Origin of the sequence: Xanthocytophaga flava (assembly GCF_030068545.1) — a bacterium.
Classification (GTDB): Bacteria; Bacteroidota; Bacteroidia; order Cytophagales; family 172606-1; genus Xanthocytophaga; species Xanthocytophaga flava.
Map to the genome: position 1 here is coordinate 57,672 of NZ_JASJOR010000010.1, position 57,671 is coordinate 115,342.

At 39.3% G+C, this 57,671-nt stretch carries 49 protein-coding genes (1 of these 49 only partly in view); 29 read left to right on the forward strand and 20 right to left on the reverse strand.

All coding sequences use genetic code 11. The features are described 5' to 3' along the window. Window positions 1–534, reverse strand: partial view of a PAS domain S-box protein gene (locus QNI15_RS15940; RefSeq protein ID WP_313997148.1) — the 5' end (the start) only. It extends 1,701 nt beyond the left edge of the window; 534 of the gene's 2,235 nt are visible here — the first part of the coding sequence; its start codon is at window positions 532–534; the stop codon falls past the left edge of the window. A gap of 501 nt (window positions 535–1,035) precedes the next feature. On the opposite strand from QNI15_RS15940, the gene QNI15_RS15945 reads away from it, so the two are divergent. The 12 genes from QNI15_RS15945 (at window position 1,036) to QNI15_RS16000 (ending at window position 11,689) form a co-directional block, all read left to right on the forward strand. Beyond that, window positions 1,036–2,625, forward strand: a complete 1,590-nt coding sequence (locus QNI15_RS15945; protein ID WP_314032553.1) for a hydrolase — start codon at window positions 1,036–1,038, stop codon at window positions 2,623–2,625. Window positions 2,626–2,830: 205 nt separating this feature from the next. After that, window positions 2,831–3,415: a Crp/Fnr family transcriptional regulator gene (locus tag QNI15_RS15950; protein WP_314032554.1), complete on the forward strand. Its 585-nt coding sequence runs from the start codon at window positions 2,831–2,833 to the stop codon at window positions 3,413–3,415. A 141-nt stretch (window positions 3,416–3,556) separates the two neighbouring features. Then, entirely contained in the window at window positions 3,557–4,432 is an 876-nt protein-coding gene (locus QNI15_RS15955; RefSeq protein ID WP_314032555.1) for a pirin family protein, read from the forward strand. A 77-nt stretch (window positions 4,433–4,509) separates the two neighbouring features. Beyond that, window positions 4,510–5,106 carry an NADPH-dependent F420 reductase gene (locus tag QNI15_RS15960; RefSeq protein WP_314032556.1) on the forward strand — a complete coding sequence of 199 codons (597 nt, stop codon included), beginning with the start codon at window positions 4,510–4,512 and terminating at the stop codon, window positions 5,104–5,106. A gap of 107 nt (window positions 5,107–5,213) precedes the next feature. After that, window positions 5,214–5,615 (forward strand): hypothetical protein, encoded by a 402-nt coding sequence (locus tag QNI15_RS15965; RefSeq protein WP_313997035.1) that lies wholly within the window; start codon window positions 5,214–5,216, stop codon window positions 5,613–5,615. A gap of 39 nt (window positions 5,616–5,654) precedes the next feature. Then, a complete protein-coding gene (locus tag QNI15_RS15970; protein WP_313997033.1) occupies window positions 5,655–6,071 on the forward strand; it encodes a DUF2262 domain-containing protein in 417 nt (138 codons plus the stop codon). A 27-nt stretch (window positions 6,072–6,098) separates the two neighbouring features. After that, window positions 6,099–6,476, forward strand: coding sequence for a glyoxalase superfamily protein (locus QNI15_RS15975; protein WP_313997031.1), 378 nt, complete (start codon window positions 6,099–6,101; stop codon window positions 6,474–6,476). Between the two features lie 35 nt (window positions 6,477–6,511). Further along, window positions 6,512–6,886 (forward strand): hypothetical protein, encoded by a 375-nt coding sequence (locus QNI15_RS15980; protein WP_313997029.1) that lies wholly within the window; start codon window positions 6,512–6,514, stop codon window positions 6,884–6,886. Window positions 6,887–7,023: 137 nt separating this feature from the next. Beyond that, window positions 7,024–7,671, forward strand: coding sequence for a metallophosphoesterase family protein (locus tag QNI15_RS15985; RefSeq protein WP_314032557.1), 648 nt, complete (start codon window positions 7,024–7,026; stop codon window positions 7,669–7,671). Window positions 7,672–7,774: 103 nt separating this feature from the next. Further along, a complete protein-coding gene (locus tag QNI15_RS15990; protein ID WP_314032559.1) occupies window positions 7,775–9,409 on the forward strand; it encodes a sensor histidine kinase in 1,635 nt (544 codons plus the stop codon). 2 nt (window positions 9,410–9,411) lie between these two features. Continuing rightward, complete coding sequence (locus tag QNI15_RS15995) at window positions 9,412–10,158, forward strand: LytR/AlgR family response regulator transcription factor (protein ID WP_313997025.1); 747 nt, start codon at window positions 9,412–9,414, stop codon at window positions 10,156–10,158. Window positions 10,159–10,264: 106 nt separating this feature from the next. Next, a complete protein-coding gene (locus tag QNI15_RS16000) occupies window positions 10,265–11,689 on the forward strand; it encodes a DUF4932 domain-containing protein (protein ID WP_314032561.1) in 1,425 nt (474 codons plus the stop codon). 2 nt (window positions 11,690–11,691) lie between these two features. On the opposite strand, the gene QNI15_RS16005 is transcribed toward QNI15_RS16000, so the two are convergent. Continuing rightward, complete coding sequence (locus tag QNI15_RS16005; protein WP_314032562.1) at window positions 11,692–12,426, reverse strand: START domain-containing protein; 735 nt, start codon at window positions 12,424–12,426, stop codon at window positions 11,692–11,694. 434 nt (window positions 12,427–12,860) lie between these two features. Then, window positions 12,861–13,346 (reverse strand): DUF4112 domain-containing protein, encoded by a 486-nt coding sequence (locus QNI15_RS16010; protein ID WP_314032563.1) that lies wholly within the window; start codon window positions 13,344–13,346, stop codon window positions 12,861–12,863. A 251-nt stretch (window positions 13,347–13,597) separates the two neighbouring features. On the opposite strand from QNI15_RS16010, the gene QNI15_RS16015 reads away from it, so the two are divergent. From QNI15_RS16015 to QNI15_RS16030, 4 genes are all read left to right on the forward strand, one after another. Continuing rightward, entirely contained in the window at window positions 13,598–14,656 is a 1,059-nt protein-coding gene (locus QNI15_RS16015; RefSeq protein ID WP_314032565.1) for an alpha/beta hydrolase-fold protein, read from the forward strand. A gap of 142 nt (window positions 14,657–14,798) precedes the next feature. Continuing rightward, entirely contained in the window at window positions 14,799–15,479 is a 681-nt protein-coding gene (locus QNI15_RS16020) for a metal-dependent hydrolase (RefSeq protein WP_313997014.1), read from the forward strand. Window positions 15,480–15,721: 242 nt separating this feature from the next. Next, on the forward strand, window positions 15,722–18,754 hold the full coding sequence (locus QNI15_RS16025) for an SBBP repeat-containing protein (RefSeq protein ID WP_314032566.1): 3,033 nt from the start codon (window positions 15,722–15,724) through the stop codon (window positions 18,752–18,754). Between the two features lie 57 nt (window positions 18,755–18,811). Then, window positions 18,812–19,138, forward strand: a complete 327-nt coding sequence (locus QNI15_RS16030) for a cupin domain-containing protein (protein ID WP_314032567.1) — start codon at window positions 18,812–18,814, stop codon at window positions 19,136–19,138. A gap of 15 nt (window positions 19,139–19,153) precedes the next feature. Here QNI15_RS16030 and QNI15_RS16035 read toward each other — a convergent pair whose 3' ends face one another. After that, window positions 19,154–19,699 carry a CopD family protein gene (locus QNI15_RS16035; protein WP_313984092.1) on the reverse strand — a complete coding sequence of 182 codons (546 nt, stop codon included), beginning with the start codon at window positions 19,697–19,699 and terminating at the stop codon, window positions 19,154–19,156. Window positions 19,700–19,717: 18 nt separating this feature from the next. Continuing rightward, window positions 19,718–20,056, reverse strand: coding sequence for a translation initiation factor (locus tag QNI15_RS16040; RefSeq protein ID WP_313997006.1), 339 nt, complete (start codon window positions 20,054–20,056; stop codon window positions 19,718–19,720). Between the two features lie 149 nt (window positions 20,057–20,205). Here QNI15_RS16040 and QNI15_RS16045 point away from each other — a divergent pair, with 149 nt between their 5' ends. The 3 genes from QNI15_RS16045 (at window position 20,206) to QNI15_RS16055 (ending at window position 22,822) form a co-directional block, all read left to right on the forward strand. Then, window positions 20,206–21,324 carry a redoxin family protein gene (locus QNI15_RS16045; RefSeq protein ID WP_313997004.1) on the forward strand — a complete coding sequence of 373 codons (1,119 nt, stop codon included), beginning with the start codon at window positions 20,206–20,208 and terminating at the stop codon, window positions 21,322–21,324. Between the two features lie 115 nt (window positions 21,325–21,439). After that, a complete protein-coding gene (locus QNI15_RS16050) occupies window positions 21,440–21,982 on the forward strand; it encodes an RNA polymerase sigma factor (RefSeq protein ID WP_313997002.1) in 543 nt (180 codons plus the stop codon). Window positions 21,983–22,297: 315 nt separating this feature from the next. Continuing rightward, complete coding sequence (locus tag QNI15_RS16055; RefSeq protein ID WP_314032569.1) at window positions 22,298–22,822, forward strand: peroxiredoxin-like family protein; 525 nt, start codon at window positions 22,298–22,300, stop codon at window positions 22,820–22,822. Between the two features lie 95 nt (window positions 22,823–22,917). On the opposite strand, the gene QNI15_RS16060 is transcribed toward QNI15_RS16055, so the two are convergent. Next, complete coding sequence (locus tag QNI15_RS16060) at window positions 22,918–23,814, reverse strand: diacylglycerol/lipid kinase family protein (protein WP_314032570.1); 897 nt, start codon at window positions 23,812–23,814, stop codon at window positions 22,918–22,920. A gap of 653 nt (window positions 23,815–24,467) precedes the next feature. Continuing rightward, on the reverse strand, window positions 24,468–25,313 hold the full coding sequence (locus tag QNI15_RS16065) for a universal stress protein (protein ID WP_313996996.1): 846 nt from the start codon (window positions 25,311–25,313) through the stop codon (window positions 24,468–24,470). Window positions 25,314–25,602: 289 nt separating this feature from the next. Here QNI15_RS16065 and QNI15_RS16070 point away from each other — a divergent pair, with 289 nt between their 5' ends. After that, window positions 25,603–27,231, forward strand: coding sequence for an NADP-dependent glyceraldehyde-3-phosphate dehydrogenase (locus tag QNI15_RS16070; protein ID WP_314032571.1), 1,629 nt, complete (start codon window positions 25,603–25,605; stop codon window positions 27,229–27,231). 100 nt (window positions 27,232–27,331) lie between these two features. Here the strand turns inward: QNI15_RS16070 and QNI15_RS16075 are convergent, their stop codons facing one another. Further along, on the reverse strand, window positions 27,332–28,207 hold the full coding sequence (locus QNI15_RS16075; protein WP_314032573.1) for a hypothetical protein: 876 nt from the start codon (window positions 28,205–28,207) through the stop codon (window positions 27,332–27,334). A 194-nt stretch (window positions 28,208–28,401) separates the two neighbouring features. Between QNI15_RS16075 and QNI15_RS16080 the strand changes: the two genes are divergently transcribed. After that, complete coding sequence (locus tag QNI15_RS16080; RefSeq protein WP_314032574.1) at window positions 28,402–29,295, forward strand: ATP-grasp domain-containing protein; 894 nt, start codon at window positions 28,402–28,404, stop codon at window positions 29,293–29,295. Between the two features lie 578 nt (window positions 29,296–29,873). Here the strand turns inward: QNI15_RS16080 and QNI15_RS16085 are convergent. After that, the gene (locus tag QNI15_RS16085; RefSeq protein ID WP_314032575.1) at window positions 29,874–30,329 is read right to left on the reverse strand and encodes a GatB/YqeY domain-containing protein; all 456 of its coding nucleotides are present in this window, start codon (window positions 30,327–30,329) and stop codon (window positions 29,874–29,876) included. Window positions 30,330–30,748: 419 nt separating this feature from the next. On the opposite strand from QNI15_RS16085, the gene QNI15_RS16090 reads away from it, so the two are divergent. Next, window positions 30,749–32,698, forward strand: coding sequence for an SPFH domain-containing protein (locus tag QNI15_RS16090; RefSeq protein WP_313984119.1), 1,950 nt, complete (start codon window positions 30,749–30,751; stop codon window positions 32,696–32,698). A 449-nt stretch (window positions 32,699–33,147) separates the two neighbouring features. Here the strand turns inward: QNI15_RS16090 and QNI15_RS16095 are convergent, their stop codons facing one another. Next, on the reverse strand, window positions 33,148–33,555 hold the full coding sequence (locus QNI15_RS16095) for a response regulator (RefSeq protein WP_313984121.1): 408 nt from the start codon (window positions 33,553–33,555) through the stop codon (window positions 33,148–33,150). A 201-nt stretch (window positions 33,556–33,756) separates the two neighbouring features. On the opposite strand from QNI15_RS16095, the gene QNI15_RS16100 reads away from it, so the two are divergent. The 6 genes from QNI15_RS16100 (at window position 33,757) to QNI15_RS16125 (ending at window position 41,246) form a co-directional block, all read left to right on the forward strand. Next, complete coding sequence (locus tag QNI15_RS16100) at window positions 33,757–34,257, forward strand: TlpA family protein disulfide reductase (protein ID WP_313984124.1); 501 nt, start codon at window positions 33,757–33,759, stop codon at window positions 34,255–34,257. Window positions 34,258–34,278: 21 nt separating this feature from the next. Beyond that, the gene (locus tag QNI15_RS16105) at window positions 34,279–34,902 is read left to right on the forward strand and encodes a thioredoxin family protein (RefSeq protein ID WP_314032576.1); all 624 of its coding nucleotides are present in this window, start codon (window positions 34,279–34,281) and stop codon (window positions 34,900–34,902) included. 550 nt (window positions 34,903–35,452) lie between these two features. Further along, window positions 35,453–38,257: a leucine-rich repeat domain-containing protein gene (locus QNI15_RS16110; protein WP_314032577.1), complete on the forward strand. Its 2,805-nt coding sequence runs from the start codon at window positions 35,453–35,455 to the stop codon at window positions 38,255–38,257. Window positions 38,258–38,639: 382 nt separating this feature from the next. Beyond that, entirely contained in the window at window positions 38,640–39,152 is a 513-nt protein-coding gene (locus tag QNI15_RS16115; protein WP_313996983.1) for a hypothetical protein, read from the forward strand. Window positions 39,153–39,422: 270 nt separating this feature from the next. After that, entirely contained in the window at window positions 39,423–40,583 is a 1,161-nt protein-coding gene (locus QNI15_RS16120) for a pyridoxal phosphate-dependent aminotransferase (RefSeq protein WP_314032579.1), read from the forward strand. Window positions 40,584–40,709: 126 nt separating this feature from the next. After that, window positions 40,710–41,246 (forward strand): hypothetical protein, encoded by a 537-nt coding sequence (locus QNI15_RS16125; RefSeq protein ID WP_313996979.1) that lies wholly within the window; start codon window positions 40,710–40,712, stop codon window positions 41,244–41,246. 372 nt (window positions 41,247–41,618) lie between these two features. On the opposite strand, the gene QNI15_RS16130 is transcribed toward QNI15_RS16125, so the two are convergent. After that, complete coding sequence (locus QNI15_RS16130) at window positions 41,619–43,529, reverse strand: hypothetical protein (RefSeq protein ID WP_314032580.1); 1,911 nt, start codon at window positions 43,527–43,529, stop codon at window positions 41,619–41,621. Between the two features lie 196 nt (window positions 43,530–43,725). Between QNI15_RS16130 and QNI15_RS16135 the strand changes: the two genes are divergently transcribed. Further along, window positions 43,726–46,032, forward strand: a complete 2,307-nt coding sequence (locus QNI15_RS16135; protein WP_314032582.1) for an erythromycin esterase family protein — start codon at window positions 43,726–43,728, stop codon at window positions 46,030–46,032. A gap of 150 nt (window positions 46,033–46,182) precedes the next feature. Here QNI15_RS16135 and QNI15_RS16140 read toward each other — a convergent pair whose 3' ends face one another. The 9 genes from QNI15_RS16140 to QNI15_RS16180 all read right to left on the reverse strand — a co-directional run bounded on the left by QNI15_RS16140 (window position 46,183) and on the right by QNI15_RS16180 (window position 57,494). Beyond that, window positions 46,183–47,385, reverse strand: coding sequence for an aldose epimerase family protein (locus QNI15_RS16140; RefSeq protein WP_390902199.1), 1,203 nt, complete (start codon window positions 47,383–47,385; stop codon window positions 46,183–46,185). Window positions 47,386–47,693: 308 nt separating this feature from the next. Beyond that, window positions 47,694–48,347, reverse strand: coding sequence for a fructose-6-phosphate aldolase (fsa, locus tag QNI15_RS16145; RefSeq protein WP_313984145.1), 654 nt, complete (start codon window positions 48,345–48,347; stop codon window positions 47,694–47,696). A 144-nt stretch (window positions 48,348–48,491) separates the two neighbouring features. Further along, a complete protein-coding gene (locus QNI15_RS16150; RefSeq protein WP_313996973.1) occupies window positions 48,492–49,157 on the reverse strand; it encodes an HAD family hydrolase in 666 nt (221 codons plus the stop codon). Further along, on the reverse strand, window positions 49,157–50,812 hold the full coding sequence (locus QNI15_RS16155; protein WP_313996971.1) for a sodium/sugar symporter: 1,656 nt from the start codon (window positions 50,810–50,812) through the stop codon (window positions 49,157–49,159). The genes QNI15_RS16150 and QNI15_RS16155 overlap by 1 nt, the downstream gene beginning before the upstream one ends. 230 nt (window positions 50,813–51,042) lie before the next feature. Then, on the reverse strand, window positions 51,043–51,747 hold the full coding sequence (locus tag QNI15_RS16160) for an L-ribulose-5-phosphate 4-epimerase (protein WP_313996969.1): 705 nt from the start codon (window positions 51,745–51,747) through the stop codon (window positions 51,043–51,045). Window positions 51,748–51,826: 79 nt separating this feature from the next. Beyond that, window positions 51,827–53,365: an alpha-N-arabinofuranosidase gene (locus QNI15_RS16165; protein WP_313996967.1), complete on the reverse strand. Its 1,539-nt coding sequence runs from the start codon at window positions 53,363–53,365 to the stop codon at window positions 51,827–51,829. Window positions 53,366–53,457: 92 nt separating this feature from the next. Next, window positions 53,458–54,954, reverse strand: a complete 1,497-nt coding sequence (araA, locus tag QNI15_RS16170; RefSeq protein ID WP_313996965.1) for an L-arabinose isomerase — start codon at window positions 54,952–54,954, stop codon at window positions 53,458–53,460. Between the two features lie 53 nt (window positions 54,955–55,007). After that, entirely contained in the window at window positions 55,008–56,678 is a 1,671-nt protein-coding gene (locus QNI15_RS16175) for a ribulokinase (protein ID WP_313996963.1), read from the reverse strand. Between the two features lie 114 nt (window positions 56,679–56,792). Beyond that, window positions 56,793–57,494, reverse strand: a complete 702-nt coding sequence (locus tag QNI15_RS16180; protein ID WP_313984162.1) for an NUDIX hydrolase — start codon at window positions 57,492–57,494, stop codon at window positions 56,793–56,795. Between the last annotated feature and the right edge of the window lie 177 nt (window positions 57,495–57,671).

The following is a 57,671-nucleotide window of genomic DNA, read 5'->3' on the forward strand; positions in this document are numbered from 1 at the left end:
TTGTTGAAAATCTGTTAGCAGAAACTCCTCTTCTGTATATCCCAGCAGTTGGCAAAGACTCTTGTTTACACGCATCCACTTCCCTCCCAAGGATACCAGGGCCATTCCTACAGCAGAGTATTCAAAAGCTCCTTTAAACTGCTGTTCGCTAATTTTTAGTTGTGTATTTAATTTTCTTCGTTCTGTTACATCCCGAACGGCAACAGCTATCAATAGATCATTCTCCATCGGCAAAGGACTCAGACTAACTTCTACCAATAGTTCAGATCCATTTTTGTGGCAGGCAGCCAATTCCCCTCCACTTCCCATTTCTCTCAGCCCAGGAGATTTTACATATTCCAATCGATGTAGTTTATGCATGCCCACCATCTCAACAGGCAAAAGTATTTCGATTTCTCTCCCTATCAACTCTTCTTTCGTATATCCAAACAACCTCTCTACCTGCTTATTAACCAGCATTATCTCTCCTGAAGTAGTAACGACAAGAGTCGCCTCAGGAGCAGATTCAAATAAAATCTTAAACAGACCTTCCATTTACTTAAATAGTCTATGCAGCATTGTTTACACAGAAGTATAAACAGATGTAGAATTGATCCTTTTTATCGTCAAATAATGACATAGATAATGGATTATTTCAGTATTTACGATGACCAAAATCATCCAAAACCTGACTATCCATTTTATGCGTTAAAGTCTTTGGTAAGATCTTTTAAATGACTGATACTGATAAAAGTACGTTTATTTTACATCATTTAATAATTTATGAGATCGATACCTGACTTTCCTCCTGAATCTGCCTCACCTCCTTATTACCAGATATTTATAATTAATAACTTTTGTGCAGCAAGGGTAAATTGTTTTTTTTTCCATTTTCTTATAGTATCAGATAAAAGGATAAGAAAAAATAATTATATCACAAAAAATAAACAATTCCATAACACACATAACCATCTAAAAATTAGATATTTACATCATAAACATTCAATAATATACAGTATATTTTATTCATTTTTTTCTTTTACTTCTCTATCATTTATGATCGTATTAACACAAACCATGCGGGGGCTTGCCATTACACTTCTGGCAGGTCTCATTGTGACCAGCTGCACGCCCGAATTAGCCAACGTTCAAATACAACCTCCTGTTGATGACACTAGTATTTCTGCGGCGGCTGTTTCTTTATCACAAGGCTTTGAGGTAGGAACAACTAGTCCCAAAACAGCTTATGATGTATCGCCAACAGGATCATCCAGTGGTGACAATGTGACATTGCAGAGTAACTCCTGGAATTTGTATGATGCCTTGATTGGTAATCTAAGTGGAGATTTGAAAAGTGGTTCCTGGTCGGCACGTATTCGCAATACAGGTAAAATAACTATGTTGTTCAATGTAACAACAGGTATCAGTACGGTAAGCATTAAACATGGCACCTATGGAACAGATGCCAGTAGCCAATGGGGACTCTGGTATTCTGTCAATAATGGCAGTACATGGACCCAGACAGGATCTAACATAACCACAACGTCAACTTTACAAACCCAAACGTTTACCTTAAATATATCAGGCACCATTCGTTTGGAAATCCGGAAGTTGTCTGGCTCCAGCAACCGTATCAATATTGACGACATTATCATCAATGACAATGGTACAGGTGGTGGCACAACAGCCAAGAAGTTCTTGTTTGATGCATCCAAGCGTGAAAATGCAGGTAGTGCAGACTGGCAGATTGATGCTGATGGTACAGAAAGTGTGCCTATCTATACAGGAGGATCTACTACCGAAACTAAAGCACAACGGTATCCTACTCCTTCGTATACAGGCATCACATCCAGTACCAGCGAAACATACTGGAAAGGCGGGATGTCAGCATGGGCAGTAGAATTGGTAAAACGTGGCCATCTGGCAGAAACCTTGCCGAATGGTGGTGCTATCACCTATGGAGATGCTTCTAACGCTCAGGATCTGAGTAACTATGATGTATTTATGGTTATTGAGCCCAATCGGTTGTTTACATCTTCAGAGAAAACAGCTCTAATGAACTTTATTGCCAATGGAGGTGGATTGATGATGATTGCAGATCATACTGGTACCAATATATCTGGAGCAGATCCCAATGGATACAATCCTTCTGATCGTGATGGAGACGGCTACGACTCTCCTCGTGTATGGAACGATCTGATGACAAACAATGGAATTAATAACAATAACCCCTTTGGTTTTGTTGTAGATTTAGTAGATATCAGCGAACAACCTACAACAAAGGTATATACAGGAACCAATACAAACGCTCAGGCTGTATTGAATGGATCTGCAGGTTCTGCTACTAAGCTAGCCTTTTATAATGGCACAACTGCCACTTTGTATCCTTCCAATAACTCTTCTGTACAAGGTTTGTTCTGGCGTACAAGCAGCACATTAGGAGGCAATACAGGTATAATGGCCTTGTTGGCTACCTATGGAAATGGACGTATTGTGTTTGTAGGTGACAGTTCCCCTTCGGATGATGGTACAGGTGATACCAATGATAATTTGTTTAACGGCTGGTCAGGAGATGTTCCTTCTGGATACACTTCTCATCCTGCCTTACATTTGAATGCATCTCTTTGGTTAGCCAAAGTACAGTAAAAGTACCTATACCAGTATAGTATTGCCCGAAGAAATCAGCCAACAATAGATTAATGGCAGATTTTCTCGGGCAATTGCTTTAGTATACCACCACCTATCAAATCCCAAATACTTAAACCCGAAAGAGATTTTTCTATATTTACATTAGAAAAACCACTTATCGGCTGGACACTACTGTCCATTAAGCACTTTACAAAATAATAGTATGCATGAAGCTTTGCGAAAATATGTTGAAGAGTATTCCTCAATGTCCCTAACAGATAAAGAATTTGAGATCGTTCGTCAGGCTTTTACATTTAAAAAGTTACGCAAGAAACAGTATTTCCTTCAGGAAGGTGATGTAGCTAAACAAATGGCATTTATCCTCAAAGGTGCTATGCGCATGTATATCGTCAATGACAAAGGACACGAAACCATTATACAATTTGGTATCGAAAACTGGTGGATAGGCGACAGAGAAAGCTTTTTTATGCTTTCACCCTCCCCTTACAATATAGATGCAGTGGAGGATTGTGAATTGCTGGTACTGAACCAGGAACATCATCAGCAACTACTCAATGAAGTTCCGGCATTTGTAAAAATGGTTCGGGTACTGGACACAAAACATCACATAGCCACTCAAAAACGTATTCATGCTTCTATTGGAATGGATGCAGAAGAGAAATACCAGGATTTTGTCACCAACCACTCCGGCTTCCTGCAGCGATTTCCTCAAAACATGATAGCCTCCTATTTAGGCATTTCCCCGGAAACACTGACCCGAATCCGCAAAAAGTTGCTATATAAATAAGTCTTTATATCAAGTTCCAATTGATATATATCTAAAAATATAGTTGACATATATCAATTGCATTTTCAGACTTTTGTCAAGAGGAAAGAGGTAGCTATTCCCGAATTTTGCATTGTTCAATCGAGACAAACTATCACTTATATGAAAAAGAATATTTCTGTTACCTATAATGGTACACAGGCTACCGTTGGCAAGTTGCAAGTCAATCGAATGTTGCCTAACTATTATGCGAACACAGTGGGTCCGTTCGTATTTCTGGATTATGTATACCCCTACCAGCAAAAACCAGAAACTCCAGAAGCACCCGATGGAAAATTTGCCCATCCACACAGGGGAATTGCAACCTTTAGCTATTTATTCAGTGGTGAACTGGAACATTACGATAGTCAGGGAAACTATGGTATTGTCAGTGCAGGTGGTGCACAATGGATGAATGCGGGTAATGGAATAATCCATGATGAACATCTCAGTCAGGCGTTTCAAAAAAATGGTGGAGTATTACATTCTCTGCAATTCTGGGTCAACTTACCCGCAAAGAATAAAATTGAAGCTCCAGCTTATCTGGCTGTTCAACCTCAGGATATCCCTGAGATAGAATTGGCAGATGGTACTGGTAAACTTCGTGTTTTGATTGGTGACTATGAAGGCTATTCATCACCTGTAGTTACATTTACCAAACAGTTTATCTTTCACATTAGGATCAATCCCAATCAAACATTTCACTTTGAAGCCGAATCTGGTCTGGAATATGCAGCTTTCATTCCTACAACGTCAATTCAGATAGATGGGAATGAGTATGGAAATAGTGAACTGCTAGTTTTCTCTGAAGAAGGAACTTCATTGGATTTCACAAATACACATAACGAAGTTGTAGATCTGATCTTGTTTGGTGGTGAACGTTATCAGGAGCCTATTGCAGCCGAAGGACCATTTGTGATGAATAGCCGTTTGGAAGTAGCAGAAGCGTATCGGGACTTCTTTTCTGGAAAATACGGCAAAATAGAATACACCCATTAATTATACTTATATCCCTCCTCTTTTATTCAGGAGGGATATAGTCATATCATACATATCTATTTTTATTTTTTATCTATATGAAAATCGGAATTATTGGAGCCGGTAATATTGGTCAGGCATTTGCGAAACATGCAGTCACAACTGGCAATGAAGTAGTTATCAGCAACAGCAAAGGAGCTGAATCGCTGACAGGTATTAGACAACAGATAGGCAAAGGCCTAAGAGCCGGAAGCGTACAGGAAGCAGCCGAAGCAGATATTATCTTGCTGGCAGTACCCTGGGAAAAAGCAGAACAAGTCATCAAAAGCATATCATCCTGGAAGGGTAAAATTCTGCTGGATGCCACAAATGCTATTTCTTTTCCGGAGTTTAAACCATTGGATCTGGGCAATACTACTTCCAGTGAAATAATTGCCAGCCTGATACCTGATGCACATGTAATCAAGGCATTTAATACTTTACCTGCTGCACTTTTAACAGCAAATCCACAGGAAGGAGCGGGACACAGAGTTATTTTTTATTCAGGTGACAACTCCTCAGTTAAGGCTCAAATCGAAGATCTCCTTACAAAAATGGGTTTTGCAGGCATCGATTTAGGTACCCTAGCTGTTGGTGGCAAACTGCAACAATTTGGAGGTCCGTTTACAGCTAAAAACCTGTTAAAACTCTCCTGATTCTTTTTATACCTATTCTACTCCCATTTTGAGCGTTTTCACATTCAAAATGGGATTTTTTATATCTTTCCGCCTGAATATTTTTTTTCTAAAAAAAGTAGCAGGTTATGAATGCACATTTATTTAAAACAACTAACGGACTCTTATTACCCAATGCATTCCGCTGGTTTGTTGGTCAGAATCTGGTCTCTTTTGAACCCTGGCACTTTTGCTCTCAACTGGATGAATTTGCATTTGCTACTCAACGATTTCAACTGGAAAATTCTACTAAGAGGGAACTCATCACCATTCTCAGACGTCATGACAGAGATGACTTTGCAGGATTTGAAATCAAAGACAATCAGATTTGTGAGAATGTCATCTATTATCATCCCTCATTTCATAATACTCAATGGAATATCATCTGTGGTGAGTATAAAAACCTGTTTGCGTTTGTGCAAAAGGTAGTACTACCAGATATGGAGGAATGGGCTTCTACAGAAGATGCTGAGGAGTACTTTAATGACTGAATGTATTTATAGAACAGATCTACCGTAAAATAAATCACAATGAGTTTACAGGAATATACACTAAATCAGCCATTAGGAAGATACGAAAAGAACACACTGATATTTGGGAACCAGGTACGTATTGCATTTGACGAACAGGAAACTGCCCTATTTGATCTGGAAGAATATACACTTCAGATAGAAAACCGTCTGGATTGGGTAAAAGCCAACAAGGAACTTCTGGATGCAGAGTTGTTTGCACTTTATCCAGGCTATCTGGAAGATGAAGATGATTGGGAAGAAAATCCAATCTCAGAGCAAGAGTTTGTCAACAGAATACAGATCCAAGCAATCAATTTCTTTCAGGATTTAAGCTTTCAGATCTTCTACAATGACGGAGATACATTTTGGGGACACAGTATTATTATAGAAGTAAACGAAAACTGTGACATTGATCAAACAACAATATGGGGTTAACAACAAACATCTTTAAAGCATGTTTCTATGAAAATTGTTCCAGTGATCAAATACAAAAACATGGAAGAGTCTGTACTCTTTTATACACAAATTCTGGACTTTGAACTGAAATATGCAATCACTCCTCTCACCTTTCCTGTCGTCAATCTGATAAAAGAGGGTAGTGAACTACAATTATCAACCTTATCAGGAGACAGTGTATTTGGTATAGCTATCAATATCTATACCCAAAATGTAGATGCCCTCTTCCAGAAATATAGGGAACGTGGCCTTGATACATCTCAGCATATGAACTCTCCAGTACATCAGAGTCCAGTAGACCAGGATTGGGGTATACGCGAATTTTATGTAACTGATCCCAGTGGGAACACATTACGATTTGGCGAATCTATTCTGGAAAAATAAACAATATCATCTACCCAAAACACTATTGATCAAATATGTCAAAAAAACAAATCATCAAACTACTCCCGCTCATCATTTTAGTACTAACAGCCTTGATTTTAGTAATTACTCTAATCACAACAAATATGGTTTTTCAGAAAGAACATATTATAGGATTAGTCCTTCTCTCCATTATCATTGTCATTCAATATATCAAAACTCAAATAGGATATCAGGTGACAGGTATATTGTTATTTCTCGGGATATTCTCTGTCATCAGTTTTATACCTTCTGTTGTTTATATTCAGCTTGGTTTCCTACATATTGAGCCATTTAACCTGACGATTGCCTGTATCTATACATTTGTTCACAGACATGAATTACCAGACTGGTTAATGGACCTCTGGTATGGTTCATCTGTAAAGAAATAAGTATTCTGAGTTTCTACAGATAGATATTTAAGTAAAGAACATATAAAAAACAAATCAAATCCATAAATTACAAACTGATACACAGGCGCAAACCAAGTATACACCTATTGCCAGACTAACCTAACATCAGAGCAATCATGACTGGAACCTATGTTAAAAAAACAAAAGCAGGCAGACGATTTGCTATTGGAGATATTCATGGATGTTTTGACACATTCAGAGCACTGGTAGAAGATCAGATTGGCCTTACCCAAAGCGATCAGCTATTTTTACTGGGTGATTACATTAACCGGGGACCAAAGCAAACCAAAGTACTTGACTATATTATTCAGTTGCGTGCCAGTCAATATGAAGTATATCCTCTGCGGGGAAATCATGAACAAATGTTACTGGCAGACCGTTTGGATGAAATTATTCCTCCCTACAGAGACTTTTTCATAGAACTTCCTTATTACTACGAAACAGATCTTTTTTACCTTGTTCATGCAGGTCTTAACTTTTTGGCGTCAGATCCATTGGAAGATACCTATTCTATGTTATGGATGCGACAATCCCCTCTGCCAGATGAAGAATTTCTCAATCAACGTAAAGTAGTTCATGGACATACAATCCATTCTTTGAGTGAAATCTCATTAGCAATTCAGAATAGAGAACCCATACTTCCTCTGGATAATGGGTGTTATCGTGGATTACGGGAAACTGCTGGTGAATATGGAAATCTCTGTGCTTTGAACCTGGATAGTTTCGAACTTATTGCCCAAAAAAATGTAGATCGACAAGCATAACAACTCTTCCTTCTTTCTCAATTCACAGTCTATTCGACCAGATTCACAGTAGCACTGATTTATAAAAGAAAAAAGCCGATTTTTGATAGAGAAATCAAACGGCATGAAAAACCTCCTTCTATTCCTGTTTTTTGTAGTGTGTCTAATCACACCAACCTATGCACAGATTCCCTGGGGAGAGTACTCTCAGAGTTACAATGAAGGCATTTATGAAGATCCCTCTAAAGTAGATCTCATTCTGGCTATTCGCAAAGAGAATAACTCTTTCTGGGTTACACACGAAACCAGCAAGCACTTTACACTCTTATCAAAAGATTCTGCTTTTCTGAAGGATCGGCCTTTGGCTAAAGTTATAGCGCGCACCACTTTTGATACAGCTCAAGCACACTTTTTCCTTCATGGGGTGACACCTGCCAATGCTCACAACTATCAGTACCGACTGAGTGAATATCCTGGCAATCGCATTCTGCTACCATGGAAACCAATCAGCGAATTTACAGATTCTGTACTGATTAAAGAATCAACTCTTCCTAAAATGGCTTATCTGGGTGGTTACAAAACACAACTGGGTAAGACACTCATTATAGATGTTCGTCAGGAGAATACGCATCACATTGTCGCAACCAGCCTTATCTCCTGGGAATCTATTCGTCCGCAAATAGCAGAAGTCTATACGTCTGCCAACTTCGATATCTTTTTACGAAAACTGCAATATCCATGGATGAGCAAAGCGACTGACACCTCTCTATCTTTATCGGACAAAATTGTCTTACCTTATAAAAATGCTAACCTGATCTTAGTGCTACAAGCTAATATTTACGACAAGAGTCAGATACAATATGAAGTTATTCGGGATGGATCAGTATTTACTCCCTGGCAAGTAAATGGGTATGATAACAGTTTTGTATGGATCAAAGATTATCCCCCAGGTATGTATCAGATCCATATACGTTATACGGCACAGCCTGAACATACTACTTCCTATCAATTCGAAGTAACTCCGGTATGGTATCAATCTACGTGGTTTCGGGTTTGCGTTGGGATATTTAGTTTTGCTTTTTGGGGAGCGGTTGCATCTTTGGTTCTTTATTTCAGACAAAAGCAAAGAATACAACAGGAATTATCAAACAAAACAAAGGTACAATTGGAACTGAAAGCAATCTATGCACAGCTAAATCCGCATTTTGTCTTTAATGCACTGGGTTCTATACAGGGGCTTATCAATAAGCAAGATGTACAAGGTGCCAACGAGTATCTGTCTGACTTTGCAAGGCTTTTACGTGAATCGCTTCAAAATAGCAACAAAGACACCATTTCTCTATATGAAGAAGTGCAGATGCTGGAAACTTATCTGAAACTGGAAAAACTCCGGTTTGGTTTTTCCTATCAGATTAACGTTCAAAAAGAGATCAACCTATATGAGACCAGCATTCCTTCGCTTTTATTACAACCTCTGGTAGAAAATGCTGTCAAACATGGTGTGTCATCGCTTTATGCACAAGGTATTATTGAGATAGATGTCAGCAAACAGGATGATTCAATGGTTATTATGCTTCAAGACAATGGAAAAGGTTTTGTTCCGGAACAATCACCTACAGGTTACGGACTAAAACTTACCAAGGAAAGAATTTCACTTTTAAACAAGCTGAATAAGGAGCAACCTATCGACCTTTCCATTCATGCAAATACAGGAACAGGTACTTCTATTACTCTTACATTTTACCAGTGGTTTTTATAACTATGAAAGCAGTACTTATAGACGACGAACAACACAATCTTGATAACCTGACAGCACTGCTTGCTCAATACTGTCCACAGGTGGAAGTAAGTGCTACAGCACTGGATGCAGAAACTGGTAAAAATTTTTTGTATGAACACCAGCCCGACCTGTTATTTCTGGATATACAAATGCCTGGTCAGACAGGTTTTGGTCTGTTACAAAGTTTGTCCCACTATGATTTTGAGGTCATCTTTGTTACTGCCTATGACCAGCATGCCATACAGGCCTTCCGGTTTGCAGCAGTGGATTACCTGCTCAAACCTGTTGATATTACATTACTCCAATCAGCTGTACAACGAGCTATGAAACAACGTCTGCTAAAAGTTCATAATCAGCAGCTGGAGAATCTGATGCACCTACTCAAAACCCAACAAGTAAAAGAAGATCAGCGTATAGCCCTGGCAACTACCAAAGAGACACACTTTGTGAGAGTGAGTGACATCATTCGTTGTGAGTCTTCAAACAACTACACCACCTTTTCTCTGACAGATGAAGAAGAATTATTGGTTTGTAAGCCCATTTACGAATACGAAGACATTCTAAAGGACTATGGTTTTATTCGTTGTCATCAGTCACATCTGGTCAACAAAAAATACATCCGAAGCTGGAAGAAAGAATATGGCGATTTTCTACTATTGACAAACGGCAAAGAAATCCCTGTATCCCGAGGCAAAAAAGAAGAAGTAAAAAAAGCCTTACAGTTCTAGCTATACAAGTATCTAACTAAATAAATCTCCGAATCTGATGCGAACTACATATCCTCAAAGCAAGCATTAGCCACTATTGTATACATCATACTAAACCAAAATTCTGATGAAAACTTTATCAGCAGCTATCCCTATGCTCTTTTTTTTCGTACATAGTGTTGCACTCCAAGCTCAGTCAACAGATAATCAACTGGTGAGACTATCCGAAACCTATGAACTAGCCAATATCATTCTGGCACTGACAGAATATGGCAAAACCGATCCCTGGGAAGTAGAACAGCATTCAGACTATTACAAAGAAGTCAGAGCCTATTTTGCATCATTTGCCAGTCATCCCTTACTTGCCAAAGCAAATTATTCCCGCGAGAAATGGGATAGCTATCTGAGCTTTCGGACAGATGCCTATGCATTTTCATTAGATAAAAATAATTGTCTGATCAGGAATGTAGTTTTTCGCACCATTGAGGAACGCAATGCTTTTGAGGAAAATAAGGATTTGATCAACGACTTTGTTCAGGTTACAAATTTTCGTGAGTTCTATGCCAAACATCTCCCCTATTATCAGACACTTGCTACTACATACCTCGAATCCCAACAGTACACACAGATATTTCATTTCCTTGAACAGGAATTTGGTCAGGTACAAGACACAGCACACTATGCCATTGTGATGTCACCGTTGGTAGGGCGTATGAACTGCCATCGTGTTGTCAATGATGTACAAACTGACTTTATTACCTTGCCAGCTTTTATTCTGAAGGGAAAGTCAGCAACCAATGCCTCACAAGAGGATATTGCTACAGGAATTCATATGTTGTTTACCGAACTGGATCATGCATTTGTAAATCCGGTTACCTATCATCACCGTCAATTACTCAAAGAAAATTTCAATAATGCTGTCTGGGATGCAGGAAGTGGATATGAAACAGATAGTCTGGCCACGTTTAATGAATACATGACATGGGCTGCATATGATATCTATATTCGAAAGTTTTTCCCGGAAGTAGCCAATCAAGTATGCACCAACTGGACGTTACAGAATGAAACAAGAGGATTTTATGCCAGCACCTTGTTTACTCAGGAATTAATTAATTTGTATGACCATCGCAAATCTGGCCAAAGGATCAAAGATCTGTATCCAGCATTACTCAAATGTCTTGGTAAATTCCAGCATACGATAAGTAAACCCCTCATAACTTACTGCAATCTCGATAACCAAACTATCTCAGATACTTTAGCAACTTATAAGTTACGATTTTCTGAGCCTATGCAAAATCTGCTTTCATTTGATATTATCAGAGTTATTGAACAAGATGGTAAATCACGGCAACAGAAGTTCGAAATAACACAACAGAAAAATTCACTACGTTGGACAGAAAAAAATACAGAGCTACAGTTTACCTTACCACTGGTAAAAGGTCAACAGAATCGGCTTATTCTAAACTACGCATGGAAAGTTCGGACACCCTTGAAAAGTCGGAAAGGAATTACGCTCAAACCCTACACATCCATTAAAACTACAGTACAATAAACTTATACAGGTTGTTTGATATACTCCAGCTTAGCAGTTCTATACTTCTGCATTTCAGCCAGATGTCGCATACGTTCTATAGACCGATGAAAGCTTTGTACAGTGATGGAATTGACCAACCAGGCAGGTAAGGAAAGGCCTTCTGGCTTTGCATGAAAAATATACTCCACCTTTACACCATTTTCTTCGGGTGTTAACACCCAGCTCCCTCCAGCCTGCAATACACGTGCTTTGTCTTTGTATTTTTTTATATAGGAGGGGGCATTTTTAATGTCTATAGTCACCTTTCCGTCTGAACTCTGCGTCAGTACATTGTGTGTAATTACATCCGCATTCTTAAAAGGCCAGGGAATGCCTATTTCGGCATAAGTATACCAATCCTTATCATTTATGTTTTGTAGCGTTTCATATTTAACCACACGATCCATCCAGCGAGGAGAAGCAGAAGCATCTTTGATCAGCGCCACCATACCACTGAGTGTAGTAGAGATAGTTGTAACAGCCTTTACCTGTCTATACGAACTGCCTGAAGCTGCTTTCACATAGATCTGTACCTGATTGGCATCTTTTTCCAGTTTCCAACCTGATTCCGTATCAGAAATAGGTAGTGATTTTACCAAATTAGCTATGTATCCGGAACAGGCTTCAGTGGAATGTTCCAGACATTCTGTTGCAACAGCAATAGACATCAATACTCCTAAACAAAGTCCAACAGGAATCATACAATTAAAATACATTCTACAGTTTATACTAAAAAACGAATATACGTTACTTCTGGTACGAAAGAAGCAGTATGATTACATAAAAATAAATGCCACTTCCCTATTCTAATGTGGAATTATATAAAAAGGTTTTCGAGAGGTTTATGTCTTAAAAAAGCAATGCGCATACTTCACGTCATTTTTATTCCTGACGTGAAGTATGCGCAACTGAAATAATAATCAGAACTCCAGTCAAACAAAAGTTTGAACTAAATTCAGGTCAAACGCAAAAGTGACCATTATTCGAATATTTCTGGAAAGTGATCGGTATTCCGGTCAAACACAAAATCGATTCGAACTCCAGTCAAAAATGATTTGAAAGTAGATTACGGAACGCCATTGCTATTTTTTATTTATGAATAGAATTCCGTTCACTAGCAAGCTTGCCTGTTTTAAAACGCAGATAGTCATTAGTGACCGAAAATATATTCACCCAGATTCCATAATGCCCAGATCAAAAATGACAGAAAGGCTAGCAATATACATGTGACAATAATGATTATACCCGTACCGTTACCCTGATACTTTCCTTCTTGGTAATGCTTTCTAAGCAAATTCAGGTTACGTTGATTGGATTTAAAACCAATATCAAACAAGTCACCCAGTAATGGAATACTACCCAAGATAGAATCCAGCATTACATTTCCTGCCATCATCAGTACCACTTTCCGGCTCACCCCATGACGTGCCATCATCAATACCATCATTCCGGAAATACCAAAGGTGATCAACTCCCCTATTCCAGGAATAAGACCGATAATAGGATCAAGGCCAAAGCGAATATTGGTACCCGGAATACGGAAAGCATTATCCATGATGTGAGCAGTCGTTTCAATCCACTGAAGCTCTGGAACGCGCCTTACTACTTTTCCTGGTTGTACATATGTCGTTTTCATAGTCATTCTGATTTCTTGTTAATTAGTTACCGAAAAGCTATATAGAATCTCTTTTACTCTCTTATACTCAAAGTAATACAGATACAAAACTTGTACCAACAGATAGTAGTACATTCATACACTCTTGTAACCAGGTATCACATCCTGTAAACCAGATAGATTATTTTTTGCTTACCTTTCTTCATCCAACCATTTCACTAGATTCTATGAACCACTCCAGAAAACAACAAAAATACTCACTCAGTTTTTTCATGGGTATACTAGTAGTGTATCTACTGCTTTCTCAACCAGCATTTGCACAACTAGTAAGCGAGAAACCGTCGCCCTTTATTGAAAAGGAAATTGTCAACTGGGATTATCATTCCAAACAAGTGAATGATGATTTTACAATCTATATACATTTTCCACCAGGATATGATACCTCTAAGATCAGTTATCCAGTCCTGTATATGACAGATGGGGATTGGAATATGACCGTTGCAATGAATTGCTTTAATATGTTGCGGCAAGATTATACTACAATAGAACCTCTTATTGTGGGAATTGGGTATGGTAATCGTCCAAACAAACGGTCTCGCGACTTAAACCCTTCTACAGGTGGACCTGCATTTCTGAAATTTATTACAGATGAAGTAATGCCTTTTGTAAAGAGTACCTATCGTATAACAGATAACAAAGCTTTGTATGGCTATTCGCTGGGAGGCATGTTTACTACCTATGTACTTTTCACCTATCCGGAATTGTTTAATATGATCTTTATAGGTGCACCTGGCAATAACGGAAATGAATTACTTGCTCCAGCTCAGAAGTACTTTGCCAGTCATACAGACCTGAAAAGTAAAGTATTTGTAGGAGTTGGTTCCTATGAACATGAAACTACTGCCAATATTGAAAAATTCAAAGCATACCTGTTGAAACAAAACTGTAAACAACTGGAACTGGAAACTGCCATTACACCCAATGCCGGGCATGGTGCAGCCTTGGCTCAGGTTATGCAGAATGCTATTGCCTTTGCTTATTGTACGAAACATAAACCTATAGTAGTGCCGGCCAAAACGCTACAAAAATATGCAGGAACATATATCCTCGAAAGCGAACCTAATGAAAAGTATACTGTGTTCGTACAAAATGAGAAGTTGTATTTTAAATCAGGTCAGAGTCCAACACAACTTGTTCCCTATACCAAAGACGGATTTTTTATGTATGAAAATCAGAAAGGTACATTCACATTCAAAGAAGAAGCTGGAAAAATGTCTGTTGTATATGAGGAAACAAATCAGAAACCAACCTCACTGAAAAAAATCAACTGATGTATTTGGTCTTGACATTCAGGGAAAATAGAAATAGGTAAGAGAAAAAACAAAACACAAATATGGTAAGCCAGAAAAAGTTTTCTTTCTTTGAAGCAGAAGATCAATTTTTTAGAAACCAGAAAACAAACCAATTGTTAAAATGAAACTTACCTATTATGGTCATTCCTGTTTCTCGGTAGTAGCAGGAGGCAAACACATTTTATTTGATCCCTTCATTTCAGGCAATGAACTGGCCAAAAATATTCAGGTAGACCAGATACAGGCTGATTATATATTTGTATCCCATGGACACTTTGATCATATGCTGGATGCTGTCAGTATTGCTAATCGTACAGGTGCAACTATAGTAGGTAGCTGGGAACTCTACACCTATTTTGGTCAGCAAGGTGTAAAGAATGTACATCCCCTGAATCCAGGAGGGAAAGTAAGTTTCGACTTTGGAACTGTAAAAGCGTTTGGAGCACAACATTCCAGCAGTTTTCAGGATGGTAACTATGCAGGTGTAGCCAGCGGATTTGCTCTAAAAACGTCTGATGGTAACTTCTACTATAGTGGTGATACAGGTCTTACACTAGATATGACCTTAGTAGCTAAATGGGTAAAACTGGATTTTGCTGTCCTTCCTATAGGAGATGTGCTGACAATGGGTATAGAGGATGCCATACAAGCGGCTCAGTTTTTGGAGACAACCACTATAGTAGGCGTTCACTACGATACATGGGGCTTTATTAAACTTGATGCAGCTAATGCAAAAGAACAATTTACGGAGTCTAACATAAAATTACATTTGCCAGAAATTGGCGAAAGCATTGAGATATAAGATCTTTTATAGAACAGGTGACCTTATAGTAAGCATGTGTTTATTATAAGGTCGCTACATTTTTTAACCTATTGTCTTTTATTTTTTCACATTCAGTTTCTCCTTCGATTTATCATCCTAAAACACACACAAAGTTGGTTTATTCATAAAACATGTAATAAACTCATTCACAACGTATTTTTTCTCCAAAATTCCCGATATACTTTTACTTACATTAAATCTGATATAAGTAAAACATATACATGGGTCGATATTTACACATCTGTTTTAAACGTTCACATTGTATTCTTTTAACAATTATCGTTCTTTTTTTTCAATCACTTGTTAGTAGTGCTCAGGATTACCTTTGGACAAAACAAGCAGGCGGAACAGGTGATGATTTTGGGATTGAAATAGTAGTTGATGACTTAGGTAACTCTTATGTTACAGGTCAAATTCAAGGAAGTGCTGTATTTGGAACAACCACTTTGATCAGTGCAGGTGGAAATGATATATTTATTGCCAAGTATGATCCTAATGGAAATGTCATCTGGGTGATTCGTGCAGGAGGAAGCGGTAATGATGATGCTAGAGGGATAAATATTGACAAAAATGGTAATTGCTATATCACAGGTAGTTTTAGAGAAAGTGCAAAATTTGGTACAACAACAATAACAGCATACAACGATGGCTGGAGTGATATGTTTCTTGCTAAAATAGATCCAAATGGGAATTTTTTATGGGCTAAAAATACGTCTACTGACCCCGAAAATCAAAGTGGATATGGGCTTGAAATAGATAAAGATGGATCTATTTATGTTTCTGGTGCATTTACATCAAGTGCCTCATTCAATTCTATTAAATTGACAAGTCAGGGTGGGTCTGATATCTTCTTAGCTAAATTTGATTCAAATGGTAACCCTATTTGGGTAAAAAGCGCAGGAAGCAACGGTGGAGTTGGATATGAACTAGGGCGTGATGTCGCTCTTGATGCAAATGGGAATTGTTATCTGACAGGAGGATTCCAAAACACGGCAAGCTTTGCTACTGGAGTTACAGTAACAAGTGCAGGGGGAAATAATGATATCTTTCTTGCAAAATATGCACCAGATGGATCTGTTTTGTGGGTTAAAAGAGCCGGAGGAAATGGAGAAGATATTGGTATAGGTCTTGCAACAGATGTAGCAGGTAATATTTTTTTAACAGGGCGTTTTTCAAACACTTCAAATTTTGGAAGCATTAATCTTACCAGTATAGGTAACTTTGACGGATTTATTGCCAAGTATGCCCCGGATGGATCTGTAACCTGGGCGCAAAAAGTAAGTAGTTCCAATGCCGATTTTGGTCAGGGGACTGTGGTAGATGCAGGTGGCAATTGTTTTATTGTTGGGCAATATGGTGGTAGTACAACCCTCAATTGTGCTAAGATTGCCAATAAAGGACAAGGTGATATTTATGTTGCTAAATATGATCCGTCAGGAAATATATTATGGGCCCAAAATGCGGGAGGTACAGCTGATGATGCTGGATATTCGTTAGGAATTGACAAAATAGGGAATTGTTATGTGACCGGAACTTTTGCCAGTTCTCCTGCTACTTTTGGAAAGTCTAGTTTTACGAATAAAGGTATCCGGGATATCTTTGTTGCTAAACTCTTCTCTGTCCCAAATTCTATCACTCTTTCAGAGGTCAATCCAGTATGTCCGGATGCATCTTTTCAAGTTGCTTTTGCTATAAGTTGTGCCTCTTCCTCTCAAACCTATTCTGTTCAATTGTCAGAGCCCAATTCTTCTAACTTCCCTGTTAGCCCTCAAATCATTGCAACAGGCACGAGTTCTCCTATTACAGCAAACTTACCCACTGGAATAAAACCTGGCAATTACTTTATTCGTGTTGTTTCTTCCAATGGAACAATATCCAATAATGTGCCATTACAAGTGCAAGTTGCAGCTTCCTCAGTTTCAATTCAGGCTAGTGATCTAGGACCTTGCGGAAGTACAAATATTGATTTCACATTGACAACAACCAATGCGGGTACATCTCCTACCTATTCATGGTCTGTCAAAATTGATGATGTTGTCCAATTAGCCACTAGTACATCTGACAAACTCTCATTTGCTTTACCACAAACAACGAAAGGATATACTCTGGAAGTTTCTGCTACCATGAAATCCAGCAATGCTTGTACCATTCCGGTTACAGATACATGGAAGATGTATATAGATAAATTTCCTTCTCTAGTTCTTAACCCACTCAATCCTGCATGTCAGCAAGGTACTTTAAATTTAGCCTTTTCAACCAGTTGTTCCCTAAATTCAGGTGTGACCTATACAGCTCAGCTATCCCCTGCCAATACAGATTCGTTTCAGGATATTGCTACAGGATCTGGTAGCCCGCTTTCTGGAATACAACTCAACAACATGTCTCCTGGAACATATAAAGTTCGTATCAAATCTTCCACAGGATTACAATCCAATGAGGTAGACTTAGTCATTCTCTCAGTTGGCAAAGTCGATGTTGCATTAAAGGAAAAACGCGTGAATACATGTACAGATGAAACTGTAACTGTCAAGACAACATCACCTCAAACAGGTGCCCTATTTCAATGGCAAATCAATGGAAACAATACGAGTGAAACTACATCATCAGATTCTCTGGCATTACCATCCTTCGTAAACATAGATAAGGATACTACCCTTCTGGTTAGTGTTTATATAACATTTCCAAATTCGTGTATACAATCGGATACGGCTCAATTAGCAGTTACCTATTATCCGGCACTAGGCGTTACATGTTCGATCCCTGATACCATTGATATAGATGTTCCCACTCCGTTTATAACCTCTACATCAAAGGGCAAACCTCCTTACAAAATAAACTGGAGCCTGGATCATACTGGAAAAATAATATTTGCTCGTTCTGATACAGCCATGCTTTCGTTTCAGGAGGAGGGATTATCATTTGTTTCTGTAACGGTGAAAGATGACAGGGGTTGTGAAGCTACCTGTAGCAAATATGTATACATTAATGCCCCAATTGGCACTATACCCAATGTATTCACTCCTAATCATGATGAGTTCAACAAACGATTTACTATCAACTATAAAGGAAAAAGAAAATTCAAAATGGAAATATACAACCGTTGGGGTAGATTGATAACAACCGTGCATGATGGAGTGTATGGATGGGATGGAGGCAATTGTACCTCAGGCATTTACTATTATCAGATCCAAGTTGGAGAACAATCTTTCAAAGGATGGGTGCATCTTTTACGGGATGCAGAACAAAACCCATAAAATTTCTTGAGGATTAGTATCTTTGACAACTAATCAAGATACTAATCTTTATTCCATATGTCCTTTATTGACCTTTCCGCACAATCTGAAAAAACAATCTTTGATGGCTTCTTTGCCAGGTTTGTTCATACAGACCAGATAACTATTGCCTATGTTCGCATTGAAGAAGGCAAACATCTGCCACCTCACTCCCATCCACAGGAACAGATTACTACAGTAATATCTGGTGAACTGGAAATGACTGTAGGAGAGGAAACTCAGGTATTAAAAGAAGGTCAGGTAGGGGTTATACCAAGTAATGTAGTTCATTCTGGCAAAGCACTTACACCTTGTTATGTGATTGATGTGTTCAATCCTGTTCGGGAAGATTTTAAGAAGTTGTAGTGAAAAGAAGTAGTATTACTGCTTCTTTTCGCGGATTGTTTTTACAATTCGTACTGCCATCATAATCAATACAGCAAAGGCAATAAGCCCTACTACTCCCCATACCCAATCCAGTGTATTTTTCAAAACAACGAGAAATACAATAGCAAACAGAAAAATAGTTGCAACCTCATTGTAAAGTCGTAGTTGTAGGGAGGAGAACCGGAATTTGCCTGAACGCAATTCGTAGATCAGCTTGCGGCAAAAGAAATGATAAACGAGTAATCCTACCACAAAGGCCAGTTTTAGATGCAACCAGCCATGTGCAGCAAAGCTATCCCACCAGGTCCAATAAACTAATCCTGCTCCCGATAATACAGTAAGCCACATAGCAGGTACCATAATCGCATTAAAAAGTACTCGTTCCATTTTCTGAAACTGAGCCTGAATGATATCTCGTTCCAGATCTGGTTTCTGATTAGCCTCGGTATGATATACAAAAAGGCGAGGCAGATAAAATAAGCCAGCAAACCAGCTGACCACAAAAATAATATGAATAGCCTTGAGGTGTTCGTATTGCATGCGTTTGGTACAGGTGCCTTATTGTTTTTTTGCCTTATATCCTTCTTTCTGTAATTCCTGCACAATCTTATCTCTGAAGTCTCCCTGAATCATGATCTCACTATCTTTCACAGATCCTCCTACTCCACATTTGGTTTTTAGCTTCTTAGCTAACACCTCCAGATCATCCGCTTTTCCGACAAAGCCTGTAACCAGTGTTACCTGCTTCCCGGCACGTCCCTTTTTATCTAGCAATACTTTTAAATTCTGTTGAGCCGGAGCCAGAGTTTCTGCTTCTTCATCCTGATTGTACGTATATTCAAAATCCTCATTGGTTGAATATACAACGCCTTCGCGTCCTTTGTGTTTGTTCGACATGGTCAAAAGAATAACTGTTTGTAAAACTAGCAGACACAAAAATAATAACTGCTATCATTTTTCCGGAAAAAACTTATAACTCTAGCATTTTTATAATATTTTAGAGTAAGTTTTGTACTTTAAATAGCCCCAACTCAACCTGATATCATATGAAAAAGTCACTTTATACCTTTTTTCTGGCATTGTTACTACTACCTGGCACCTTACTGGCTACAGATCCGCATACACTGGAAATTGGTGCATCAGCCCCAGATTTTAGTCTGCCAGGTACAGATGGAAAAACGTATACACTTAAAAGCTTTGCGAATGCCCCTATTCTGGTGGTTGTATTTACCTGTAATCATTGCCCTACCGCACAAGCATATGAAGATCGGGTGAAAAAACTGGCTGCTGATTACAAAAGCAAAGGAGTAGCACTGATAGCTATTTCGCCAAATGATCCTAAATCCGTCCGATTGGATGAGCTAGGCTATACAGACATGAGTGATACGTTTGAAGAAATGAAAATACGTGCCAAAGAAAAAGGCTATAACTTCCCCTATCTCTACGATGGTGATACACAGAAAACCTCACTGGCATATGGAGCAGTAGCGACACCTCATGTGTTTATCTTTGACAAAGCCCGCAAGCTGCAGTATACTGGTCGCATAGATGACTCCGAAAAACCTGGGAGTACACCCAAAAATGATGATGCCCGGAATGCATTGGAAGCTATGCTGGCAGGGAAACCCGTACCTGTAGCAAAAACCAAAACATTTGGTTGCTCTGTCAAATGGATGGACAAACGGGATGGTGTAACCAAAGGATTTGAAGACTGGGCCAAAGAAGAAGTTAAACTAGAAACGATTACAGAAGATGGCCTGAAAGCTTTAGTAAAGAACGATTCTGACAAGTTACGCCTTATCAATGTATGGGCCACCTGGTGCGGTCCCTGTGTTACTGAGTTCCCTGACTTCATTTCGATAAATCGTATGTATCGGGGACGGGATTTTGAGTTTGTTTCCATTAGTGCGGATAAACCGGATAAGAAAGAAAAAGCACTGGCTTTCCTGAAAAAGACACAAGCTTCGAATACTAACTATATCTTTGAGTCCGGAGATGTATATAAGATGATTGATATCATTGATCCAAAGTGGCAGGGAGCTTTACCTTATACATTACTGGTTGAGCCAGGTGGTAAAATTGTCTATGCCAAACAAGGTCCAATCAATCCTCAGGAATTGAAACGACTCATTGTTGATAATCATCTCATTGGCCGCTATTATTAAACAGCCTTCTTTGCCAACATGTACTCTGAAGTACATGTTGGCAAAGAAAACAAAATATTTTTTGACAGACAGGGTGATTGCTATGTAGTCAATGGTATTAACCCTAAAAAACACCATGCAGGACACCGAAATCATTGCAGCAATTAAAGAACGTGACAATGCTGCCTTTAAGATTGTCTATACATTCTACTATCCAATGGTAGAGCACTTTGTGAAAAAGAATAGTGGGACTTCTGATGATGCAAGAGATGTTTTTCAGGAAGCTATTCTGGTGTTATTAGATAAGATCCCCAAAGAAGAATTCGAATTGACCAGCTCTTTAAAAACATATATTTTTTCCGTTGCCTCCAATATCTGGCTCAAGCGGTTACGGGAAGCACATCGAACTGCATCCTCCCTAACCACTCCACTAAGTGATGACTATTTATCTGAACTGGAACAGCAGGAAGATTCCTATATTCAAGCAAATCTGATTAAACGCATATTTATGCGGATTACCAAACCTTGCATCAAGATGCTGTCCAGCATCTTCCTGAGTGAACTCAAGCGGGAGATCCTAATGCGTCAGTTGGGATATAAAAACACACATTCTTTTGATAACCAGAAATACAAATGTCTACAACAAGCCCGCAAATATTCAAAAGAAAATAGTTTGTAAGAGGTGATTGTAAATGGAACACTGGTATTAACTTTCAAATACCAGAAAGTACAATGACTACACAAACAATCTGTCCTTTACCGCCTTCGGTACAAAGTATTCACCAGTCCGGCAGGAAACACTACATTCGGGAGTTCCTTTTATTCTTTTTCCGTTTTGGGCTCTGCCCTATCTGCATTACGGCCAGTATAAGTTATGCCCTATATAAAGCTGTCAGAACACTAAAAAACTAATACAATATTCATAATTATTTCCTGAACGCATCTGCAAAAGTTGTGCAGGCTCTCTATTTTCCAAAACTAATCAGTACTATTTATGAAACTCTCTCAAAATCAGTCAGCTCCCTTGTTTAACACCGTTGACATATGGCAAAACACTGTTAGTCTGCAACATCAGCAGGGACATAAAATATATCTTGCCTTTATGCGTAATGCCGGATGTCCGGTTTGTAACCTGCGAGTCCATGAGCTACTTCAGAAAGCAGATCATTTTGCAAAACATAACATAAAGATCTGGTTGGTTTATGAATCCACGCCAGCTAAAATGAAAGAATATCTTTCTCAACAAAGTTATCCATTCATCTTTATTGCAGATCCCGAAAACAAGTTATATCAGTTATACAGTGTAGAACGGTCAACAGGTAAAGTATTGAAAAGTATATTCAATGGCATACTGGGAAAAGCCATGAAAGGCCAGAAACTCTATAAAGAAAAAATCTCACAGGATGGTCATACCAACACTATTCCAGCTGAGTTTCTCATTGATGAAAAAGGAAGATTACAGATTGTACATTATGGCACTCATATAGGCGATCACCTTCCAATAGAGCAACTCCGTTAGCAATCTGACAAAACCAGCAAAAACAAAATTGAAGAATAACCTAAAAACAACCAGAGGCTACAAACATAAACTCTGGTTGTAAAACTCGTGATTACTCAAAATCCTCTCTTACTCAGATCAGGTAACCATACTCGTAAACTACCAGGCTTGATATGCACTTCTAAACGAGCATCCATCATCATAGGTTCCCCATCGATATGTACAGGTGCATCTGCCGAACGTTCAATGATAGCTTTTGCAGTTGGCATCACTTTTAAATACGAAGAAGTATGCAATGTCTTTCCAAACAACTGCACTCCCAGTGGCACCGCCATAGGTGACGGAAACGGACGCATCAGGCACACATCCACTAGTCCATCTGCAATATCTGCTTGCGGAGAGATGTATGCATTATTTCCATACTGTCCTGCATTGGCAAAACTCACTAGAAACGATTCAGAATCAAATGTTGATCCGTTTAGTGTAATGAGATAGCGATCGGGACGGTAGTTAAAAAATTCTGATAGCGTTGTCTTTATATAGGTTTGAAACCCTCGACGTGTTTGCTGGTCAAACTTCAATCCGATATAGGCGTCAAAGCCTGTTCCTGCTACACAGAAAAACGGACGGCCATTTAAGGTACAACTGTCGATTATTTTTTCGCGGGCTGTATTCAGCATCTGAATAGCCTTTTCCGTTTTCAGCGGAATTCCCAGGTGTCGGGCTAATCCATTTCCTGATCCTAAAGGAATAATACTTAACGCAGTCTGTGTACCAACTAATGCAGCAGCAGTCTCATTCATTGTTCCATCCCCTCCTACCGCTACAACACAATGTGCACCATCATTTGCAGCCTGAGCAGCAATCTCAGTTGCATGGCTTTTAGCTTTGGTATAGATTATATCATACTCAATCACCTGCTTATCAATATACAACTTGATAAGGTCTTCAATCCTGGCTTTGGATCGGGTACCAGCCCGCGGATTGACGACAAAAACAATATTCTTTTTCAAGGGTGTCCTGTTTAACTTTCTTGTTACTTATAATCATTTCTTAAATTCTCAAAAACTTCCCATAAACTCATACCCACTTGATACAATCAGAGCTATAGACCAAAGTACTACATGTGTAAATGTTCCGATTGCTGTATTATCCATGATCCCCAGAGTACTATTCCGGCAAGAAGTAAAACTACAGAAAAAACATCTTTTAAATCCTGTAAATATATACCGGATTTACCTCTAGAAAAATCATAAATGTATGGACTCAGAATGAGGCACAAAAAGCAATTAAAACCCAATACCCCAGAGTTTATCCTTTTAGAAAGTGAACTGTCTCAACAACATCTGCACTTCCTATTATCCAACAAATCCACACAAAACTAAATACCAGTGCATTGTCGGTTTGTGTGACTATACTTACAATGATCAACAAACACATAAAACAATTTTTGATAAGTTCCCTGTTATCTGGTGATTTAACCCTACCAGATAAATAATCCATCAAAAACGGAAGAGAGATACACACAAAAAAGGCAATACAAACAATTATCCCTGTCATTGGAAAATAAATTAGCCTCCACAAAATAAAAAAACTTCCTGAGTTGATGTTTCAGGAAGTTTCTCAGGTAATACACCTGTAATATTATAGGGCAAGTTACAAAGACTTATCCCAGGTGGAATGTTAAAACCGGACGCAAAGCATGGTTTACAATATCTTCTGCAATGCTTCCTAACAACAGATGTGAAAATCCGGTGCGACCATGCGTAGCCACTGCAATCACGTCAGCATCTACCTCATCTGCAAAGTGAATGATACCACGTTCTTCAGTTTCATCATTATATGAATGAAACTCATAGTTTGTCAGCCCGTGTTTAGTAACAAACTGCTCTACTCTTTCCCGAATAGTACGACTGGACGAGAAAGAGAAAATAGTATTAACATACAGCAAGTACAAGTGTGCCCCAAAGATAGTCTGGAATTGTTTCAGTTGTTCAGTCACTGCTGTCTGATCACCATCAAAGTTAGTGGCAAACACAATCTTTTTCATATCAAACACTTCTGGAAGATTACGTACACTCAGTACCGGACAACCTACCTGACGCACTACCTTTTCTGTATTCGAACCGATCAAGGCACCCGAGAATCCGCTGGCACCGTTTGTTCCCATTACTACCAGATCAATACCTTGTCCTGTTACATATTCCCGTACTAACCGAAACATCTGTCCAATCTCAACCATGTGAAAAACGGTAACTTCATCATCAATGGTATCAATCAATTCCAGCATTCGTTTTTTGTTTACCTCCAGCAGCTTCAACACAAATAGTTTATCCATTGCAGAAGAATCTGCTTCTACATCCCCCAAAGCACTGAACCCTACATTGCCGACATATTCTTCAATGTGCAGCAAATGAATCTCTGCACCGCATTTTTTAGCAATCTGAATAGCCACTTTCAGTGCATTATTGGCCTGTTCAGAAAAGTCTGTAGGAATTAATATTTTTTTCATTGGAAAAAATTGAGAGAGATTAATAAACGATTAAATTATTTTAAGAAAAAATATGTTACAGGAAAAAGCACTTTTATTACATTCGCTTACCAGAATGTCTCTGAAAGGTAGAAAAATCACTATCGAAACCAAAATCTGTCAGAAGGTTTCAGAATTATTGAAGTAATATAATTTCTAAATTTATTTTTTTCTGAAATCATATGACATCTTAACACCTGTTTTTTCTCATTTTAAAGTTAATTTTTATTCTACCTTTTCATTCAGTTTATTTTTATCCAATCTTACAACAATGAATGATTTCGTAACACAAATCACCAGCATTTTTCCCGAAGAAGACCAAATCCCTGAAGAATTCCGATTGAAAAGCCTCGTAAACCAGAAAGAATACCTGGTTAATGGGGAATTACGTCGTTGGGATGGCCCTACCAGTGAGGTATACTCTCCTGTTTGTATTCGTTCAGCAGAGGGTTTAAAACGTACACTGATAGGCAGTTATCCAATTGCTACTGAAAAAGAAGCACTGGAGGCTCTGGAAGCAGCCGAACAAGCCTTTAACCATGGTCGGGGTGAATGGCCTACCATGTCAGTAGCTGAACGCATTGCCTGTATGGAAAAGTTTACAGCCCGTATGATTGAGAAAAAACAGGAGGTTGTAAGCTTACTGATGTGGGAAATCGGAAAATCTCAGGCTGATTCTATCAAGGAATTTGACCGGACAGTGGAATATATCTACGATACCATTGACTGCCTTAAAGACATTGACAGAGCCTCTTCCCGTTTTAAAATCGAACAAGGCATTATCGGTCAGATTCGTCGCTCTCCATTGGGAGTAGTTCTATGTATGGGGCCATTCAATTATCCATTGAATGAAACCTATACCACACTGATTCCTGCTATTCTGATGGGTAATACTATCCTATTCAAACCTCCAAAACATGGTTCATTGTTGCACTATCCAATGCTGGAAGCTTTCCGCGATTGCTTCCCGAAAGGTGTGGTAAATACTATCTATGGCCGTGGTAGCAGTGTAGTACCTGCTCTAATGGAATCAGGAAGAATCAATGTGTTAACACTGATTGGTTCCAGCCGTGTAGCCAATGACCTCAAAAAAATGCACCCAAAGGTAAACCGGTTACGGGCAGTGTTAGGTCTGGATGCTAAAAACGCAGCGATTGTTCTCAAAAATGCAGACCTGGATCTGACAGTGAAAGAATGTATCCTGGGCACTTTGTCTTTTAATGGACAACGTTGTACAGCGATTAAGATGATTTTTGTTCACCGTTCCATTGCACCTGTATTTCTGGAACGTCTGTCTGATGCTATCAGCAAGATGAAGTATGGTATGCCTTGGGAAAAAGGAGTTAACCTTACCCCTCTGCCCGAGCCAAACAAACCAGCCTATCTGACTGAATGCATTGAAGATGCTAAAGCACATGGCGCATCGGTAGTCAACGAACACGGAGGGGCACAGGCAGGTTCGTTCTTCTATCCAGCAGTAGTGTATCCTGTAAACAGAAATATGAAACTGTATCGTGAAGAACAGTTTGGACCTATTATTCCGGTTATACCATTCGATGATATTGAAGAGCCTATCGACTATATCATTGAGTCTGACCATGGTCAACAGGTGAGTATCTTTGGAACTAACACCGATCAGATTGCCAATCTTATTGATCCATTGGTTAACCAGGTATCACGGGTTAATATCAATGCTCAGTGTCAGCGTGGACCAGATGTATTTCCATTCACAGGCCGCAAAGATTCGGCAGAAGGTACTTTATCTGTAGAAGATGCCTTGCGTTCATTCTCGATCCGAACATTGGTGGCAACCAAAGAAACTAACGAAAACAAAGCTATTCTGAATGACATCATAGAAAGCAATAAATCGAAGTTTCTGTCAACCAAGTATATTTTCTAAAAGAAAGGGGGCGAAATTACTTTCGTCCCCTTTTTTAATCCTATCATCAATTCCTCAGTATCATTCTGCATGGAATCTGAGTAATCTTTGAATCTGACCATTACTTATCCAGAGTTTGTCGTAGACTTTCGATAAATTCTTCTGTTACATCAAAATAAGAAGCCAGTTGCTGAGTAGTCAGCATACCATCTTTTAGAAATTTGAGAATAGTAACTGTCTTCTCTTCCAGTTTTCCCTCCAGACGGCCTTCTAGACGACCTTCCAAACGACCTTCCAAACGACCTCTTTCTTCGCCTTTTTGTTCACCTCTTTTGAAGAGAATATCATCTTCTTCTTTGATATATTGGGATATAGATTCTATCATGATTTCTACAAAGGGTGTTAGTTTACGCAAGTTAGCCAATACTCTTAATTGTTGCAAGTGTTTATCCCGTTCTACTTTACTAGTTGAAGTCTCGTTTAATCGTTGTACAATCAAACTAGCCGCAGTTTCAGGAGTAGTATTGCCAAAATTCCCTAATACAGCAAAGACCACTTCATCACCTTTATCTGAGGAGAGAAAGAGCCCATAGTCAATGGTAGAAAATTGGACCAGATAAAATGAAAATGTAAGATTTTCCTGTTCAATATGCGTTTCCATAGTTGGTTTCTGTTCGGAGAGGAAAACCACATATTGTTTAACTGGCAGCTTGTATTTTCGAGACAGAATACCCATATACTCCAGCATGCGATACACCATATCCGGTTCATCAGCAAGTTGAAACTCAATCTGTAATAAAAAGGTTGCCCCTTGTTTATCTGTAACTTTCAGTAGTTGGTCAGGCTTTCGCTCAAGTGTACGTTGCAATTCCTGTGACATCATCTCATAGGAAGCTACCTGAATCTGAAATACTTTCTCAATCAGGGCCAGAGTAACAGACTCCAGATTTTCTTTGAATATTTTATCATATTGATTGCCTTCTTTTTTGGTGCTCATATAAGTATAAAAAGTAAAATAGACAGCATTTGCAAACTTTCAGGCTTTGATAATCATAATTATCCAAAGGTTCACTGATAGAATCAACTAGCATGATACTGGAATAAGAATGTGTTTATCGCCTGAAAATATCAATTTTTTGCAACTAATTTGAATTAGCTTTGTGCCAGCATTAAATTACATTCTGTTCACAAATGAAAATTGCATTTATTACTTACGAAGGTTCAGTTAAATATACTGCTGCGAATGGCTTTGATGAGATTCAGGATTTGTTACCATTTCTGCAGAGCAAAGGTATTGATATCCAGTATGAAATATGGGACAATCCTGAGGTAGACTGGACAGTATATGATGTTGCATTGCTTCGAATGCCATGGGATTATCATCAGAAGTTTGACGAATTCAAATCCTGGCTTGACAGAATAGAAAGCCTGGGAATAAAGCTGCTCAATAATTATCAGATAGTACGATGGAACATAGACAAACATTATCTCCAGCAGATAGCAGATGCTGGCTATAGTGTCATCCCTTCTGTGTTTTTGGAAAAGGATTGGAATGGCGAAGTTTCCTCATTATTTGATATGTTAAACTCCGGGCAGATTATTGTTAAGCCTTGTGTAAGCGGAGGGTCACGAAACACAATAAAACTGCAAAAAGAATCCGCACAGGAAGATGCAACAACAATTAGAGAACTCCTTGCTAATGGGGCTTACCTGGCTCAGCCATTTATGAAAGAGATCAATGAGGGAGAATGGTCATTTACATTCTTCAATGGATCTTATAGTCACACCATACTCAAAAAGCCCAAAGCCGGAGATTTCAGAGTACAACAATTTTTTGGTGGCACCATTGAACGAATTGACCCGGAGCAAGCATACATTGATAAAGCTGCATCTTACCTATCAGCCTTTGCCCCAAAAACACTTTACGCCCGAGTCGATGGGTTAATGGTTGATGGAAAATTCATGTTGATGGAGTTAGAGCTAGTTGAACCTTTCCTATATCTGGCCTATCATCCTAACGCCCCAGAAAACTTTTACCAAGCCCTCAAAACCCAAATCGATGAATTACAAAAAGAGCAAAGATAACTTCAATCGTGTGTGGGAGTGTAGGTGCGTTGGCCTTCTTTCTGGTGTGAGGTTAGCCTCTTATCCCGTCCTATATCTTTTTTTATTTTGAAGATTTTAAGAAGATCTATATTTTACCCTATCTCCCTTCCTGTCCTTCTGTAAGAATCTTGTGACAAAGAGAACCATCTCTGGTTTATGAAAATATTATCTCTAAATCCCAAGGCCGCCGGTCTTGCCACGAGATTCTTCTAGAAGGACATAGAAGTGTTTAGTTATTTACAAAAGTTATTTCTGGAAAAAATATGGGATAGGATAAGGGTTGGTCAATGGGGGAAAGATCGGCAGAAGATACCCTTTTTTGCTAATGAAGGGATCTAGCTCACCAAATTCTCATTTATTGCCCTGTTTTTTGGCAAGCAAAAAATGAAGAGATTAGTGAAAAAGAGAAGATCAGGAATTTGAATAACCAAGAAAAGAGAGGTATCCAGAATGCGGTAAGTAGAGTAATAAATAGGGATTTAAAAGAACAATTAAAGCAATCTAAAACTACAGAACCTAAACTCTTTAGAAGCGTAGGCTCTGTTATTCTTTTTTGACTATTGTACCAGCAATCGCTTTACAGTTTCAGAAACCACTTTACCATCAGCCTGACCAGCCAATTCCTTGGTAGCTACTCCCATTACCTTCCCCATATCGGCAGGTCCTTTGGCACCTACACGATTCAGGATATCTTTTACCTTAGCTTCCAGTTCTTCTGCAGATAACTGTTTTGGCAAATATCTTTCGATAATAGCCAGTTCGGCTAATTCTTTACTGGATAGATCCTCACGTCCCTGTGTTTTGAAAATATCGGCAGACTCCCGGCGTTGTTTAGCAGCCTTTGTCAATAACTTTAATTCTTCTTCTGCTTTAAGATCTCCTCCAACAGTTCCTTCTTTGGTCTCTTCCAGTAAGATCAGGGATTTAATAGAACGTAATGCTGTAAGCGCATCTTTATCTTTGGCAAGCATAGCCTGCTTTATATCATTATCAATCTGTGATTTGAGAGACATAAACTTAGCTGTAAGTTAATAAACATTATTTTTCTGCAAGTATAACAGTTTGACAGTAAAATATCTATCTCCAGACAGTATCTTTTCAGTACCGATGATCTTCTGCATTTAGCCAAAAAGCAATTAAACTATTGCATTCAAACCTTCCACATCCAAAATATACTTAATTCCTATCCAATTGCTTACCTATTCCATCTGTAAATAACTAATTAACAACATAGTATACCTGAAGCAGAATATACAATTTTATGTCTATAGTTACGATGTCAGTTTCTGAAAAATAAAAACCTGTAATTGGGTTACTTTTTTAGAAGATTTACATCAAAAATTAAAAACCTTCACCACATTCAATTTCTATTGAATCTATACTCTCCACAATTGAATCTACACACTCTATTTTTAACTAAATCAATTATTTCATGAACCTTTTACTAGCTTTCTGGTGGGTGCTTATACCTATCGTTTTGCTGATCTTTTACCGTTTTTTCTTCAGAATTTTCGGTGTTGTTATTGTTCCTGAAGACCGTATCGGTCTTGTTACCAAAAAATTTGTATTGACAGGCGAGAATCGCGCCTTACCCGATGGGCGTATCATTGCAGTAAACGGCGAAGCTGGCTTTCAGGCACAAACCCTGGCACCAGGTTTACACTTATGGAAATGGATATGGCAATATGAAGTAAAGTTACAACCACTCACAGTTATTCCTCCCGGAAAGATTGGTCTGCTTATCGCCAAAGATGGAAACGAACTTCCGACAGGTGCTATTCTGGCCCGCCGTGTAGACTGTGATTCTTTTCAGGATGCAGAAAAATTTATCCGCAATCATGGTCAAAAAGGTCGTCAGACAGCTTATATCACAGCTGGTTCGTATAGAATCAATGCATTTTTGTTTGAAGTAGAGCTGGCAGACATCACCCACATTAATGAAAACAAGGTAGGTATTGTGACTACCCAGGATGGTATGCCACTGAGAGACGGGCAAATTGCAGGATCAAATGTGCACGGCCACAATAACTTTCAGGATGCCGATGCCTTTTTGCAAAATGGAGGGAATCGCGGTTTGCAGCCTCAGGTAATTCTGGCAGGTTCCTATAACCTGAACCCCTGGTTTGTCCAAATAGAAGAAACCTTTATGACCGAAATCCCTATCGGTAACGTGGGTGTTGTTATCTCGTATTATGGTGAAGATGGCGCTGATCTTAGTGGAGCGGAATTCAAACATGGCAATATTGTAGGCAAAGGATTTAAAGGTGTTTGGGCTGAGCCACTTGGACCCGGTAAGTATCCTATCAACAAATACACCATGCGTGTTGAACTAGTACCTACTACTAACCTGGTATTGAACTGGGCGTCAGCACGTAGTGAGTCACACCAACTGGATAAAAACCTGAGTACCATCACTGTTCGTAGTAAAGACGGTTTCCCATTCAACCTGGACGTCTCTCAGATCATTCATATTCCTACGAATGAAGCACCTAAGGTAATTGCCCGTTTCGGAAACATGAATAACCTGGTAAGCCAGGTGCTGGAACCAACCATTGGTAACTACTTCCGTAACTCGGCTCAGGATGCGGATGTGATCAACTTCTTAACTTCACGGAAAGAACGTCAGGATTCAGCCAAACAACACATTGGAAAGGTATTAGCTGAATACAACGTGTTTGGTGTAGACACCCTGATTGGTGACATTGTGCCGCCTGATTCACTGATGAAAACCTTGACAGACAGAAAGCTGGCAGAAGAGCAGAAGATGACCTTCGAAACACAACGACTGGCTCAGGAAACTCGTCAGAAGCTGGAAAAAGAAACCTCTATTGCGGATATGCAACGTGAAATTGTAAAAGCCGACCAGGGTGTATTGATTGCCCAACGTATTGCAGATGCATCTGTAAAGAAAGCTGAAGGGGAAGCTACCAGCGTTAAAATACAGGCAGGTGCGGAAGCCGAACGACTAAAAACCATTGCCAATGCAGATGCTCAAAAGACCAAAGTACTGGCGGAAGCAGAGGCAGAAAAAGTGAAGATGCTGGCTAATGCAGAAGCAGAAAAGATCAGTGTAACAGGTGATGCAGAAGCGGCCAAGATCCTGGCTATTGGTAAATCATCTGCGGAAGCATATAAACTAGCCGTTGAAGCGATGGGCGGTGACAACTTCACCAAACTGAAGGTAACTGAAGCTATAGGCAGAGATCGAATCAAGATCATTCCGGATGTACTAATCAACGGAGGTGCAGAAGGTTCTGGCGGTGGACCAATTAGTGGTTTGCTGGGTTTACAGCTACTGGAACAAGTTCAGAAACAGCAAAACGGAAATGGTAGCCATCACAATGGTAGTCAAAAACCAGAAGATCCAACAACTCAGATCTAATTCTCTCAACTAGATTAGCAGATGATAAAAATCCGAAGTCACTCAATGGCTTCGGATTTTTTGTTGACTGTAGAGATTCGCGTCCTTTTGTCTGAATGAATGTATATACTTCTTCTGACGCTTCTGACAGATCTGACAGGTCTAAAAAACATTTTATAAAGGGGATAGAGTATTACAACTCTGTAAATACCTGATAAACAGCATGTTTTTTTTATTTAAAAGTTTTCAAATTAACTTTCGTGTTCAGACTGAAGACACACTGTCTATAATCCTTATTTTGTAAAAAACTGTTAACCAGACAGATAAGTCGATTACATAGTTACTCCAATTTATAAAATGTTTTTTAGAACTGTCAGATCTGTCAGAAGCGTCAGAGAATTGATGATACTGGTAGACCATTTGTATTGATGAGCTTCCTTTGCACAACCTCAAGGTAAATCTTAAAAAGCTTACAGTTCTGCAACCTGGAACCAATATTCTAAAAATGTACGGATCTTGTGTACTGTAAGGTCATAAGTGCCTGGCTTGAGAATAAATGAATTAGCCCCTAACTGATAGCATTCATCTATGTGTGGATCTGAGGCACTTTCACCCAGCACAATCACAGGGATGGATCGGTACGCTGGGTTTGACTTCAGCTTTTTCAGTATCTCTAATCCATTCTGTGGTTTTGAATTGTAATCAAGCATAATCAATGCAGGCTGCTCACCAGATTCCAATGCAGAAAACAACTCGTTACTATAAGTCAGGTAGAGAAACTGTATGTCAACATCCAGTTGTGAAGCAATAGAATCTGTAATCATCCGGTCATCCGGATCATCTTCCAGCATTAGTATATAGGGCTTCTTTAGTCTCATGGTATCAGGGGTTTGTTCTGTCAAACTATCTATTTCTGAAATGCATACCTCCAGGCAGCAAATATATTTCTACAAATGAATACCCCAAAGATAAGTCATTCGTTTCTCAGAGTACAGACTCCCCTGATAAATTACACAAAAACGGTAAACAATTTGCAATTTCTCACGTACTTAGTATATTGGTTAGCAAACAATTGTCTTATGACCATTACCAATAAACCCAAATCGTTCTGGCTAACGGTGCTCTTTCTGGCATGGATGATACCTGCTATGAGTCAGCATGTCCCCGTAATTCAGTTTGATCAGTTAAACAAACGAATACATCAGAACAATGATACTCTCTATGTAGTTAATTTCTGGGCTACCTGGTGTGGTCCCTGTGTTACCGAGTTGCCCCTATTAGAATCTGTGCATAAAAAGTTTGCCAATCAGAAAGTGAAAGTTTTGCTAGTGAGCCTTGACTTCAAAAGAGACCTCCAGACCAAAGTAATCCCTTTTGTCCAAAAAAGAAAGTTACGGTCTTCTGTCTATCTGTTAAATGAAACAGACCACAATACCTGGATTGATAAAATCTCTCCAGAATGGTCTGGTTCTATCCCAGCTACATTATTTATCAAGACATCCCGAAATGTCCGGAAGTTCATGGAAAAAGAAGTGAAAGCCGGAGAACTTGAAACCATTATTCAATCATTTCATCTATAACACACTAACTAACAACTTTGTATGAAAACAATTTTCAAAACTCAGTTAGCCTTACTGCTACTCCTGGCAGTAGGCCTTGTCAGTGCCCGCTTTGCTCCTGCTGGCTATAAAGTAGGTGATACAGTACAAGATTTTTCGTTGAAGAATGTAGATGGTAAAATGATCTCTCTGGCAAGCAATTCTCAGGTTAAGGGTTATATTATCACTTTTACCTGCAATACCTGTCCGGTAGCCAAATTGTATGAAGAACGGATTATTGCATTGGATCAGAAATATGCGTCCAAAGGCTATCCTGTACTGGCGATACAGCCCAATGATCCAGGCATATCTCCCGGAGACTCTTATGATTTAATGCAGAAACGCGCCAAGGACAAGAAATATGCATTCCCTTACCTTGTTGATGAAACACAGGCTATAGCCCAAACCTTTGGTGCTACCAATACCCCACATGTTTTTGTGGTAAAAAAAGAGGGCGATAAATTTAAAGTAGCCTATATCGGTGCTATTGACAATAACTCCCAGGATGCATCACAAGCCACAAAAAAATATGTAGAAGAGGCAGTGGATGAACTGTTACAAGGCAAGGCTGTTACTACTCCATCTGCCAAAGCTATTGGATGTGGTATAAAATGGAAGAAGGCCTAGTATCTACATTTATTAATAAAAGAACAGATCCTATATTATAAACATAGGATCTGTTCTTTTTTATTTATTTTCAACAACATTTTCTCAAACACTTAACCCTTCTTCTATTTATGGACTCTTCTTTTTTCTTGTTAGGTTTCCCTTATTAATCCAAAGATTACTCTTCCTACCATGTCACTTTTTTGCTTGTCCAAAAAAGTAACCCAAAAAGGACACTTTTCTCCGATCCTCCCACCCACAAGGCCAAAGGCCAACCTCGCGGAGAAAAGATTGCCAACGCACCTACACTGCCACACACGATTGAAGTTATCTTTGCTCTTTTTGTAGCTTACTTTTAAAAAATTTGGGATGACTCGTATTTTTTACTTTTTATTGCTAATAATCTCACTCCTCTTCTACACTAACTAACTCTATTTTTTGCCTCAATATTACCTCCTTATATTTTCTACCATCTTACTCATTATTTTATCTCACACTTTAGTTACTTGTAAGCACAAGGATATTGACTATACCTCGGTTAAAATTTTAGACATGTAACGACATCTATACAATGTATTCTATTAAACCCTATTATACTGCAGATCGGGATAAGGCACTTCATGAATATGACAAAGGACTTATTACCAAAGCTTCTTCTCAGGATCTGGAGAGTATCTATCCGGAAATTACTCATTTTACCAAGCTGGCTATTTCTGGTTACACAGGCAAGCAGATGCCTCCTATTGGCAAACTAGTCAATCTGGAAGAACTGGAAATTAATCGTGCGGAGCAATTACTTACATTACCTGAGGATATTGGACAATTAAAAAATCTCAAAAAACTTCAGATCGAATCCAGAGCTGTTTGTGTACTTCCGTTATCTTTTGGCGACCTCTCCAATCTTGAAGAACTTACCCTTAATGGATTCAAGGATGATGGATATTTATCAGAAATATTACCTAAGCTCACTTCCCTGAAAAAACTAGGGATCAGTTCCTTTCATGGTGCCTCTCTACCCTCACTGGTATCTGATCTTTCCTCTCTGCAAGAACTTAAAATCGGTGGATGTAATGAACTTCAGGATCTGTTGATTCTGAAAAGTTTACCCAAGCTTACAAAACTATCCTTGTACGAAAATGTGATACTTCCTTCTTTTCCGGACCAGCTCTCATTTTCAAAAAAATTACAGGAATTAGAGATAAATAATCGCCAATCTATTCAATCAATCCCTGACGTCATAGGTGAACTCACAGAACTTGAGAGTATAGAAGTACGTTCCGGTTCGTGGACTAGTGAAGAATCTGATCCTTTTGGTATATCCCCTGCAATTGGCAAACTACAGAAGTTAAGAAAACTAAAGCTGAAGCCTGGAACGAAAGAAGCCCTGCCCTTTCCGGAATCAATAGGAAACTTAGCCAATCTGGAAGAACTGAAACTAAATTGGTATTCAATTGAAAAGCTACCTTCTTCTATAGGTAATCTCAAAAAGCTGAAAACTCTCTATATTAACTTTAGTGATTTAACCGAACTACCTTCTGGAATAGGGGGACTCGAATCTCTGGAATTGCTTTATATACATGGTTCCACTACAGACAAGACCAAACTTACCACTTTACCTCCGGAAATCGGAAAACTTAAACAGCTGAAAACAATTGAAATAGATGACGATCTTACTGATCTTCCAGATACATTGGGTGACTGTGAAAACCTTGAAACACTAAAGCTAATAGCCCCAAAATCTCTTCAACGTATTCCAGAAAGTATTGGCAGACTAAGTAAACTACAGTCTCTGACTCTTAGTGGTATATTTTCTCAACTTCCGGAAAGCATCGGCAATCTGCAAAATCTGACAAATTTAGAACTACCCGATAGTCCACAACTTGTAAATCTGCCCTCTACTATTAGCCAGTGTACCAAATTAGGTTCAATAGAAATTTCAAGAACTGGCATTCAACGTTTATCAACCGACTTGTACAAACTTACCCGATTATGGAAAGTAAGCACACATGCCACAGACACACAATTTGCTCCCAGACAACTGGAGCCTGAGATTTTTGACTGGTTTTATCCATTTCGACATCTGGCAGAAAACCAGCATTCGGATATGGACGAGGAAAAGCGCAAAATTTACCTGCATGTGTATCTAAATAACTTTTATCAGGAACGGCTGGAAAATCGGCCTCAACAGGTATTTTTTGAAGGGTTTTCAATCAATTATGCCCCTATGCATCAGGCACTAATTGAAAACATATTTGTGTTTAATGAAAAGTACCAGTCCCTGTCAGACAAACCATTAAAACCAGGAGATGTAGTAGCCATTCTGGGAAATACTTCTTACAAAAAGACAGATATCAAAAACAAACTGACAGCAGCCAATATTGGGTACAGCAGTTCATTGACTGATAAAGTCACTCATATACTGGTTGGTAGTTCGCCTAAGTTTCCGGAGAATGGAAATACCCAAAAGAATTATTTTCTGTTTAACGAAAAAGAACTAACTGACTTTCTGAATCAGGTTGAACAACCGTATCTCTTATCCGAAGAAGGGCGGGCAGATAATTCTACCGAATCTGTACTGAAGCTTTTGCGTAGTCCAGAGTCGCTCAATGAAGCATTAGGAGTACAATTACTTGAATCTACAGGTGTACCACCTGAAATGATTATAGATCTACTGGTCATTGCCAAAACCTCAGATAATCCAGATACCAGAGCCAAAGCCAGACAGCTTATTAAGAAAAATACAACTGATGGAGTTATTCTGCAAGCACTTGCCTACAAGGCAAAGATAATTGATGATACATCCAGGTACAGTTACAATCGTTTTCAGATACACAAGTACCAACAAGAATTTCCAGGTCTGGATACAGCCTCTATGGCCTTTCTGGTTTGGCTCAAAAAGGAAAAGGTGATAAAAAATTGTTTTGCTGGGGAATACTTTATGGAACACTCAGATGCGAATGATCCCCGTCGCCAGCTCTATATCGAACAAACTACTCCTGACTGGCTTGCAAAAACGAATGAACTAGAGCTAAAAGCTGCTCTCACAACGGAAGAAGCCAATACTTTATTCCAGCAGGTACAACCGACCATCTGGAAAATCACATTGAAAGGCAATCACCTGACTTCATTTCCTGAAGAGATGCTTCATATAATATCCCTGACGAACCTGACTATCTACCATAGTAAGATACTTGAAATTCCAGAATCCATTGCCCAATTGAAAAATCTGAAACATTTGGTACTTTTTCAATATAATTTACACAAACTTCCATTAAGCCTCTCAACCCTCCCATTGGAATCTCTGGAATTAAAAACAAATAGGGTTGAAAATCTTGATATCCTAAAAGAACGAATGCCATCCTGTCAATTTCGGTAAGAAAAGAGAAGAAGCCAGACAAAGGTAGAAACAACATATCTGGCTTCTGTTAGAAATATATTTGCTCAAACTGATTTTTGTCGTTTTAAACAGATAACTTATTCTGTTCTATAAATACCTGTAGGATAATCAGATACAATGAAAGCAGATATCAACATTGATTCTTGAGATTTAAAACTTCCAAAAAATTTATGGAAAATTTTATAACTCTGAATCGAATATATCTAACACAAAGTCTATCTGATCAGATTATTCTTTTGCATCAATGAAACCATTCCTATCAGTAAGTATAATTCTACTAATATTCTCATCTTGTACTTCCTCCAATAGTCTGGATAAAATCATTGCAGAAACAGACTCTTCTCGCAAAAGTCTACATTTTATGTCTGTGGATGAATTGAATCTGGACTCTACTGTTAGAAAATCCAAGGATTCATTTGAGGCGCTGCTACTCGTCAATGAATTCTGGCAACACTCTAATAAAAAAAGCTCATATTCTTACCTGATATGTTATTATTCATATCATTTACCTAGAAATGGCGTTACTAGACGAAAGGTTCTCTTTTTTAAAGAAAGCCCTCAAAAATTAATTTTAGCCCAAGAAGAAGATATTTATTCCAAAAATGTGAATGAATTAGTGGATGTAAAACTGGTGCTTATCAATAATTATATAGATCCATTATTTTATGTTAGAACAGATTCTCTACCTACTGAAAAATTAAAGCAGATCAATCGAGAACGATTAGATTCATTGGAAAAAAAGTATCCTGGAATAAAAACTGATCCCTGTGGAAATACTGTTATCAGTATTCTTGAGGAAAATTACCCAGAACCTCATGGATTACTGGATACTGCGAGAGCAAAATACTGGATTGATAAGTTTACAAAACGGTAAAACTATCCCCACATTACTAAAACTTGTGAAAATATATAAAAAACTTAAAACAGAAACAACTTTTACACCTTCGGGAGAAATATAGAGGAATGTTGAAGTATATTGCTTTTTATGGATTCTTGTACTTACAGGAGGCAAAGATGAAAGCTTTTACCAAATCTATAAAAAGAAGGTCATTTGATGTTTTCCACTTATTCAATTATAGAAAACATAAGCCTATATACAATCTGCTAAATACCATTATTTTTGTGTACTAACTTTTCATTTCTGATGAACCATACACAATCCAACATACTCCCTTCCAAACTACCCAATGTAGGCACCACCATCTTTACTGTTATGTCCAAACTGGCTCAGGAGCATAAGGCCATTAACCTGGGTCAAGGCTTTCCGGACTTTAATGCTTCTCCGGATATTATTCAACTGGTAACCAAAGCAATGCAGGACGGATACAACCAATATGCACCTATGCCTGGTACCATTGACTTACGGGAACAGATTGCCATCAAAACAGAACGTATGTATGGGTATGCTCCCAATCCTGACACCGAAATTACAGTTACTTCCGGAGGTACAGAAGCCTTGTATGCTGCTATCAGTGCCATTGTCAGTCCGGGCGATGAAGTGATAGTACTGGAGCCTTGCTACGACAGCTATGTACCTGCTATTGAACTTAACGGAGGGATTCCGGTATATGTGTCCTTGTCATCCGATGATTTTTCAATCAACTTTTCCCAACTGCAAAGTGCCATTACCAGCCGTACCCGAGCCATTATTATCAATACACCACACAACCCAACCGGCACCACACTGACACAAAAGGATTTGCAATTCCTGGCAATTCTGTTGAGAGATAGGAACATTTATCTGATCAGTGATGAAGTTTATGAGCATATTATCTTTGATGGGCAACAGCACCAGAGCGTGTTACGACATGCAGAATTACGGGAACGAAGCTTTGTAATATCTTCTTTCGGCAAGACCTATCATGTTACCGGATGGAAGTTAGGCTATTGTATAGCTCCTCGCGAACTGTCAACTGAGTTTCGGAAAGTGCACCAGTACCTGACGTTTTCGTCCTTCACCCCTCTTCAGATTGCTCTGGCCGAATACCTCAGGAACCCAGAACCCTATGAGTCTTTGCCTCAGTTCTATCAGCAGAAACGGGATTTCTTTGTGAACCTGATGCAACAAACCCGCTTCTCTTTACTTCCTAGTCGAGGTAGTTACTTTGTATTGGCATCATACGGACATATTACGGATGAGTCTGACACCGATTATGCCATTCGTCTGACCAAAGAAATCGGAGTAGCCACTATTCCTTTATCTGTCTTTTATAGCAACAAAACTGATAACAAACTTTTACGTTTCTGTTTTGCAAAGAAAGAAGAAACCCTGGAACGGGCAGTAGAACGACTGATGAAGATATAAATTCAAAATAGAAACACTTTGATTGATAAGTCTAATATTACCAAAGGAGTATAACCAAGCAATATGCCTGGTAACAGGAAAACTGTTTAGTTTGTCAAAAATCAACTAGCTATTTGTACAAAAATCATGAGTTTTAAAATGGGATATACCGATTTTCACAGTATAGAAGAATACGATCGAAAACTTAATATTTTTTATTTCTCACTTAACCCTCTCAAAAAAAGCAAAGGCTTAATGGGCGGCAAAAAAGAGGAGGAATATGATCGCTCCTTATTGAGCAATATTGCTGTCTACGAAATAAATACCGGTAAAACCAGGTATTTATTTGACACAGTACATGAGGAAGAAGAAATTACCCATTTCCTGTTTGAATCGTCGTATGTGGAGGAGGGAAAACGAATTGAGTTTAATCATAGTAGCAGTAAGATACAGAACAACTCATCCATAGCTCAACGTGATGCTTTGGATAGACTATTGGTTTGTCAGTCTAATAAGACCAAAGAAATTTACAAATTATGGAGTTTCCGGAAAAATGGAGAGGGAAAACGCCTAATCACTGAATTCGGAAAAGACACAGAATGGCGAATTGATGTCTTCAATCAAAAAATCAGGGTCATCAAGCGTAATCCTGCCACAGTAGAGATACAGGATTTCGAGTGGTAAGAGGGCAGTAAGTGGCTTTTCAGAGGTATTTGGCTTTATATTGACAGCATTTTGTAGATGGTAAGCCAGCTTTTTTCTTTGATAGTAGATTTATTGCGCATAGTTAGTAGCATGCAGAAGACTTGTGCATATAACTATGCACAAGTCAATTAGAAGAGGAGATTCAAGTCATCCGAATCAAAAAAGTTTTTGTCATCAATAAACCGCAAAACTGTCAATGTGTTTAATTCACCGCACGAGTGATGTTTGATCAGAATTCACCGCAAAAATTCTTATGCACATAGTTCAGGTCAAAACAAAAAAATCCATAGAATTATGCGTATGAGATGAAATTCCAGACTTGTTATCTATCCCTCTGTCAGTATACTTTTATTAATAAGTCTGTAGGGTTATCTGTACATGTGGAAAGCTTTGTTTGAGCAAAACCACATCTGCTTCTAGCTTTTTAAGATATTTAACATCTAAGTAGTTACTACTATTGCCAGTAAAATGAAAGAGAGTTAGCTCTTTCAGATTTTTCATTTTCTTCAGTGTTTTCTGATTTGTTGCCACCTCATTTATCACACTCTGTGCACAGATGATTCTTTCAATCTGCTCAAACTCCAGTATTTCAACAGGCAATTTAAATTTGCCAAAGAAGCTGTCATCAAAAAACAAGACATTCAGGGTAGTACCTTCCAGCTGTGCCTGATAAGCCATTCGGGCAGGATCGCCCCCAGCAACAAAACAACGTTTAACGATATAATGAAATTGCCGGTAAAAGTTATGATCAGTGCTTCCCTTCCTTCGGGTGTGTTCATCCAGTGCAAACAGAGACAAACCTGCCCTAGCTGTTTCTATGGCACTAAAAAGAGGATTTTTAAACAATTCATCTACTGTCTTATAAAAACCAGCTTTTTGTTGTTTCTTAATCACCTCATATTGCTCATGTGGAAGATATTTTTCCAGCACTTTTTTAAAATGGGTACTGTACCCCTTTCCTCTCAGCGCATTCAGTAACAAAACCGGGTATAACAATGGCTCAGGAATCCCTCCTGCCAGCATGATCTGAGCAGCCAGCTTACTATTGTCTTCATCCAGAGAGTTTATCAGCCGTAACAGGTTTTGGTGAACAGAATCCTCTGATTCCACTAAATAGGGTACTTCAAGCTGCTGTAAAAAATCACGCACATGAATAGGTAAGGCAACAGGCAGTTTTCGTTTAACGATTTCTTCAGTCTGCTTTTGTGTGAGCTGTTCACCAATACAAACCAGGGTAGTTTGCGGGGTAAGTCTGTCAGTAGCTTGAATGTTGTTTCTTTTGAATTGCTCTATGATTTCTTCTGAAGAATATCCTTTCATTCTTCCGAGTACAGACACCTGCTGTTTAGATAGATCTGCTCCTTTCTGGAATGGTGATGTTATCCGCTTTTCCAGAAGTGGCATTGCCCTCTCATTCAGCAAGTCAAACTCCAAAGCATGCAGTAAATCCTCTGTAAGAATGACTTGTGGGTCTTTCAGATTGTTTTGAAGAAGATTGAGATAAGTAGTGCGCACAGGTTGTGAAAGCTTTCGTTTCACGCTTTGCTGAATCACCTTTACCAGCACTGATTCTTTTAATTCATTTGCATACTTGACAGGATTATTAAACAAGTAAATGTTTTTCAACTTTTCCATCTGCATAATTCCTTCCGGCAGCACCTTTATTTCGTTTTCACCAAGATTCAATACTTCCAATTGTGTAAACCGGATAAGACTTTCTGGCAACTCAGTTAGTGTTGTTTCTTGTATAGCCAGATAGGTCAGGACATCCGGATTGAGGAAAGACATAAGCTCTTCCAGTTGTGATAGCTTTCCTCTTTTCAGCGAAAAACTTTTTACCTGTGTCAGCGGTTCGTTTATTTCTACTGTTACTTCCTGAATAAATAATTTTTCCAGCCTAGGTAGTCCATTCAGACATACAGGAAAGGTTGGATATTCAGGATAGCCAAACTCAATTGTCAGTTCCTTTAAATTTTTAAATACACCAATCTGAGGAGCTATTTTTCTTGTCAAATATCCTACTGAACCCTTCATTAACAAAACCAGTACCTGCCAATGTTTCTGACGCATAATCTCTTGTTCCAGCAAATCCTGATCAGTTGATAGAATAGTAATATCCTGAAAATAAATGTTATCAGGACCAGCTAAAGCCAGCCTATACTCAATAACAAGGGAATGGTAAATATATTCATAGAGTTGAATCCCAATACAATTGGGGTATGCAGCAAATGCAGCTGCCAGTGAAGGAAATGATGCAATCATACTAAGATAAAGTGGTGAAACCAGAAGCAGCTCAAGATACTTCTGTAATTAATGTATGCTTACGAAAAACAATAAAAGTTGTTTCTCTTCGTTAAAATATTTTCAAATAAAGTAACTTTTTAATATCTATAGAAGACATTTTATAGAGTCCACTTTTTTCCTCTTACACTCACAACCGATCGATTACACAAAACACATGACTAAAAGAAAAAACACACCCATTTTTTCCCCTAAGATTATACTTCTATTCCTGTGTAGCTTAATTTATCCTTCGTTCTCTCCAAGCTATGGACAGACAAAGCTAAATCTTGATTTTGAAATTCAGAATGATGAGAAAAGTGCGTTTCCTTTTTGGTCTTTCCCCAGGAGCATTTCATTCCAATATGATACAATTGTCAAATACTCAGGGCAAAGTAGCCTTCGCCTGGACCTGACTCACGACTCTGTTTTTCATGGAGCTTTTTATAACACTTCTGTTCCGGTTGTCGACTTTAAAACTAAAAATATAACCGTCTCTGCCTGGATAAAGACACAGGATTTTGATGGTGCAATTCAGTTTTATGCAACTACAGTAAATCATCAGGAAAGTGATCGTCTTAGTTTTGTACAAGATACATCATTAATTGAAGAAGGCAAGTGGAGCAAATATCAGGTAGAAATTCCTGTTCCTGCCCAAACCGACTATTTAGCAATGGGTATGTATTTATCAGGGCAGGGTAAAATCTGGATAGATCATTGGCAAATTACATGCGAAGGACAAGAATATAAGGATATTCCTTTACCAGGCACTCAGATTGTGACTGATACCTTGCTAAGCTTATATGAACCAGATCTGTCTTTTGAAGATACCAAAAAGAATACCCGATTACTGAAACAAACAACCCTTGCAACTGACTCACTATATTTTAAAGAAGGTAGGCAAAGCCTGAAACTGCAAAATGGAATCCGGGCAAACGCTCCTTTGCTTCAGGTTATTTTTCTTGATACATTATGGGGTAAAACATTATCAGTAAAAGGATTTATCAGAAAATATTCCTTTGCTAAATCAACACATTCTGTCTTTTTCTCTTTTATTTCAAACGACAAACGCTTTAGAAATTCATGGTTTATTCACAAATACCTTGAGTTACCTATCCAATTGACCTCTCTCTCAGATACAAGCGGTGAGTGGATGAAATTTTCGGTAGAAACACCTATTCCAGACAACGAGTATCTCAAGTATGCCAGCATTGGTGTTGTCTCCACGGATGCCTCTGCATTCTGGCTAGACAATATCAAGATCCTGGTTGATGGGCAAGCACCTCCTTCTGTGAACGCCCCTGCTCTTCCTACTTTAGCTGAAACAACCTGGTTAAAGAAAGCAATCATTCCACTAAAATCCACATCCCCATCCGATCCGTTTACAGACTTACTGGCACTAAACGAAAAAATAGGCAAAGCCCACATGATCGGGCTAGGTGAGAATACGCATGGATCACATGAAATTTTTCAGATGAAACACCGTCTGATTCGCTGGCTTGTTGAGCAAAAAGGATTTAATGTAATCGCTTTCGAGGCTGATATGGCAGCGGCTGAGGATGTCAACAAGTATGTGCTTACAGGTAAAGGAGATGCCAGAAAGGTATTGAAGGGACTTGGCTACTGGACCTGGAGTGTCGAGGAAATCGCAGAACTGATTAGGTGGGTCAGACAATACAATGTTGCCCATCCCAAACAAATGGTACAGTTTAAAGGGTTTGATATGCAGTATTCCTGGAAAGCACTGGCTGCCTTAAAAGAGTATTTGCAACCCAAAGACACACTTGCCTGGCATTCATTGAAGAAGCGAATGGAATACGTACAAGCCATTCGTCGTTTTGTTCCTCCTACAGATACCACCATTGTATCTGCAATGCAAGCTTTGCGGGAAGTCAAAAACACATTTCTGATCCGAGTTCCTGTAGGTTTACTGAGCCAGAAAGCTCTGATTCAACAACATTTCCGGCAGATTGAACAAGCCATTGAACTACGGTCTGTTGGAGAGTCTTCCCGATTCAGAGATGCCTGTATGGCAGAAAATCTTTATCGTACATTTTCTTCTATTCCCAATGCTCGTGTGGTAATATGGGCACATAACAACCACGTAGATAAGTATGATATGGGTTACTGGCTCAAAACCGAACTGGCAGATGACTATCAGTCTATCGGTTTTACCTTTGATCAGGGTACATTCCGAGCCATTTACAAAGACAGTGTCCAATTAGCTCCTGCTCAGACAAGTGTTGCAGGCAGTTATGAGTCTTACTTCAAAACAGCTCAAACGCCTATGTTTTATCTTCCCTTACAAAAAACACCTCTAATAAAAGATACTCAGTGGCTTCACCAACGGTTATTGTTTAGAAATATTGGTGCAGAGGCTTACAATGATGACTTCACCCGACGTGACTTGTTAAAAGAATTCGATGCACTTATTTATATCCAAAAATCAACTCCCAGCAAACCTCTTGTAATGCAAAATAAGTAACATTACAAGGTTCTATATCAAGGAGGCATCAATAAGATTTCAACTAAGGAATAGAGGCGAAATAAAAAATACGCATAGCGTGTATATTGATTATATACCAAACTATGCGTATTAACTTAGTAAAGCAGAATGTTTAAACTCTGACAGATCTTATTTCTTTGTAGAAAACTTGTATACAGTTGTGGTTGCATACGTTTCTCCGGGACGAAGCACTGTACTTGGGAAAGAAGGCTTGTTTGGAGAATCCGGATAGTGTTCTGTTTCCAGACAGAAACCATAACGATGTTTGTACACTATACCATTTTTGCCAGTGATGGTACCATCCAGGAAGTTACCAGTGTAGAACTGTACAGCAGGTTCGGTAGTGTAGGTATCCAGTACACGTCCGCTAGTTGGTTCGTAAACAGTGGCTACATGTTTCAGTGAATCCTTAGACTCCTTAGACTCTTTCAACACCCAGCAGTGGTCATATCCTAAACCATATTTAATCTGTACATCTGAAGAATCATTGATACGTGCTCCGATTTTGGTAGACGTATTGAAATCAAAAGGAGTTCCGGCTACAGGTTTTAACTCGCCAGTAGGAATCAGGCCTTTATCTACAGGTACCAGTTTATCGGCATACAACGTTACCTCATGATCCAGAATATCACGTTTTACTCCACCTGTCAGGTTGAAGTACGTATGGTTAGTCAGGTTGACAACTGTAGGCTTATCGGTAGTAGCTTTGTAGCTGATTTGAAGAGAGTTATCATTCTTTAGCTGATACACAACCTCTGTTGTTAAGGTTCCGGGATATCCTTCTTCACCATCTTTGCTCACATAAGTCAGTTTCAGTGACGGCTCCTCTCCTTCTACAGGAGTAGCCTCCCATAATACTTTATCAAATCCAACTTTACCACCATGCAATGCATTGGGGCCATTGTTAGTAGCTAGTGTGTAGGTTTTTCCATCCAGCGTAAACTTACCTTTTCCAATACGGTTGCCATATCGTCCAATCAATGCACCAAAGTACGGTACACCTTTCAGATAGCCATCCAGAGAGTCACATCCCAGTACCACATCTTCATATTTACCATCCTTGTCAGGAGCAGTCCAGGAAACGATAGTACCACCATAGTTGGTAATTTTCACTTCCATACCAGAAGCATTGCGGAGGGTATATAAATCGGCAGCTTTGCCATCAGGCAATGTGCCAAAAGGAGCATCTTTTTGAATTCCGGCTTTCGGGGTTTGTTCCATTACATTTACGGAGTCTTGATTTTCTGAAGTTTTGCTTTTCTGGTCACAGGATACCAGTGCCATACTACCCAGTAAGAGAGTAGCAAAAAACATCTGAGAGAACGTTTTCATGCAGGTGTAACAAGTGTAAAGGTGTATAAGTGATTAAGAAGTTGTTTAAGATAATTTTAAAAGGTTGCTAAGGCAGATAATTATAGAGTTCTTGAAGAACTAAAAATACATGTGCTGCGCCTTCTCCCCTCATTGGTGTTATCACCAACGAGTTGTTTCCCATCATGCAGGTTGGTGATAACACCAACCTGGGGCGTGAAATTGAGGCTCGCTACAAAATCTGCTCTTTTCGTTTCTTTATAAATTATCCTAAACAACTTTTAAAATCTGTAGTGGATGTCTATCTTTCATCCACTACAGGCATATTTTTACCATTTGCCAGCCATATCCTTCAGGAATTTCTCCAACCCAGAATCTGTCAATGGGTGTTTCATCAATGCAGTTATAGCACTCAGAGGTCCGGTCATTACGTCAGATCCCAGTTCTGCACACTTGATAATATGCATAGGGTGACGTACAGAAGCAGCCAGAATCTGAGTAGCATATCCGTAGTTATCATAAATGAGACGAATCTGTTCGATCAGTTTTAACCCATCTGTAGACACATCATCCAAACGACCTACAAACGGAGATACATAGGTAGCACCTGCTTTAGCAGCCAGTAAAGCTTGTCCGGCAGAGAATACCAGTGTACAGTTGGTTTTGATCCCTTTTTGTGAAAAATATTTAATGGCTTTGATACCATCTTTGATCATAGGCACTTTCACAACGATCTTTGGGTCAAGGGCAGCCAGCAGTTCGCCTTCTTCCACCATTCCCTTAAACTCTGTTGAGATTACTTCCGCACTTACATCTCCATCTACAATATTGCAGATAGCCCGGTAGTGATTCAGAATATTTTCTTTTCCGGTAATGCCTTCTTTGGCCATCAGAGAAGGGTTTGTGGTTACTCCATCCAACACGCCCAGATCCTGAGCTTCCTGAATCTCTTTCAGATTTGCTGTGTCAATAAAAAACTTCATTGGTAAATTGGTATTAGGGTTTTGTAAAAAATAGAACTACATTTTATATCGAAGTGGTTTTAACTAACTACACGTATTATCGTATCATTAGAGCAACCACTTCTTTGTATTGGACTTTAGTTGTTGGATTTTCTTTGATAGTACTTACAGCTTAGCCAATTCTTCTTTCAGATTGATAGACTTGTAATTGTCTACACACTTCATCACACTACTGATAGATGTAAATTCCTCAGCCTTATGGGTTGTGGTAAGAATAATAGCTTTCATACCTGCATTACGGGCTGTTTTGGCACCTGTAGGAGAGTCTTCAAATACCAGGCAATTAGCATAGGGCACTTCCAGTTGATCTGCTACTTTAAAAAATACTTCTGGGTCAGGTTTGCCATTTGTTACATCTCTGTCAACGACAACCGCTTTGAAATAATGACGTATATTCAGATTATCCAGCACATAGTCTACGTTTTCAAAACGGGCAGCAGTGCCAACTCCCATGGGTATACCTGCCTGATACGCCTCTTCCAGTAGTTCAGGTAATCCGTCTACCAGCTTCAGTTGAGACAAAAAGATTTCCCGGTATCGGGCTTCTTTGTCAGACGATATCTGATCCCGTTCTTCAAAGGTATATTTATCTCCGAATAAACGCACCAGAATATCATCATTTTTGCCGTGGCAGTTTGCCACTACTTCATCCAGCGTGAGTTCCAATCCCACTTCTGCCAGTTTCTTTTGCCAGGCATGATGGTGGACCATCATATTGTCCACCATCGTACCGTCCATATCAAAAATAAGTCCGAATTTCTTTTCTGTCATTACCAAAATAAAGTATATATCAATATAATTAATGCGAAAATACCCGCTGCACCCAAACGAAACGAAGAAGTGGTTTTGAACCAGTCTTTATTTACCTCCAGTGCATTTTTGTTGTCTTTTCCTTTGGATTCGATCAGGCTAATGGTAACATGAACAGCCACACAGATCCAGAACACAATCCCCATCCGATTCAGGAAAGGGATTTCCGGAAACTGATATTTGAAAAAGGTTGATAGAGGAATACTTAGTACAGCGGCTACCAATGCAGCATTTGCTGTAGCCTTTCGCCAGAAGAATCCTAACAGGAAAATAGCCAGGATGCCTGGTGAAATAAAGCCTGTATATTCCTGTATGTATTCAAATCCTTGTCCAAAGTTTTTCAACAGCGGGCTAATTGCCAATGCAATAATAAACGAAACTACAATAGCTACCCTTCCCAGCCAGACAGTTTTTTTCTCATCCAGATTCGGATTGATAAACTTCTTGTGAATGTCCAGCATATAAATAGTAGAAATACTATTAGCCTTTCCAGCCAAAGAAGCCACAATCGCAGCAGTCAATGCAGCAAAAGCCAAGCCTTTTAAACCTACAGGCAGCAGGTTCAGCAACACTGGATAGGCATTGTCAGGCTTTACTACTCCACTTTCTGTAATACCTTTGATAATAGCAGGGTCGGCTTGTTCCTGAAACAGCACGTAAGCAGCCAAACCAGGTAGTACTACGATAAAAGGCATCATCAGCTTCAGGAAAGCGGCAAATAATAATCCACTACGAGCAGTAGTCAGATCAGCACCCAATGCCCGTTGCGTAATGTACTGATTACAACCAAAATAGTTAAAGTTTACAATCCATTGTCCTCCTACAATAAACATAAGCAAGCCAGGCAATTGATTGTACGCATCTATCATTCCCCCTTTGCCGTTGTGTACCTGATATTGTCCCGGACTAAAAATCATGTGCATATGGCTATCTGCTTTTTGTTTGATCAGGCTCAGCCCTTCAAAAACTCCACTTCCTGTACCAACCTTATCAGACAACAACTGCAGGGCCAGATAGGTAGTTGCTAACCCGCCTATCACCAGACAAACTACCTGAATTACATCCGTGTATCCGATTACTTTCATCCCACCTAGGGTGATAAAAACAGCAAATACAGTCAGAAAGATAGCACAAGGCATAAACCCAAATCCAGTCATTTTCTCCAGACTCAGGGCTCCGAGATAGATGATAGAAGTCAGGTTTACAAGGATATATAAAAACAACCAGAATACTGCCATGATGGTAGCCAGACGATTATCATACCGCATTTGTAAAAATTGCGGCATAGTGTATATCTTGTTTCGGATATACATAGGCAGGAAATAAATGGCAATAATGATCAGGGAAAAACCGCCCACAACCTCATAGACAGAGATAGCCAACCCCAATTGAAATGCCTGTCCACTCATACCAATAAACTGCTCAGCAGAAATATTGGAAGCAATAATAGACGCACCTATCGCCCACCAGGTAAGAGAACCTTCCGCGAGGAAAAAATCTTTGGAATCAGCCGTTTGCTTGCCTTTGTGTTTATACACCCAATACCCATAGGCAGCCACAATGATGAAGTAAATGAGAAAAATAACGTAATCGGTGGTCTCTAGTCCGAGTTTCATAGAAATATAGGGTTCAAAGTGATTTAGCTAATTATTTCCTGTCAGATGTTATTTTATTTTCACAACAAATTATTTTTATATTACTATTTCAAACTGACCATATGTATCCACAGACAACAGAGGAAAAGATCAAAAACGGAGGGATATATGTTCAGAAGTAGTAACACCCCAACTTAATCAACTGAGGTGTTAACGAAGAAAATCACTCAAGAAGGTGAATCAAAAACTAATCAACAACCTTGTCCATAATAGGCGTTTTTGCCATGTTTACGGAAGTAGTGCTTGTCGATCAGGGTTTGTTTGATAGTGGTTGTATTGGGGTTGATAGTGAGTGTCAGATGAGCCATTTTAGCCAGTTCTTCCAATACAGTAGCATTATAGACAGCCTTTGCAGGATCTTTACCCCAGGTAAACGGACCATGACAGGCAACTAACACCATTTCTACTTCTTCTGGAGATAAATTCAGTTCGTTGAAAATATTCAGAATCTGATTACCTGTTTCCAGTTCATAGTCTCCGGTTATCATCTCGTCAGTCATTACATCTGTCACTGGTACAGCTGCCACCAGATGGTCAGCATGCGTAGTTCCCATGTTGGGGATAGGACGCATAGCCTGAGCCCAAGCCACCGCATAAGTTGAATGAGTATGACATACTCCACCAATATGTTCAAAATGTTTGTAAAGCAGTGTATGCGTTTTGGTATCAGACGAAGGACGCATATTTCCTTCTACCAGTTGATTATCCAGATCTACAATTACAATATCGCTGGGCTTCAGATTATCATAGGGCACTCCACTGGGTTTGATACCAACTACACCTGCTTTGCGATCAATACCGCTCACATTGCCAAATGTATAGATTGCCAGCTTTTGTCTGGGAATCTCCATATTGGCCTCATATACCTGCTCTTTTAAAGATTGATAAATAGACATGTAGGCAAAAGTTAAATACAGATCAACTATAAAAACATTGTAAAAGGAAGAGACCAAAGAAAGCCTCTTCCTTTTGGAATTATTTCAGTTCCAGTACCACCACAGAAATCGGAGGCAATGTCACTTTCAGGTTATCACCTTTGATAGACGCACCTTTAAAGGCTGCAGGTTTTACTTTATCAGGACTTTCAAATGTGTTATGATCCTGCACCTTCGCAGAAGTAAGGATACGACCTGTTACACCTGATGCTTTCATCCCACGCAAGTTCAGTGATATTTCCTGCGATTTAGAAGGATCGATATTTACCAGAGAAATATGGGTCACACCGTTTTTATCTCTGGAAGCAGATACAGACAACGCAGGCAATTTTTCATTTCCGAATGTATAATCTGCTGTTTGTACATCAACAGGCAGCATGGTTGCGTCCTGGTGCACATTATACATTTCCAGTACGTGATATGTAGGCGTCAGCAACATTTTTTCTTCATTGGTCAGAATGACAGCCTGAAGCACATTAATGGTTTGCGCCAGGTTTGCCATACGTACCCGATCACTGTATTTGTGGAAAATATTCAGTGTAGTACCTGCAATCATGGCATCACGCATGGTATTCTGTTGGTATAGAAATCCAGGATTGGTTCCCGGCTCTACTTCATACCATCCACCCCATTCATCCACTACCAAAGCTACTTTCTTTTTAGGATCATATTTATCCATGATGGTAGCGTGCTTATGAATCAGTTCATCCATAAGCAAAGCTTGTTTCATGGTTTTGAAATATAGATCTTCATCATAATTTACTGCAGGCCCTTTTTTATTCCAGTCAATAACAGAGTAATGGTGCAAAGCTAACCCATCCAGCATGTTATGTGGAATATCACGCATCAGTATTTCTGTCCAGTTGAAGTCAGCCGAGTTAGCACCAGAAGCAATCCGGAACAATTTGCTGGTATTAGACCAGTCGCTCATGAATGTAGCATACTGGCGATAAATATTAGCATAATATTCAGCTTTCATATTACCACCACATCCCCAAGCCTCGTTGCCAACTCCCCAGAAGTGCACGTTCCAGGGTTTATCGCGACCATTCTCTTTACGTAGGTTAGCCATAGGACTTACACCTTCATGGTTTACATACTGAACCCAGTCAGACAGTTCTTTTACAGTTCCACTTCCTACATTGCCAGCCAGATAAGGCTCTGTACCTAACTGCTCACACATATCCAGGAAATCATGTGTACCAAAGCTGTTGTCTTCTGTAACCCCACCCCACCAGGCATTCACCATAGAAGGACGCTGTTTTTTAGGTCCGATACCATCTTTCCAGTGGTATGTATCTGCAAAACAACCTCCCGGCCAACGTAGGTTTGGGATTTTCATTTTTTTTAGCGCCTCAATTACATCTGTACGGACACCGTTTTTGTTCGGGATTTTTGTATTGTTTTCGCCTACATAAAACCCGCCATAGACGCAACGTCCCAGGTGCTCAGCAAAGTGACCATAAATATGTTTATTGATCGTCGTTTTGCCCAGATCACCATTAATGATAACCTGATTCTGAGCAAAGGTCCAGTATCCAGTTATGCTTAAAACAAGTGTTAAAAAGATTTTTTTCATAAGAGATTGATGGATAGGATAGATTATTATGATACTGTAAAAGGTAAAGAGCAGGCAAGAAAAAGGACTATCCCTGCCTGCCAGATACTCACTTATAGCTTTCCATAATACAATTCGCTCCAGCGCAATTCATTCTTCAGCTGACGTAATTCTGTATTCTTATCAATAACCACCAATTCTACCCCTACCATCTCAGCAAAGTCAGCAATGTATTCGGTAGTCAGGTTCTGGCTGTATACCGTATGGTGAGCCCCCCCAGCATAAATCCATGCAGCACAACCCGTTTGCATATCCGGCTGTGGTTTCCATAATACACGTGCAACAGGTAACTTAGGTAGTTCTTGTTGTACTTCAACAGCTTCTACTTCATTCACCAATAAACGGAAGCGATTGCCCATATCAATCAGAGAGACATTTAAAGCAGGGCCACTGGCTCCATTAAATACCAGACGCACAGGATCTTCTTTGCCACCAATACCCAATGGGTGTACTTCACATTTTACTGTGCCACTCGCAATAGAAGGACAAATTTCCAACATGTGTGCCCCTAATACCATCTGGTTGGCAGGATCAAAGTGGTAAGTATAATCTTCCATAAAGGAGTTTCCACCTTTCAACCCACTCGCCATCACTTTCATGATGTGTACCATAGCCGAAGTTTTCCAGTCACCTTCCCCGCCGTATCCATATCCGGCAGCCATTAACCGCTGAGAAGCGATACCTGGCAACTGACGCATGCCATGCAGGTCTTCAAATGTATTGGTGTAAGCAGAAAAACCGCCATCCTTTAAAAATGCAGTCAATCCCAATTCAATACGAGCTGCCTCAACCAAAGATTCCCGCATAGCTCCACCACTTGTCAGTGAAGACATTAACTGATAGGTATCTTCATATTCTTTGATTAGTGTATTAATCTCAGCATCTGTAACCTGATTGATTACTTTCACCAGATCACCTACTCCATGCGTATTTACTGAAAAGCCAAACTTCAGTTCAGCTTCTACTTTATCACCTTCTGTTACAGCTACCTGACGCATGTTATCGCCAAAGCGTACCACTTTCATGGTTTGCATTCTGTACTTTGCAGTAGCCACACGACTCCAGCTATTGATTTTCTCCAATACATCCTGCTGCTGCCAGTGGCCAACTACCACCTTACGGTTCAGTCGCATACGGGACATAATAAATCCAAACTCTCTGTCCCCATGGGCAGACTGGTTCAGGTTCATGAAATCCATGTCAATATCACTCCATGGAATATCGCGGTTAAACTGCGTATGCAGGTGTAACAATGGCTTTTGTAAAGCTTTCAAGCCACCAATCCACATTTTAGCAGGTGAGAATGTATGCATCCAGGCAATGATACCCACACAATTCGAAGCAACATTGGCATCCTGACATATTTTGTAGATTTCATCAGGTGTTTTTACCACAGGTTTAAAAACAACCCGAACAGGTATCTGGCTTGCTGAATTCAGAGACTCTGCAATAATTTTAGAATGCTCATCTACCTGGCGAAGAGTTTCTTCTCCATACAAGTGCTGACTTCCGGTTACAAACCAGACTTCATATTGTTTTAAATCAATCATTGAAATATATGTGGTTAAATATAGGTCGGGATAATAAATAATGTATTTGTATATCAGGCAGTCAATGAAGCTTCTGTTAACTTTTTCAGATAAGAATGCTCAATAAAATGGCCAAACTGAAGATAGTTGGCATATAGTTTCTGATATACAGCAGACACATCCGGACGAGGTTCATATACAGCATCAAAACCAGATGACATTGCATTCTGTGCCTCTTCCATAGTCGCATAAACTCCTGCAGCTACAGCCGCACACATAGCCGCTCCCAATGCACAGGTTTGTTCAGATTTAGCAACCTTAATAGGCATATTCAGCACATCAGCCAATGTCTGCATGACAAAAGGAGACTTTTTGGCCACACCACCAATGGCAATTACCTGTTTGATAGCCACGCCTTCTTGCAGGAACCTCTCTACGATAGCTTTTGATCCAAATGCAGTAGATTCTACAAGAGATTTAAAAATACGCACGGTATCTGTCCCCAGATTCAGGCCAGCCATAGCTCCTTTCAGTGTATGATTAGCATCAGGTGTACGACGTCCATTAAGCCAGTCAAGGGAAACCACATCTGTTTCTTTTACAGGTAATTTAGCAGCCTGTTCTGCTAAATAGGGAATCAATTGCTGGCTCAGTTTCTCAGCGGCTTCCTCACCCAATAACTCACGAACAGGTTTTGTGATGATTCGTTGAAACCATGCATAAATATCACCAAATGCAGATTGTCCTGCTTCCATCCCCAGCATACCGGGTACCACAGATCCATCTACCTGCCCACAGATACCGCGGATTAACAAATGGCCTACTTCTTCCGAAGGAGCAGTAAGAATATCACATGTAGAAGTACCTATTACTTTACACAATGAATAAGGTTCAATACAAGCACCAACAGCGCCCATATGAGCATCAAAGGCCCCAACACCAATAATAACATCAGAAGACAATCTCAGCTTTTCGGCCCACTCAGGTGATATCTTACCCATAGCCACATCTGAAGTATAAGATTCATCAAAAAGACGATCTCTTAGTCCTCCCAACAACGGATCTAACTTTACCAAAAACTCATCGGATGGCAACCCTTCAAATTCGTCATTCCACATAGCTTTGTGACCCGCGGCACAACGTGAACGCTTCAACGTACGAGGATTAGTATTCCCTGTTAGCACAGCAGAAATCCAGTCACAATGTTCCACCCAGGAATAGGCTTTGGAGCGAATACTTGCATCTACCCGTAATGTGCGAAGAATCTTTGCCCAGAACCATTCAGAAGAATAAATACCACCTACATATTTGGTAAAATCAGTTGCCCAGTGATAAGCCAATTGATTTATCTCTTCCGCTTCTGCATTGGCCGTATGATCTTTCCAAAGAATGAACATACCATTAGGATTTTCAGCAAACTCGGGTAGCAGAGCCAACGGAGTACCATTTTCATCTACGGCTACAGGTGTAGATCCTGTAGTATCGACAGAGATGCCTACTACGTTCTTGCGAACCTCTTCAGAGGTCTTAGCCAAAGCCCCTTTAATGGTTTCCTCTAAACCTTCGATGTAGTCCAATGGGTGCTGACGAAACTGAGAGATAGTTGGATCACAGTATGCTCCCTGTTTCCAACGTTTATATTCATGTACTGCTGTACCAGCCACTTCTCCTGTTCCCGCATGTACGACCAATGCCCGAACGGAATCAGTACCATAGTCCAGGCCTATAACGTATACGTCTTTCATTAGCTTAAAAATGTTCAGGTGTTAAAATAAGTATTTATTCTACTTTTGTGTTAGTATGACACAATTCTATGTAAAAGAAAAGTTTGTGTGTACACAAACCTGATAATCAACCTTTCAAATCAGAAAAGTATCTGGCATGAAATTCCAGAACTCATGAAACTTATCCTGGTATTTCTCTCTGTTTAATTTATAGAGTGTTGCTTTTTTCGTAGCTGAATTTTCGTTTTTTTCTCCTGTATCGATCAATAAGCCTGTTGACAAAAGTTTACGGCTAAAATTGCGCCGGTCCAGTGTCATGCCATAAATAGCTTCGTAAAGTTTTTGTAACTGAGGAATTGTAAATTTTTCTGGCATGAGTTCAAAGCCCAGAGGATGCAAAGCAGCTTTGTATCGTAAACGTTCTCGGGCAAGCTCAACCATTTTGGCATGATCAAAGATAAGTTCAGGTATATCATTTAAACTAATCCAGTATGCATTGTGTGCTTTTACTGCTTCGGGGTCATGATCATCAATATTAATCAGTGCAAAGAAACCTACCGAAACAGTCCGTTCTACAGGGTCTCTGTCTACCTTTCCAAAAGTTTGTAGTTGCTCCACATAAATATCCCGTAACCCTGTTAGTTCATATAAAATACGGGCAGCTGCTACTTCCAGATCTTCTTCTTCGTTCAAAAATCCACCCATCAGCGACCATTTTCCTTTCTCCGGCTCAAAATTTCTTTTGATGAGCAATAACTTGAGAAACTCACCATCAAAACCAAAAATGATACAATCAAGAGCTACCAGTATGCGTGTAGGGTGGTTGTATCTTGTCATAGATATCGTGTTTCAGGGTATGTGGTGTCAGGTCGGGCGGTTAATACTGAAGTGGGGAAGAGCCAAAGGCTCTACCTACTTCAGTATTATAACCCCTAAACAAATGATTCATATTTACTAAAACATGAATTGTGTTTAGTTGACACAATATTACAACATTATTTTGTTACTTTTCTA

What these genes read in the sequence shown, in the direction of transcription:
- QNI15_RS15945 (WP_314032553.1), top strand. Translation starts at nt 1,036, where the DNA reads ATGATCGTATTAACACAAACCATGCGGGGGCTTGCCATTACACTTCTG.
- QNI15_RS15950 (WP_314032554.1), top strand. Translation starts at nt 2,831, where the DNA reads ATGCATGAAGCTTTGCGAAAATATGTTGAAGAGTATTCCTCAATGTCC.
- QNI15_RS15955 (WP_314032555.1), top strand. Translation starts at nt 3,557, where the DNA reads ATGAAAAAGAATATTTCTGTTACCTATAATGGTACACAGGCTACCGTT.
- QNI15_RS15960 (WP_314032556.1), top strand. Translation starts at nt 4,510, where the DNA reads ATGAAAATCGGAATTATTGGAGCCGGTAATATTGGTCAGGCATTTGCG.
- QNI15_RS15965 (WP_313997035.1), top strand. Translation starts at nt 5,214, where the DNA reads ATGAATGCACATTTATTTAAAACAACTAACGGACTCTTATTACCCAAT.
- QNI15_RS15970 (WP_313997033.1), top strand. Translation starts at nt 5,655, where the DNA reads ATGAGTTTACAGGAATATACACTAAATCAGCCATTAGGAAGATACGAA.
- QNI15_RS15975 (WP_313997031.1), top strand. Translation starts at nt 6,099, where the DNA reads ATGAAAATTGTTCCAGTGATCAAATACAAAAACATGGAAGAGTCTGTA.
- QNI15_RS15980 (WP_313997029.1), top strand. Translation starts at nt 6,512, where the DNA reads ATGTCAAAAAAACAAATCATCAAACTACTCCCGCTCATCATTTTAGTA.
- QNI15_RS15985 (WP_314032557.1), top strand. Translation starts at nt 7,024, where the DNA reads ATGACTGGAACCTATGTTAAAAAAACAAAAGCAGGCAGACGATTTGCT.
- QNI15_RS15990 (WP_314032559.1), top strand. Translation starts at nt 7,775, where the DNA reads ATGAAAAACCTCCTTCTATTCCTGTTTTTTGTAGTGTGTCTAATCACA.
- QNI15_RS15995 (WP_313997025.1), top strand. Translation starts at nt 9,412, where the DNA reads ATGAAAGCAGTACTTATAGACGACGAACAACACAATCTTGATAACCTG.
- QNI15_RS16000 (WP_314032561.1), top strand. Translation starts at nt 10,265, where the DNA reads ATGAAAACTTTATCAGCAGCTATCCCTATGCTCTTTTTTTTCGTACAT.
- QNI15_RS16005 (WP_314032562.1), bottom strand. Translation starts at nt 12,426, where the DNA reads ATGTATTTTAATTGTATGATTCCTGTTGGACTTTGTTTAGGAGTATTG.
- QNI15_RS16010 (WP_314032563.1), bottom strand. Translation starts at nt 13,346, where the DNA reads ATGAAAACGACATATGTACAACCAGGAAAAGTAGTAAGGCGCGTTCCA.
- QNI15_RS16015 (WP_314032565.1), top strand. Translation starts at nt 13,598, where the DNA reads ATGGGTATACTAGTAGTGTATCTACTGCTTTCTCAACCAGCATTTGCA.
- QNI15_RS16020 (WP_313997014.1), top strand. Translation starts at nt 14,799, where the DNA reads ATGAAACTTACCTATTATGGTCATTCCTGTTTCTCGGTAGTAGCAGGA.
- QNI15_RS16025 (WP_314032566.1), top strand. Translation starts at nt 15,722, where the DNA reads ATGGGTCGATATTTACACATCTGTTTTAAACGTTCACATTGTATTCTT.
- QNI15_RS16030 (WP_314032567.1), top strand. Translation starts at nt 18,812, where the DNA reads ATGTCCTTTATTGACCTTTCCGCACAATCTGAAAAAACAATCTTTGAT.
- QNI15_RS16035 (WP_313984092.1), bottom strand. Translation starts at nt 19,699, where the DNA reads ATGCAATACGAACACCTCAAGGCTATTCATATTATTTTTGTGGTCAGC.
- QNI15_RS16040 (WP_313997006.1), bottom strand. Translation starts at nt 20,056, where the DNA reads ATGTCGAACAAACACAAAGGACGCGAAGGCGTTGTATATTCAACCAAT.
- QNI15_RS16045 (WP_313997004.1), top strand. Translation starts at nt 20,206, where the DNA reads ATGAAAAAGTCACTTTATACCTTTTTTCTGGCATTGTTACTACTACCT.
- QNI15_RS16050 (WP_313997002.1), top strand. Translation starts at nt 21,440, where the DNA reads ATGCAGGACACCGAAATCATTGCAGCAATTAAAGAACGTGACAATGCT.
- QNI15_RS16055 (WP_314032569.1), top strand. Translation starts at nt 22,298, where the DNA reads ATGAAACTCTCTCAAAATCAGTCAGCTCCCTTGTTTAACACCGTTGAC.
- QNI15_RS16065 (WP_313996996.1), bottom strand. Translation starts at nt 25,313, where the DNA reads ATGAAAAAAATATTAATTCCTACAGACTTTTCTGAACAGGCCAATAAT.
- QNI15_RS16070 (WP_314032571.1), top strand. Translation starts at nt 25,603, where the DNA reads ATGAATGATTTCGTAACACAAATCACCAGCATTTTTCCCGAAGAAGAC.
- QNI15_RS16075 (WP_314032573.1), bottom strand. Translation starts at nt 28,207, where the DNA reads ATGAGCACCAAAAAAGAAGGCAATCAATATGATAAAATATTCAAAGAA.
- QNI15_RS16080 (WP_314032574.1), top strand. Translation starts at nt 28,402, where the DNA reads ATGAAAATTGCATTTATTACTTACGAAGGTTCAGTTAAATATACTGCT.
- QNI15_RS16085 (WP_314032575.1), bottom strand. Translation starts at nt 30,329, where the DNA reads ATGTCTCTCAAATCACAGATTGATAATGATATAAAGCAGGCTATGCTT.
- QNI15_RS16090 (WP_313984119.1), top strand. Translation starts at nt 30,749, where the DNA reads ATGAACCTTTTACTAGCTTTCTGGTGGGTGCTTATACCTATCGTTTTG.
- QNI15_RS16095 (WP_313984121.1), bottom strand. Translation starts at nt 33,555, where the DNA reads ATGAGACTAAAGAAGCCCTATATACTAATGCTGGAAGATGATCCGGAT.
- QNI15_RS16100 (WP_313984124.1), top strand. Translation starts at nt 33,757, where the DNA reads ATGACCATTACCAATAAACCCAAATCGTTCTGGCTAACGGTGCTCTTT.
- QNI15_RS16105 (WP_314032576.1), top strand. Translation starts at nt 34,279, where the DNA reads ATGAAAACAATTTTCAAAACTCAGTTAGCCTTACTGCTACTCCTGGCA.
- QNI15_RS16110 (WP_314032577.1), top strand. Translation starts at nt 35,453, where the DNA reads ATGTATTCTATTAAACCCTATTATACTGCAGATCGGGATAAGGCACTT.
- QNI15_RS16115 (WP_313996983.1), top strand. Translation starts at nt 38,640, where the DNA reads ATGTCTGTGGATGAATTGAATCTGGACTCTACTGTTAGAAAATCCAAG.
- QNI15_RS16120 (WP_314032579.1), top strand. Translation starts at nt 39,423, where the DNA reads ATGAACCATACACAATCCAACATACTCCCTTCCAAACTACCCAATGTA.
- QNI15_RS16125 (WP_313996979.1), top strand. Translation starts at nt 40,710, where the DNA reads ATGAGTTTTAAAATGGGATATACCGATTTTCACAGTATAGAAGAATAC.
- QNI15_RS16130 (WP_314032580.1), bottom strand. Translation starts at nt 43,529, where the DNA reads ATGATTGCATCATTTCCTTCACTGGCAGCTGCATTTGCTGCATACCCC.
- QNI15_RS16135 (WP_314032582.1), top strand. Translation starts at nt 43,726, where the DNA reads ATGACTAAAAGAAAAAACACACCCATTTTTTCCCCTAAGATTATACTT.
- QNI15_RS16140 (WP_390902199.1), bottom strand. Translation starts at nt 47,385, where the DNA reads ATGAAAACGTTCTCTCAGATGTTTTTTGCTACTCTCTTACTGGGTAGT.
- fsa (WP_313984145.1), bottom strand. Translation starts at nt 48,347, where the DNA reads ATGAAGTTTTTTATTGACACAGCAAATCTGAAAGAGATTCAGGAAGCT.
- QNI15_RS16150 (WP_313996973.1), bottom strand. Translation starts at nt 49,157, where the DNA reads ATGACAGAAAAGAAATTCGGACTTATTTTTGATATGGACGGTACGATG.
- QNI15_RS16155 (WP_313996971.1), bottom strand. Translation starts at nt 50,812, where the DNA reads ATGAAACTCGGACTAGAGACCACCGATTACGTTATTTTTCTCATTTAC.
- QNI15_RS16160 (WP_313996969.1), bottom strand. Translation starts at nt 51,747, where the DNA reads ATGTCTATTTATCAATCTTTAAAAGAGCAGGTATATGAGGCCAATATG.
- QNI15_RS16165 (WP_313996967.1), bottom strand. Translation starts at nt 53,365, where the DNA reads ATGAAAAAAATCTTTTTAACACTTGTTTTAAGCATAACTGGATACTGG.
- araA (WP_313996965.1), bottom strand. Translation starts at nt 54,954, where the DNA reads ATGATTGATTTAAAACAATATGAAGTCTGGTTTGTAACCGGAAGTCAG.
- QNI15_RS16175 (WP_313996963.1), bottom strand. Translation starts at nt 56,678, where the DNA reads ATGAAAGACGTATACGTTATAGGCCTGGACTATGGTACTGATTCCGTT.
- QNI15_RS16180 (WP_313984162.1), bottom strand. Translation starts at nt 57,494, where the DNA reads ATGACAAGATACAACCACCCTACACGCATACTGGTAGCTCTTGATTGT.